This is a genomic window from Flavobacterium sp. PL02 (assembly GCF_035013205.1).
In the GTDB taxonomy this organism is placed as follows: domain Bacteria; phylum Bacteroidota; class Bacteroidia; order Flavobacteriales; family Flavobacteriaceae; genus Flavobacterium.
The window spans coordinates 519,044-576,714 of sequence record NZ_JAYGJP010000002.1 but is presented as its reverse complement, the minus strand read 5'-3'; the positions used below and the strand labels follow the sequence as shown (position 1 = coordinate 576,714).

Below are 57,671 nucleotides of genomic sequence, written 5' to 3'. Positions count from 1 at the left end.
TTTAAAAATACACCAAATGCTACTAAGGATAAAATAGACCCCAGAGTAATTACTTTGCCTAGATATCCGTAATTTTTGATGATTCGGATGCTTTCCATTCCGTTCGAAATATCAAAATCAGTAAGTAAAGTAAGAAAGAGAAAGCTTCCTAATAAAGAAGCCATCAATCCTATGATAAAACCTATAAGTAAATCTTTTTTATTTCTTGAATTATTCATTCCATTTCCAGGTATTAAGTTGTTGCATTGTATGATGTGCCGTTAAATCAAATTGTACTGGTACTACAGATATATAATCGTTTTCAAGTGCCCATTCATCAGTATCTTCGCCTTTATCCTGGTTTACAAATTCGCCCGAAAGCCAGTAGTAATCTTTGCCAGATGGAGTTTTTCTCTTATCGAATTTCTCCATCCATTGTGCTTTCGCTTGACGGCAAATTTTAATTCCCTTGATTTCATTCTCTTTTAATTTCGGAAAGTTCACGTTTAAAACAACTCCTTCAGGTAATTTGTTTTCTAGGGTTTCAAGAGTGATTTTTTTGATAAAAGATTTTATGCTTTCAAAATCTGCATTCCAGTCATAATCTAATAAGGAGAAGCCTATTGCAGGAATTCCTTCGATACCAGCTTCAACAGCTGCACTCATAGTTCCTGAATATATTACATTTATAGAGGAGTTTGATCCGTGGTTTACTCCCGAAACACATAAATCTGGTTTGCGTTTTAGAATTTCGTTTACTGCAAGTTTTACACAATCTACTGGAGTTCCAGAACAACTGTATTCTGTAACTAAATCTTCTTCTTTAGATAATTTATTTAGGTATAAAGTACTGTTTATAGTGATGGCATGACCCATTGCGCTTTGTGGTTTGTCTGGCGCTACAACTACAACTTCGCCAATTTGAGACATCACACTAATTAAAGCTCTAATTCCGGGAGCCGAAACGCCATCGTCATTAGTTACTAAGATCAAAGGTTTTTTTGAATTCATTTTGTAAAATATAAAGAAAAAATTAGGTATGTAGGGTTTTTATTAGCAAATGTAGTAACTGGTTTTCTTAAAATAGTAACAAAATATCTTAAATTTGCGAACTTCGCGCTTTTAATTAATTGAAAGAAAAACTATATTTATATCTTTAACAAAAAATTATACGACTCGCACTTTGTTGGCATAGTTTTTACCGTAAATTAGATTAAAAAATTGATGAATGCTATTATTAAATTTATGAAACGAAATTATAAAATTATCCTAGCCGTTATTTGTTTATCTGCTACATTGTTTGCATTTAAAATTAATAGTGATAAAGGTATAGACCCAGACCCGAATAAAGATAAGATGCTTTTGGAATTACTTGCCTTTGTAATCGAGAAAGGACATTATAATCCTCCTGTTATGAACGATGAGTTTTCTAAAGGAGTTTATAAGGATTATATCGAAGCATTGGATCCATCCAAAAGATTTTTCTTGCAAGCTGATATCGATGAATTTTCTAGATATGAGTTGCAATTAGATGATCAATTTGTAAATAAAGATTTAACTTTCTTTAATCTTACTTATGCGCGTTTGATGAAAAGAATGGAAGAGGGAAAAAAGAGATACAAACTCATTTTAGCTCATCCGTTTAACTATAAAGTAAACGAAACTTTTAGTACAGATTACGAGCATTCACCTTACGCAAAAACTCCTGCCGAATTGGTAGAGAAGTGGAGAAAACAAATTAAGTTATCTACACTATCTTCTCTTGTAACCAAAGAGAATATCGAAGACGAAAAGAAAGTAAAAGACCCAGCATATAAAGCAAAAACATTTGAGGCTTTAGAAAAAGAAACTAGAGATAATTCATTAAAATCATTAGATGAATATTTTGGTTTTATTAAAGATTTAGATAGAAGTGATTGGTTTTCAGTTTATGTAAACTCTATCATGGCTCGTTTTGATCCTCATACAAGTTATTTTGCACCAGAAGAGAAAGAGCGTTTTGATGTTAATATCAGTGGAAAATTAGAAGGTATTGGTGCTAAGCTGCAAAAGAAAAATGACTTTACCGAAATTTCAGAACTTATTTCAGGCGGACCAGCTTGGAGAGGTAAAGAATTAGAAGCAGGTGATTTAATTATAAAAGTAGGACAAGGGACTGATGAACCTGTAGATGTTGTGGGTATGCGTCTTGACGATGTAGTTAAGAAAATCAAAGGACATAAAGGAACAGAAGTTCGTCTTACAGTTAAAAAAGTAGACGGAACTATTAAAGTAATTTCTATCATCAGAGATATTGTAGAGATTGAAGAAACATATGCTAAATCTAGTATTGTAGATAAAAACGGATTGAAATATGGAGTAATTTATTTGCCTAAATTCTATATCGATTTTGAAAACAAAGATGGTAGAGATGCAGGAAAAGATATTGCTCTGGAGGTTGAAAGACTTAAAAAAGAGAATGTAAACGGTATTATTCTGGATGTTCGTGATGACGGTGGAGGATCTTTATCTACAGTTGTTGACATTGCTGGATTATTTATTGAGCAAGGTCCTATAGTGCAGATTAAATCTGCTGGTAGAAAAAAAGAAGTTCTTTACGATCGTGATAAAAAGATAGAGTGGGATGGACCTTTAGTAATTATGGTAAATGGTTTCTCTGCTTCGGCTTCAGAAATTCTTGCTGCTGCAATTCAGGATTACAAAAGAGGAGTTATTATCGGTAGTAAACAAACGTACGGAAAAGGTACAGTTCAAAACGTTATCGATTTAAATCAGTTTGTTCGTAGTAGTGATTTTGGAGATTTAGGAGCTTTAAAAATTACAACTCAAAAGTTCTATAGAATCAATGGTGGATCTACACAACTAGAAGGTGTGCGTAGTGATATTGTTGCACCAGATCGTTATGCTTACTTAAAAATGGGTGAGCGTGATATTGATAATGCTATGCCATGGGATAAAATAGATCCAGCAGAATATAGTGTTTGGAATAATGGTTCTAATTTTAACCAAGCTATTGCAAATAGTAAAATGCGTATCGCACAAAATCCTCAATTCCAATTAATAGAGGATAATGCAAAATGGATTGATACTAAGAGTAAAGAGAATACGTATAGCTTGAATATAGATGATTTCAAGAAAACTCAAACAGAGGTAGAGGCAGAAGCTAAAAAATATAAACCAATTACGGATTATAAAAATAACTTACAGTTTACTTCGTTACCATACGAAACTGCAGAGATGGCCAAAGATCCTTCTTTGAAAGAGAAAAGAGAAAGCTGGCATCAAGCTTTGGCAAAAGATATATATGTAGAAGAAGCTATAAATGTATTAGATGATTTACAGTCTAAAAGTGGTGCAAGGCAATCTTCGATTCCTGGTAAATCAAAGAAAGACAAGCTAGCTTCTAAATTATAGCGCTTAGTAAAAGCATTAAATTTTTAGTTAATTAATAAAATGCTCCAAAAATCATCATGATTTTTGGAGCATTTTTTATTGGATTCATTTAGTTAACTTTGGATTCGTGTTTTTGTAAAATGATGCGAGCACTATTTAAGGTTTTAATAATGATTTTATGGTAATTGTAAAAAGAGTTTTGTTGGTTGGTTTTGCAGTTGTATTTCTTTCTTCTTGCAAAAAGGATTCAGGAAGTGGTAGCAATAGTTCTGATTCTAATGTAAAAGATAGTTTAAAGGGTGAAACAGCTTTATATAAAGACGATAATACGGAGTTTGATTACTTACCTACTTCTACAACAAATCAAATCGTAAAACACGATTATTATACGCTTTCGTATAATGAAAAGTTTGAACAAGCAGAATGGGTTGCTTATGAGTTAAAGAAAAACTATATCAAGAATAATGATTTTAAAAGACCTTACTTTAATGAAGACCCAAAAGTAACTACAGGCTCTGCAGATTGGCGCAATTACAAAAAATCAGGTTATGATAAAGGGCACCTTTGTCCGGCTGGAGACATGGAGTTTGATAAAAAGGCGTATGAAGATACTTTTTTAACCTCGAATATCTCACCACAAATACACGAATTTAATGACGGAGTTTGGAATAGGCTAGAGCAAAAAGTACGTTATTGGGCTGTAAAATATGATGATATTTATGTGGTAACTGGCGGAGTTCTTACCGACTCGAATACTACAATTGGAAAAGAAAAAGTACTAGTGCCTAAATATTTCTATAAAGTACTATTAGACGAGTCTAATGGAAAATATAAAATGATCGCATTTTTAGTTCCAAATGAAAAAAGCGAAAGACCTTTGTACGAGTTTGTAGTTTCGGTAGATAGTATCGAAAAATTAACAGGCATAGATTTCTTTCCCCATCTAGATGATAAAATAGAGGATAGTTTAGAGAAAAATACAGATTATAAAGCTTGGGCTTTTTAGTTTATTTGGCGTGAAGCTACCATTCATTTACTTTATTAGCATCCATTTTTAGGAAGATAAAAAGCAAAATGGTGAATCCCCATAATCCTGAACCTCCATAAGAGAAGAAAGGAAGTGGGACCCCAATGGTTGGGAAAATACCAATAACCATGGCAATATTTACAAAAAAGTGAATAAACAAAATACTAGCAACACAGTATCCATATACCCGGCTAAATTTTGTTTTTTGCCTTTCGGCTAAATAAATAACTCTTAAAAATAGTCCAACAAATAAGGCGATGACTACTATAGAACCTGCAAATCCCCATTCTTCTCCTACCGTAGTAAAGATGTAATCGGTATGTTGCTCAGGTACAAATCCTCCTTTGGTTTGAGTTCCCTCTAAGAAACCTTTACCTATCCATCCGCCAGATCCAATCGCAATTTCAGATTGATTAGTATTGTATCCAATACCTTTCATATCGACTGTTTTTCCTAATAAGATATTAAAACGGTCTCGGTGATGTTGCTTAAAGACATTGTCAAAAACGTAATCTACAGATAAAACGAAGCCAGATATAAGTGCAAGTAGTATACCACTTAAAATGAAATTTCTATCTACAGCCCTGCTTTTAAAGTGCATTATAAGGAGAACCAATATGGATATTAGTATTACGTATTCTGGTTCTAAAACAAGAGTTAATACAAATAAAAGGATTGCTATAAAGCCAGTCCATATATACCAGGAAGGAAGTCCTTCGCGATATAATACGATTAAAAAGATACAGTATATTAAAGCACTTCCTGGATCGGGTTGAGGAAGAATTAATATTACTGGTAAAAAAACAATTGCAAGGGCTTGTATTTGCCTGTTAACGTCTTTTAGGTTTATTTGTGTATCACTTAAGTATTTTGCTAATGCAAGTGCAGTTGCAGATTTAGTAAACTCTGATGGTTGTAAAGTAAAACTTCCTATAGCATACCAACAACGCTGCCCTGCTATGGTTTTTCCAAAAAAGAACAATCCGACTAGTGATAATAAAGCAACTCCAAAAATGATACTGGCATATTTTTCATAGAATTTACCATCTACAAAAAGTACCACAAAAATTAAAGGGATAGTAAGCAAAATAAAAATCAGCTGTTTCTCAGAAGTACCATCAGTAGAGGATAGAGAAGATGAGTATATGTTTAACCATCCCATTACCACTAATGCGATATAGATGATTACACTTATCCAGTCAATATTATTTTTTACACTTTGATTTTTCATCAGGAATGAATCTCTTTATTAGTTTTTTTGAGTTGTGTCTACTTTTGTTATTTTAACTTCTTTAGGTACAGGCTTGTTCATTTTTGCTCTCATAACAGAATCTTTAGGTGTAGTTTCTATTAAACTAGCTTCAGCCATTCCGCCTAATTTAGCATATCGGGAATTTAGACTTGTATTTAAAATTCGTATTTCTAAATCGTTTCGTGTGATTTTTTTACGAAGGTATTTCTCAATCATTAAACTGGCAATAGGCCCTGCAATTGCAGCTCCAAATCCTCCATTTTCAATCATTACTGCTATCGCAATTTTCGGATTGTCTTTTGGTGCAAATGCTACAAATATAGAGTGGTCTTCTAGTTTAGTCCTTTTTCCGTTAATCTTGGCATAATTCTCTGCTGTACCTGTTTTTCCACAAATATCAATCCCTTCAACACGTAACCTACTAGCAGTTCCTAGGTTATAAACATCAAATAATCCGCTAATTATAGGAGGAAAATATTTTTTGTCTATCGTTGTTTCGTGTTTAGTCGTGAATTTAGGATCTATTTTTTCTCCCTCAATTTTTTTAATGATATGAGGTGTGTAATAATGACCTTGATTGGCTATTGTAGCCATCATATTTGCTAACTGAATTGGTGTCATTAAAACTTCACCTTGACCTATCGAGTTGGATACAATTGTTGTACTTCTCCAACCTCCGTTAGGATAAATTTTCTTATATGTTTTAGAGGTTGGTATATTTCCTCTTTTACCTGTTGGTAAATCATATCCCATAAACTGACCTAGACCGAAGCTTTTTACGTGGTTACTCCATATATCAACTGCATAAGCAGGATTGTTGTATTTGTTTATGGTAAGCATGTAAGTCTGTGCAAAATAAGTATTACATGAATTGTAAATACCATTATGTAACTGTTGGTTTGGTGGGTGATTATGGCATTTCATAAAACGACCTCTTCCATAACTGAATCCATGATGACAAAAAAACGTCGTGTTTTCGTTTATTACTTGTTCCTGCAAACCAATTAAACCTGTTAGGATTTTAAATGGTGAACCTGGAGGATATTCGGCTAATAATCCACGATCGTATAATGGTTTTGCAATTGAATCATGATACAATAAAGTGTAGTTTTTAGAACGTTGTCTACCAACTAAAATACCTGGATCATAAGATGGGGCAGTAACTAAAGCTAAGATTTCACCAGTTTTAGGTTCTAAAGCTACAATTCCACCACGTTTGTTAATCATTAACTCTTCTCCGTATTTTTGAAGTTCAGCATCAATCGTTAGGTTGATGTCTTCTCCTTGTACGGCGATTGTATCATATTTTCCGTCTTTGTAGGAACCTATTTCTCTATTGTATTTGTCTTTTTGAATATATTTTACACCTTTTATACCGCGTAAAACCTCTTCGTAACTTTGTTCTACACCTTGCATTCCAATTAAATCACCACTGTTGTAATAAGGATTTTTGGAAACTAATTTCTCATTTACCTGAGTGATAAAGCCAAAAATGTTAGCGCCATAATCGACTTCGTAATCACGCAATGATCTTTTTTGGAAATAGAAACCTTCAAATTTTCTGATTTTCTCTTGAAAAGCAGCAAATTCATTTTTGTTTAATTGTGCTAAAAATACAGATGGTAGTCGAGGACTATAGACTTTGGCCTTCTCGATTTTTTTTATAAAATCTTCTTTGGTAACATTCAAGAGTTGACAAAACTCTAAAGTATCGATGTTTTTTATCTCTCTTGGGATAACCATGATATCATAAGATGCCTGATTAGCAACTAATAATTTACCGTATCTATCGTATATATAACCTCTTTCGGGATAGTCGTATTTTATCTTTATAGCATTATTCTCTGATTTAAGTTTAAAAGAATCGTCTATAATTTGTAAATAGAATATGCGAATTACTAGCAAAGATGCTGCAATGATTATTAAAGAGGGCAGCAGAACTTTTCTCATCTTCTGTTGGGCTTAATAAGATAGATTATTATGATACAGGTTATAATGGTAAATATGGTACTGAACAATGTTCGAAGTAAAACATCTAAAATGAAGTTAAACTGGAAAGCTTCTAATGTAAACAGTATTATATGATGTAGTAATACCGATACTAATAAAAACGAGAATCGTTCAGGGGTTAAAGAATCGTTTAGTTTTATAGTTTGATATTCGTAGCTCAATCCAAATGAAAACTTAAATATATAAGGTCTGTAATAGGCAAGAATTAAACAAGCTGTTGCGTGTATTCCTCCCGAATTGCAAAACATGTCCATTATAAGACCAAGAAGAAAACTCGATACTATAAGGCCAGATTTGTTTCCGTTTACTGGATATAAAATAATATAAAGTATGTAAGGAAACGGACTTATATAGCCAAGGAAGTTCATGTTATTAAAAATAATAATCTGAACTGCCAATAGCAGGATAAATCGAGAAACATTGATTAACAAAGCGCTATTCATCTTTTTCTCTTTTTTCTAATTTAATAAGCTCTTCTCTATCTTTACTCTTGATAATATATACATGTCCTAAATTTGTCATGTCATTAAATAATTTGACATTGATAGTGTAGTAATTTGTTTTTTTATCCGTAAATATTTTGTCGATAGTACCAATTCCAATATTTTCAGGAAAAATTACCGATTGACCACCAGTTACGATAGTATCTCCTTTGCGAACAGAAGCAAGTCTGGGAACGTCAATTAATTGTACAAAACCTGTGCTTTTTCCGTCCCATGTTAAAGAACCGAAATGATTTGATTTTTTTATTTTGGCATTAATCCTCGATTTGATGTTAAGGATGCTAATAACAGTTGCGTATCTTGGAGATGTGTTATCTACAATACCAATAATTCCTAAACTATTAATTACTCCCATATCAGGTTTAACTCCTTCATTAGAACCAGAGTTTATAGTAATGTAGTTTTCATGTACATTATAAGAGTTATGTATCACTTTCGAAACTATAATATCGGCAGGTTTAACGCCTTTAATGCTGTCTGGAAGAGGTAATTTGGTAGTGTCTTCTGCATTAAATAAAAGACTTTTTAGTCTTGCGTTTTCAAGAACCAATTCGTCGTTTTCTTTTCTTAAATTCAAATACTCATTTACGCTGTTTATTTTTTCGTAAACACCACCGCTCAAGAAATTAGCAGAACTAATAATTCTACTTTTATGAAAAGAATGAGATTGAATGGAGAGACCCAACGAAATACCTAAAAGCAGCAAAAACAGTAACCGATTACTGTTTCTTATAATAAAATTAAATATCTGCTGCATTTCTTGCTTGGTTATTTTGTTTCAGGATATGCTTTAAGTTTCAAAATTCCTTCAGAGCTAAGTTTTATAAATTTTAGCTCTGAGGAAATATATAATAATTGTTTATCTTATTTGATTAAGATACTTTTAAATTTTGCAATGTTTTTAAGAGCCATTCCAGTTCCACGAACTACAGCTCTTAATGGATCTTCAGCAATGTAAACAGGTAAATCTGTTTTTTGTGAAATTCTTTTATCAAGACCTCTTAACATAGATCCTCCACCTGCAAGATAAATACCTGTATTGTAAATATCGGCTGCTAATTCTGGAGGTGTTTGAGATAATGTTTCCATTACAGCATCTTCAATTCGTTGAATCGATTTGTCTAATGCTTTAGCAATTTCACGGTAAGAAACATCTACTTGTTTTGGTTTACCAGTAAGTAAATCTCTACCTTGAACAGACATATCTTCTGGAGGTCCATCTAAATCTTCGATAGCGGCTCCAATTTGAATTTTTATTTTTTCAGCAGTACTTTCTCCAACAAATAAGTTGTGTTGTGTACGCATGTAATAAACGATATCATTTGTAAATACGTCACCAGCAATTTTTACCGATTTGTCACATACAATTCCACCTAATGCAATTACTGCAATTTCAGTTGTTCCACCACCAATATCAACAATCATGTTTCCTTTTGGTTGCATAATATCGATACCAATTCCAATTGCCGCAGCCATTGGTTCGTGAATCAAATAAACTTCTTTACCATTTACTCTTTCGCACGATTCTTTTACTGCACGCATCTCCACTTCAGTAATTCCAGAAGGAATACATACCACCATACGTAATGCAGGAGTAAACATTCTCTTTTTTAATGCAGGAATACTTTTGATGAACATATTGATCATTTTCTCAGAAGCATCAAAGTCGGCGATAACCCCGTCTTTAAGTGGCCTTATGGTCTTTATGTTTTCATGGGTTTTACCTTGCATCATATTGGCTTCCTTACCAACAGCAATGATTTTGCCTGATATTCTATCACGTGCCACGATTGAAGGACTGTCAATAACGACTTTATCATTATGTATGATTAAAGTGTTTGCGGTACCAAGGTCTATCGCAATATCCTCGGTCATGAAATCAAAAAATCCCATAAGTTTTTTAGGGGTTTAAAAGTTATAAATTAGTAACGCACAAAGTTAAACAAATTAATGTTTAAAATGACGCGTTCCTGTAAATACCATTGCAACTTTATTTTCATTGCAATAATTTATGCTTAATTCGTCTTTTATTGATCCACCTGGCTGAATTACAGCTGTAATTCCTGCTTTTTTGGCTAATTCTACACAATCCGGAAAAGGGAAAAATGCGTCACTTGCCATCGAAGCTCCATTTAAATCAAATCCAAATGCTTTTGCTTTGTCAATTGCTTGAACCAAAGCGTCTACTCGAGAGGTTTGTCCCGTTCCAGATGAAATTAAAGTTCCGTTTTTTGCAAATACGATTGTATTCGATTTTGTGTTCTTACAAATCTTTGAAGCGAATATTAAATCTTCTACTTCTTGCTCTGTAGGTGCAGTAATTGTAACGGTTCTTAAATGCGCTTTATTGTCGGTAATATTATTTTTATCTTGAACTAAAAGCCCGTTTAGACATGTTCTCACTTGTCTTGTAGGTAATTCTACCTCATTTTGAACCAATATAATTCTGTTTTTCTTTTCTTCTAAAACTGTAATTGCTTCATTGTCATAACTTGGAGCGATTACTACTTCGCAAAATAATTTATTTATTTCTTGAGCTGTAGCTAAATCAATTTTTGTGTTAGAAATTAAAACTCCACCAAATGCAGATGTTGGATCGCAAGCCAAAGCTGCTAAATAAGCTTCGTTAATGTTTTTTCTTGTAGCTAAACCACAAGCGTTATTGTGTTTTAAAATTGCAAACGTAGGTCCGTCAGTTTTAAATTCTGCAATTAAGTTTACAGCAGCATCTACATCAAGTAAGTTGTTGTATGATAATTCTTTTCCGTGTAGTTTTTTGAACATTGCGTCAAAATCTCCAAAGAAAAATCCTTTTTGATGTGGGTTTTCACCATATCGTAATACTTGTCCGTCAGCAATACTTTCTTTGTAAATAGTATCGTCAGTATTAAAATAGTTGAAAATTGCAGTATCATAATGAGATGAAACATGAAATGCTTTTGTAGCAAGTAATCTTCTGTTCTCAAGAGTTGTTGCTCCGTTTTGTTCTGTAATTAAATCCAACAATAAGCTGTACTCATTTACCGAAGCCACAATAGTAGTGTCTTTAAAGTTTTTTGCAGCAGCACGGATTAATGAAATTCCACCAATATCAATTTTTTCGATAATATCTGTTTCACTAGCTCGAGAAGCAACTGTTTTTTCGAATGGGTATAAATCAACAATCACTAAATCAATTTGAGGAATATCAAATTCCTTCATTTGTTGTACATCACTTTCGTTATCTTGACGGTTTAAGATTCCACCAAAAATTTTCGGGTGTAAAGTCTTAACTCGTCCACCAAGAATTTCAGGAAAAGAAGTTATGTCTTCTACAGGAACTACAGGAATTCCTAAGTTTTTAATAAAATCTTCCGTTCCTCCAGTAGAGTAAAGTGTTACTTTTTGTTCGTGTAGTTTTCTTACAATTGGTTCAAGCCCATCTTTGGAAAAGACTGAAATTAATGCCGATTGAATAGTTTTTGTTGTGCTCATTGTGTAGTTATAATTATGAAGGTGCAAAAATAGTTTTTTTTTGATTATAAAAATCATCATTTTATGTAACATTCTCTTAAAAAATCCTACCTATGAGTAAGTGAATTTTTATTAGGTTTTTGACTAAAATTTATTGAATTTTACTTTAATGTAAATTTAAAATCTATGCTGCTTTATCTTCGATTATTAAAAGAAAGTTTTGGTTTTGCGATGAATGCCTTACGTAGTAACAAACTAAGAACATTGTTGTCTTTGTTGGGAGTTACCATTGGTATTTTCTCAATCATCGCAGTACTCGCAGCTGTAGATTCTTTGAATAGAAAAATTACTAAGGATTTAAGTAGCTTAGATAAAAATACGATTTATTTAATGAAGTTTCCTTTTGGTCCATCAGATATTCCGCAATGGAAAAGAGAACAATTTCCAAACGTAAAATATGATGAATATACTTATCTGAAAAATTCTCTTACAAATACAAATCAGGTAGGGTATCAGCTTTTTGTTAAACGTGAAAGTTTAAAATACGATTCTAAAACAGTTAGTGATGTAAATGTAGTTCCAGTTTCATATGAATTTATGGAAATCGAAGGTTTGGATTTTGAGAAAGGTCGTTTTTATAACGAATCAGAATCAAATTCTGGAACACCAGTTATAGTTTTAGGACATGATATAGCCGAGGGGCTTTTTGGAGATGAAGAACCTATCGGAAAAAATATTCGTTTGTACGGGCAACGTTTCACTGTTATAGGTGTTGTGAAAAAGCAAGGAGCAGGTTTGTTCGGAGATAGTAATGATACATCGGTATTTTTTCCAGCAAATTTTTTACGTCGTATGTATGGTGATAATAATGATGGGATGACTCCGGTAATTGTATTGAAGCCTGAAAAAGGAATTGATATGGATGCATATAAAGCCGAAGTATCGCAGAAATTAAGAGCCGTTAGAGGTTTGAAAGCGGGACAAATCGATAATTTCTTTGTTAATGTGTTTTCAGGATTTACAGATTTTATAGATGGAATTATCGGACAGATGAATATGATGGGTTGGATAATAAGCGGATTCTCTCTTCTTGTGGGAGGATTTGGGATTGCTAATATTATGTTTGTTTCTGTAAAAGAACGAACGAATCTTATTGGAATTCAGAAGTCTTTGGGGGCAAAAAATAGATTTATCATGTTTCAGTTTTTGTTTGAGGCAATTATTCTTTCAGTAATTGGCGGAGCAATCGGGTTAATTCTGGTTTGGTTAATTTCTGTGATTCTTACCAAAGCACTCGATTTTGAGTTTGTACTCGGAATGGGAAATATACTTCTGGGAACTGGGCTTGCAGCATTAATTGGATTAATTGCTGGGATTCTTCCCGCAATATCTGCTTCCAAATTAGATCCTGTAGAAGCTATTAGAACTGGAATGTAGTTTTTTTGAGGTTCTAAGGTTCTAAGGTTCATAGGTTCAGAGGAACAAAGACACAAAGGTTTTCCGTAGAGACGCACAGCAGTGCGTCTACGCAATATTGGTTTGTTTATAGTAATCCTAAACTTGTTTTTCTTTCTGACGCAGGAAGAACCTTCGTGAGTAGCTCGACAATTTAAGATCAAGTTAGTGTTAGTTTCTTGTGGAGACCCTTCGTTCCTCAGGGTGACAAGATTGGAGAGAAAGGAATAGAAGTTTAAGTTTAAGTGTATGCCGTAGTGTCTCTACGCAATATAGGTCTGTCATAATATAATCATATGTCAGATTGAGGTGAAGTCTCTCAACTTCGTACTCATACCAATAGGTTATTTATCATCGTTGTTGCTGCAAAGTTGGATGGTTATAGCTTTAGGCTTTGATTTTGTAATTAAGAAATTTGATTTTTGTTTTGTCCCACTTTATGTCTTCTGAATCATAATACTTATTGTTTTTCTTGTACTTCAGTACAGTGTCTTCTTCCTGAGTAGTTCTTCTGATATGATAAAAATCTCCCTTTTGAGTGTTGGATTTTAATGCATTTTGTAAAGCAAAGAAAGATTTAGATTTTAAGGTATTTGTTTTAGAGCAGATAAATGTTATGTTTTTAAAATCTGTTTTATAATTAGTTTTAATAAAGTCCGAGATGTAGTTTTTATGAATTTCAATTAAATCTTTAGGTTGTAAGTCTATGAAATATGGAATTGTATCTCCTTCTTCTATTCCGCTGATACAAATACGTCCAACTTCTTTTCTTTGTGAGTAATATACTGTTGAATCATTGTCGATTATAAATGAATTGGTCCCGTAAACTAGCCAGCCAGGAGGTTTTGGAGGAGGAGGGGTGGTATCGTTATTGATGATTTTAGTTTTGTTCTCTTCTGAAATTATGTAAGGGATGTTTTTTGCAACAGTCTTTTCTTCTTTCTTGGTACAATTAAAAAGGAATAAGCAAGTAATAAAACCGATAAGAGCACTTTTCATATAATAGAATTTGAAATAAAGATATAAAAAAATCCCATTTTGCAGAAGCGAATGGGATTTTGGTATTTTTAGAAGTTTGTAAACTATCTAATTGTATTGTTTTGAATCAAATCGATATACAAGTTTATCTTGTCTTTCAATTCTTTTCTAGGCGTTATAAAGTCTAAAAAGCCATGTTCTAAAAGGAATTCAGCAGTTTGGAAACCTTCAGGTAAATCTTTTCCTGTAGTATCTCTTACAACTCTAGGTCCTGCAAATCCAATTAAAGCACCAGGCTCAGAAATATTAATATCTCCTAGCATAGCATAAGAAGCAGTTGTTCCTCCTGTTGTTGGGTCTGTACATAAAGAAATGTATGGTAAACCAGCTTCGGCAAGTTGAGCAAGTTTAACAGATGTTTTGGCTAACTGCATTAAAGAGTAAGCTGCTTCCATCATACGTGCTCCACCAGATTTAGATATCATAACAAATGGTAATTTGTTTTTGATAGCGTGATTAATTCCTCTAGCTATTTTTTCACCTACTACAGCTCCCATAGATCCACCAATAAAGGCAAAGTCCATACAGCAAATAACAAGTTCTTTTCCTTTAGATTTTCCCACTCCTGTACGCACAGCGTCTTTTAAGTGAGTTTTCTCCATTACATCTTTTAATCTTTCTGCATATTTTTTTGTATCCACAAAATGCAAAGGATCTTTAGATGTCATGTTTTTATCTAATTCAACAAACTCGTTGTTATCAAATAAAATCTCAAAATAGATTGCGCTTCCAATTCTAACATGGAAATCATCTTCTGGGCTCACAAATAAGTTACGAGCCAACTCATCAGCATCAATAATTTTTCCAGTTGGAGATTTGTACCAAAGTCCTTTTGGGACATCCATTTTGTCTTCGGTAGCAGTTGTAATCCCTTTTTCGTGTCTTTTAAACCAAGCCATTTTTTTTAATTTAGAATGTAGTCCCGATAGTTATCGGGATTAAAGTTTAGATTTTTCAATCTGATTCAAAATTTAGATTTCAGGCTTTTTAGAAGTCCGAAATCTAAATTACGAAATCTAAAATTTAAAGTGTATTTACGTTATTCAAGTCAGCAAAAGCTTGCTCAAGTCTTGTATTGAATGTTACTTCGCTTTCACGTACCCATTTTCTTGGGTCATAATATTTTTTGTTAGGAACATCAGCACCTTCTGGGTTACCAATTTGTGTTTTTAAATAGTCAATGTTTTTAACCATATAATCACGAATTCCTTCAGTATATGCAAATTGTAAATCTGTATCAATGTTCATTTTGATAACACCATATCCAATAGCTTCTCTAATTTCTTCAAGTGTTGAACCTGAACCTCCGTGGAAAACGAAATCTACTGGGTTATGACCAGTTTTGAATTTGTCTTGAACGAAATCTTGAGAGTTTTTTAAGATTTTTGGAGTTAATTTTACGTTTCCTGGTTTGTAAACACCGTGAACGTTTCCAAAAGCTGCTGCAATTGTAAATTTAGGACTTACTTTAGATAATTCTTCGTAAGCATAAGCTACTTCTTCTGGTTGAGTATATAATTTAGAGCTATCAACATCAGAGTTGTCAACACCGTCTTCTTCACCACCTGTAATACCAAGCTCGATTTCAAGAGTCATTCCCATTTTGCTCATTCTAGCTAAATAACCTTTGCAAATTTCGATGTTTTCTTCGATAGGCTCTTCAGATAAGTCAATCATATGAGAACTGAATAAAGGTTTTCCTGTTTCTGCAAAATGTTTTTCAGAAGCATCTAGTAAACCATCAATCCAAGGTAATAATTTTTTTGCACAGTGGTCAGTATGTAAAATTACTGTTGCACCGTAAGCTTCTGCTAAAGTATGAATGTGTTTTGCTCCAGCGATTCCACCAGCAATTGCTGATTTTTCGTTAGCATTAGATAATCCTTTTCCAGCGTTAAATTGTGCTCCACCGTTAGAAAATTGAATAATAACTGGCGCATTCAGTTTTGCTGCAGTTTCAAGAACTCCATTGATTGTACTTGATCCAGTAACGTTTACTGCAGGAAGTGCAAATCCTTTTTCTTTTGCATAATTAAAAATCTCTTGAACTTGATCCCCTGTTGCTACTCCTGGTTTAATATTGTGTGCCATTGTAATTCTTTTTAGTTGTTTTTTAGTTTTTAGGTTGCAAAAATAAGAATTAATTAGCATTAGAAAGGATAATTTATTCCAAAATTTAAAACTGAGTGTCCGAAATTGTAATCTCTGAACCAGCGTTTGTTCATTTCGTAAGCAGGATTATAGGTTTTAAATCCTAAGTCAAAACGGATTACGAAAAAACTTAAATCATAGCGAAACCCTATTCCTGTTCCTAGTGCGATGTCTTTAAGGTCGCTTAAGTTCTTAAATGTTGCTTTTTCATCCGTTACATTATCTAGTACATTCCAGATATTTCCTGCATCTGCAAAAATAGCTCCTTTTAACTTCCCTAAAATCTTATATCTAAATTCACCGCTAATAGCGATTTTCATATTGGCTTCGTTAAAATCATTAACAGCTCCTGTGCTTCCTGGCCCTAATGAATAGGGTTGCCAGGCTCTATTGTCATTTGAACCTCCAGAATAGTAACTTCTTGAAAAAGGTACATAATCTGAATTGCCAAAAGGAACAGCAATTCCAAAAAACGTTCGTACAGCAATTACTTTTTCTTTAGATAGATCCCAGTGTTTAATATAGTCAAATTCGGTCTTTAAATATTCTGAATATTCTAAATTGAAAATTTCATAGTTCCCATTTGCATTTTTTTGCAAACTAGCAGCTTGAGAGATTAAAGAAAGTAATGATCCGGCAGTTTCGATTTTTGCTTTAAAAAGATAAAAGGTATTATCTAATAAATCTTTTTTTGTCGTTTTTGTGAATGTGTAATTAGATGCTAAGATAAAATCATTTTCCGTAAGTCTTATCCTTCTTTCTTCGATGCTTTCTACCGATTGATAATCATCACTAGAAACAGGAATTGTTTTATCCAATACCTCTTTTGTAAAACCTGATGTGCCCTCGTCTATTACTAAATCATTATTATCGTCAACAAATAGAGGCTTGTCGTTATAAGTGTATTCTTGTGAAATATCATTTAAAGCATTGTAAGAAGAACGATATACTCTGTAGTAATTCTGAGGATTTAAATTTCGCACATATTGAATGTTCAAAAGATCGACACGTGCGGTGTTATTTCTTTTTGGAGTCCAGTTATAGGTAAAAGCACCTGTAAAGTTTTCTTTATCAAGACCAATGTTTCGTTGTTTTGCAAAACCAGCAGTCATTACCGTAGACGGAATCATGCTTTTTGGAATGATTTTTTCAGTTCCAAAAGGCATTAATATCCTAGGTACATTCAGTTTAATGTCAATTCCATATTCAGAAGCATTAAAGAAAGTTCCATTTGGATTTGCTAAATCTTGTGAAGAACCAACATTAACACGGCCAGCTATTTCTAGTGTTTCGGCGCGATTAAAAACATTTCGAATTGTTTCAGAAAGACTAAATCCAATTCCGAAATCCTGAATATTCGAGTGTGTAACATCCAATGTCGTTTGAAAACTATATTTTTTTCTGGGAGTTAAGTATATCTTAGCGATTAAAGATTGTGCAGTCGAATCTCTTTTGTCGACTTCATAATGGATAGAAGGATAATTAAATATCTTTAAATTGTTTAAATATCGGGTTGTAAGAGTTGTTTTAAAATCAGCAAATGTGCTTCCTTTGGTAATAAAAATAGCATCAGTTATAGCGTAAGGCTTATATTTTAATTTCTTGTAACTGTATAAATTAAAATTTTTATAAGTAGTACTATCTTTAATTTCTAATTTGGCATTTGCAGCAGAATAGTCTGTGTATATGTTAACGTCGCTAATTTTGTAGATTTTAAAAGGCATAGTTCTACTAGAATCTTTATCTTGATAACTATAATCTTTTATGATTAAATCGATATTAGCTTTGTTCTTTTTATTTATCGTGTCAATATTATAGGTAACATTGTTAGATTGAAAATAATATACACCGTGATTTCTAAAGTAAGTTGTTATACGGTTTTTTTCATCCTCTAAATCACTTGTTTTGTATTGATTTCCAGATTTTAATACTGTGTTTTCAATGCTTTTGTTATATAAAGAATCTACATCAGGAGATGATATGTTAGTACTGATAGTATCTAAGAGAAATGGTTGTCCTGTTGTAATTTTGTAACGAATCTTGGCTTTTTTTGCGGCTACACTATCAATTGTAAAAGCAGTTTTTACATTAAAATAACCATTGTGAAAATAATGATATTTTAAACGCGTAGCTGATTTTTTTACCTTGCTAGTATCAATAATTACTGGCGGCTCACCAGTTGTTTTAAAAAACTCATTTATTCCTTTATATAAGAAAGATTGTCCTAATCGGTCTACCTGTTTTGCAGATAATAATTTTGATAATCTTTCATATCTTTTAGGATTACTTTTATATTTTGCCTGAAAAGTTGAATCTGGATTTGGATTGGCTAAGTTGTATAAGTTTAAGCGCAACTTGTATCCACCAATAAGCGTACTGTTAGGTTTTTGGTACAATTGGTTGGACACGCTTTCGTCATTAATAGGCTTGTCATTTACTATAATTTCATTCTTTGTAAGAAGCTTTTTGCCGTTAGGAACTCTTTTTACAGAATTACAAGCTGAAATAAATATTGCTATTAGAATAAATGCTGCTATTTTTGTGGAATTCTTTCTCAAGTGTTCTAAAATATTTAATTCAAAAGTACATTATTTTATGGTTAGTAAAAACCAAATCAAGCTTATATCGGGTTTACTTCAAAAAAAACAGCGTTTTGCTAATCAATTGTTTTTTGCCGAAGGGGTAAAAGTAATTCAAGAATTGTTGCAATCCAACTTTGAACTGGAACACCTATATACTACTCAAAACGATTTTGAGACTGTTTTAGTCTCTAAGAAAACGTTAATTAGTGCACAAGAATTAAAAAAAATAAGTGCATTATCAACTCCTAATTCTTGTTTGGCAGTTTTTAAAATCCCTGCCGATAAAAAAATAATAGAATCTGGTTTAATCTTAGCTCTTGATGACATTCGTGATCCAGGAAACTTAGGGACTATTTTACGTCTTTGTGATTGGTTTGGAATTAAGCAATTGCTTTGTTCTAAAGAATCGGTAGATATTTATAATCCTAAAGTAGTTCAGGCTACAATGGGTTCAATTGCCAGGGTTAATGTAAATTATATTGATTTAAAAGCTTTTCTTGCTCAAACACCACTTCCTGTTTTTGGGACTTTTATGGACGGATCCAATATTTACCAAACAGCTTTACCCCAAGAAGGGATAATTATAATGGGCAATGAAGCCAACGGAATTTCCGACGAAATCGAAAAAACTATCAAAAACAGACTAACTATTCCTAGATTTGGGGAACTTCAAAAAACCGAAAGTTTAAATGTGGCTACTGCAACCGCAATTATACTTAGTGAGTTTAAACGAAATAGCTAGTTATATAGTTTTAATGAAAAGTAAAGTTAATTAAAATTGCTCTTGATTTTATAGACTCAATATTTCCTGTCCAAGGACTATTTGGGTCTTTGTCACGTATTAACTCGTCATTAATACCAAATGAACCCCTGATAGAAGGAGAGAATATAAAATATTCTGAAAAGAAATCTATACCAAAACCTAATTCATAATTCATAGTCCAGGCTTTTACCCTAAAGCGTTGCTCTAAGTTGTCGTCTATAGATTTTGCGTTACTAGATAAGTTTAATGTTGTAGAAACTCCTCCAAGCAGGTAAGGACGTACGTTTCCAGTTCTTAGAGATGAAAATTTTAATAACAAAGGAAAATTGATGTAAGTACTACTTACTTCTCTTAAATAATCTGTCTTCGAAGTGAATTCGGAATTAGGAAAGTATAAATCTCTCTTTGTATAATATAACCCTGGTTCAAAACGAAGGTTGATATATTCCATTAATCTTAAATCGGCTACAACCCCAACATTAAATCCAGTTGTTTTTTTTACCTGAATGTCTTGGTTTATTTTTTCATACGATTTATAGTCTATTTTGAAATCATAACTATTAAATCCGAGGTAATACCCAAAATAAAGGCGTTGTTTTTGCCAGGTTTCCAAATTGATAATAGGATCTTTACTAAACATACTTTTAGTAAATTGACTATATCCTTTTGTAGTCAGGGCAAGTAAAATTAAGATTACAGTTTTTTTCATACTATTTTTTAGAAGCTGAATATATTGTTGCTACACCAAATGTTTGTGGCATAGCCACGACACTTATAAACCCAATTTTTCTTAAAATATTGTTTAAGACTTCTCCATGTGGAAATGCGGCAGCAGATTCTGACAAATATCCATAAGCTGAATTGTCTTTTGAAAACAACTTTCCTATTAACGGAAGTATATTTTTAGTGTAAAAAGAGTAGCCTTGACGGTATAGAGTTTTTTCTGGAACCGAAGTTTCAAGAATTACAAAAACACCATTAGGTTTTAAAACTCTTAAGATTTCAGATAATCCTTTTTCTAGATTTTCGAAATTTCTAACACCAAAAGCAACGGTAATTGCATCAAAATGATTGTCTCCAAAAGGTAAATTTTCAGAATCTCCTACAACCATGTCAATAGTTTGAGTAAGGTTTTTTGCTGCGATTTTCTTTTTTCCTACTTCAAGCATTCCTGAAGATATGTCTAAGCCAATAATTTTTTCGGCATTTGTCTGAGCCATCAAAATAGCTAAGTCGCCAGTTCCTGTTGCAATATCTAGAATTATCTTTGGTTTTTTGTCCGAAACTATTTTTAAAACTTTCTTACGCCATTTTATGTCAATACCAAATGAAATTACACGATTTAAGTTATCGTAATTTCCTGATATTGTATCAAACATTTGTTCTACTTGTTCTTTCTTGCCTAAGGCTGAATCTTTATAAGGTGTTATTTTCTCTGCCATTTTTTTTATTTGTACAAATATAATACAATCTGTATTAACTGTTATTCAGTTTCTTTAATTACGATATGAAATTATTTTTGGATCTGTGTTCTTATACCCACTTTTAATGATTTGTAAAAAATCACTAAAAGTGGGTATTGTAGGATCCTTATTTAATGTGGAAATTTACTTTGTAAAAATGTATATATTTTTTCAATGATTAATAGAGAATTAATGACCCAAATCAAATTGGTGCTACTTGCGCTTATCATCTCGTTTGTTCTAGTAAGTTGTTTTGAAAGTACTGTTTTTGAGAGCAGTATTCTTTTTAAAGCGCAAAATACGTTCTTAGGATTAAATTTGTTTTTGGAAATTTTAATTTTCTTTGTCTTTAGTACCTTCGTGGTATTTGGTATTAAAGGCTTTTTTGAGATGTACTCTCAAAAAATCTCAAATATTATAATATTCTTTTCTGGTGTATTTTTAATATTTGTAATTTTTATTTTATGTTATCAAATACTCTTTCTAGAGTAGGTCATTTCTCTAATCATTGTTTGCCAAAAAAAAAGTCCCTCATTATTGAGGGACTTTTTTTTGTGCTATTGTCTAACGTAAGTTTCGTAAGTGTAATCGTAAAGATGTTTTTCATCTCTGGTGTTAGGTTCAGCCTCTACGAGTTGCCATTCCTTTTTATTGATTTCTGGAAAAAAAGCATCGGCCTCAAAGCTATGATGTACTCTTGTAATTTCTAGAATATCTGCTAATGGCATTCCCAGATTGTAAATTTCTCCTCCGCCAATAATAAACGAATCATCATTTTCGGGACATTTTGCAATTGCTTCTTCTATGCTTTTTACAACAATACATCCTTCTGGTTGATAATCTTCTTGACGCGTTATTACAATATGAGTTCTGTTTGGTAATGGTTTAGGAAAACTTTCAAATGTTTTTCGTCCCATTATAATATGATGTCCAGTGGTAAGAGCTTTAAATCTTTTAAAATCATTTGATAAATGCCAAATCATTTCGTTATTTTTTCCAAGCGCATTGTTTTCGGCAACTGCCGCAATCATTATAATCATTTTGTTTCGAACTAAAGTTTGTTTTCGGTATTGTCATTTATGCTTGAGTCTAGCTGAGCTATTCTTTTTTGTTGTAATGCAACAAGTCGGTCAATTTGTTCTCTTTCCCAATTCTTATTCATGAAACGGTCGGTGATATATACTTTTATAAAGTGTAAAATAAAAATAAAACACCATGCGGTAATTATCCATAGGTACCAAGTTTGCCCATTTGAGACATTAAAAAACCGATTGGCAATAAATAAAAATAAACTTCCTAAAAGAAATAAGACAAAATGGAAATAAAGGGTTTTCTTTTGTTTGATTCTTCTTCTGGCGTATTCATACTGCTCGTGTAATTCCTTTTCCATGAGTAAAATATTAGATTATAAAGATAAAATTTATTTTGAAACAGGACTGTTTTGATAGTTGAATATTTATCCTGTAAGATATTTTGCTCTTGAAAGAGCATGGTTTGCATCTTTTGAGATAAAAAAAATCCGCTCGTTAAAGCGGATTGTTGTTATTTTGATGTTTTATACGGCAACACTACCTTTGATTCCTGCATGTGGTTCATAACCTACAAGGGTAAAATCATCATAATCAAAATCGAAAATGTTTTTTATATCTGGATTTAAAACCATTTTTGGTAATGGTTTTGGTTCACGTTTTAATTGTAATTCCAATTGTTCAAAATGGTTATTGTAAATGTGTGCATCTCCAAAAGTGTGGATGAATTCTCCAGCTTCGAGGTCGCAAACTTGTGCAATCATCATAGTTAATAAAGCATATGATGCAATATTAAATGGAACTCCTAAAAAGATATCGGCACTTCGTTGGTATAATTGGCAAGATAATTTTCCTTTAGTTTCGCCTTTTTCAAGGTCAGGACTTGCTACGTAAAACTGAAAAAAAGCATGACAAGGAGGTAAAGCCGCTTTGTTATTGGCTACATTTTCTTCAAATGATTTTTTTGTGTCTGGCAATACCGATGGATTCCAAGCAGAAACCAACATTCGGCGACTGTTTGGATTTGTTTTAAGTTCGGTAATCAGTTCCGAAATTTGGTCGATTTCTTCACTATTCCAATTACGCCATTGGTGTCCATAAACAGGACCTAAATCTCCATTGCTGTCTGCCCAGGCATCCCAAATTTTAACTCCGTTTTCTTGTAGATATTTAATATTAGTATCTCCTTTTAAAAACCAAAGCAATTCGTATATGATAGATTTTAAGTGTAATTTTTTGGTAGTAACCATCGGGAAACCTTCACTTAAATCAAAACGCATTTGGTATCCAAAAACACTTTTTGTACCAGTTCCGGTTCTATCTCCTTTTTGACAACCGTTCTCAAGAACATGTTGTACCAAGTCTAAGTATTGTTTCATTTTTTATTTGGCTTTATGCCTTATGCTATAGGCTTTAAGCTTGTAGCGTAAAGCGTATTGCTTTATGATTCTCTCTTCGAAATTTCATCACGAATCTTGGCTGCTTTTTCATAATCTTCCTGAAGAACAGCTTGCTCTAATAATTCGTTAAGTTCTTGAGTTGTGTGTTTAGAATAAGTTTCGCCAGATTGATTAGATTCTTCTTCGCGACCAAATGTTTCTGGATTAGAAAGAACATCATCAATTTCTTGAGAATCCTTATCGCTCTCCATAGAGTTTGACTTTAAATAAATTCCTGCCTTATCCAATATGTTTTTATAAGTAAATATCGGAGCATTAAAACGCAATGCCAATGCTATAGCATCAGAAGTTCTTGCGTCGATTATTTCTTCAATTTTATCTCTTTCGCAAATTAAGCTGGAATAGAATACTCCATCAACCAATTTGTGGATAATAACTTGCTTAACAACAATATCAAATCGTTCTGCAAAGTTTTTGAATAAATCATGTGTTAATGGGCGAGGTGGTTTTATCTCTTTTTCTAAAGCAATAGCAATTGATTGCGCTTCGAATGCACCAATTACAATTGGTAACTTTCGTTCGCCATCAACTTCATTCAAAATCAAAGCATAAGCGCCATTTTGAGTTTGACTGTATGAAATTCCTTTTATAGATAATTTAACTAAGCTCATAAGTTGCAGACGTAAAAGGTATTAATACCTCATTTTAATTAGAATTTTGTGTAAAAAATAAAAGTGCAATTTTAATCAAAAAATATGGAACAAAAAAGCTACCTAAAGCAAAGATACGATTATCTTATTTTTAGGTAGCATTATTTTAGTATAGAATTTTTAAAATCTATGAATGTTGCGCTTTGAATGCTTTTAATTTTTCAATTAACTTAGGTACAATTTCAAAAGCATCACCAACAACACCATAATCTGCTACTTTAAAGAAAGGAGCTTCTGGGTCATTATTGATTACTAATTTTACTTTTGATGAGTTAATACCAGCAATATGTTGGATAGCACCAGAAATACCTATTGCAATATATAAGTTTGTTGCAACTGGTTTACCTGTTTGTCCTACGTGTTCGCTATGAGGTCTCCATCCTAAATCCGAAACTGGTTTAGAACATGCAGTTGCAGCACCAAGTACAGCAGCTAAATCTTCTACCAATCCCCAGTTTTCTGGTCCTTTTAATCCACGACCTCCAGAAACTACGATATCAGCATCTGCAATAGATACTTTTCCAGTAACTTTTTCTACAGATTCTACTTTTACTCCAAAGTCATTGTCACCAATTGTTGGGTTAAAATCTTCTGCAGTTGCAGCACCAGCGCTTTCGTAAATACCATAAGAGTTTTTAGCAAGAGCTAATACTTTTACATCTGTACTGATTTCTGTAATATTGAAAGCTTTGTTAGAAAAAGCATTTCTTTTTACCTGAAAAGGGGATGTGCTTACAGGTAATCCTACCACATTTGATGCAAATCCAGCGTCTAAGCCAACTGCAACTAATGATGAAAGATAAATACTGTCTGTGCTAGAAGATAGTAAAACTACTTTTGTGCCTTCTTTTTGAGCTGCTTGTTTAATAACGTCAGCATAAGCTTTAGCAGTAAAACCTGCTAATTTATCGTTAGTTACTTTAAGAACTTTATCAACTCCGTATTTCGATAATTCGCTTACGTCGTTTGTGTTTATAGTTAATGCTGTAACAGTTGTTCCTAATGATTCGGCAATTTTTTTAGCGTATGAAGCTAATTCAAAAGCTACCTTTTTAAATTTTCCTTCTGCAGATTCTGCATATATTAATATTGACATGATTTTATTTGTTTAAAAGTTTAAAGTTTTAGGTTTAAAGTTATTGTAACTGAAAACGGTGACTAAAAACTGATTACTAGATTACTTTCGCCTCGTTGTGTAATAAATTAATTAACTCATCTAAATTGTCTGGAGAAACTAATTTTACTGCAGATTTTGGAGCTGGTTTTTCAAATTTAACCGCTTTAGTATTTACAGGAGCATCAACTGGTTCAAGAATTGCTAACGCTTTTGTTCTTGCAGTCATAATTCCTCTCATGTTCGGGATACGTAAATCTTTCTCTTCAACTAATCCTTTTTGACCACCAATAATTAATGGTAAAGATGTGCTTACAGTTTCTTTTCCGCCGTCAATTTCACGAACTGCTTTTACGCTAGTTCCGTCAACAGTTATATTTGTACAAGAATTTAAAAAGTTGTATCCTAAGATTCCAGAAATCATTCCAGGAACCATTCCACCATTATAATCTAATGATTCTTTTCCAGCAATTACTAGATCGTAACCACCAGTTTTGATAACTTCTGCAAGTTGTTTTGCTACGAAGAAACCATCAGTTGGGTTTGCATTAATACGAATTGCTTCGTTTGCTCCAATTGCTAATGCTTTACGTAAAGTTGGTTCAGTATCAGGACCTCCAACATTTACTACAGTAACCGTAGCGCCTTGTTGCTCCTGAAACCAAATTGCACGTGTTAGGCCAAATTCGTCGTTAGGATTAATTACATATTGTACGCCGTTGGTATCAAATTCTGAATCACCATTGGTAAAGTTGATTTTTGAAGTAGTATCAGGTACATGACTGATGCAAACTAATATTTTCATAAGTATATATTTTATTATTTCTAAATACGTTTCCACAAATTTAGAAATATAATCCGAATAATTTACTATGCATGCATAATATTTTAGAAAACTATTACGTTTTCGTAAAATGGGACTTGAATTTTGAATAATGTTGCTTTTTATGCCTGAAAAAGTGGTTATTAAGCAAATATTTATGACTTAAAAAGAATCAATAGTAAATGAAAAAATGAAATATCGGAGTCTTTTTTGCTGAATTTTATTTCCTTAAAATGGAATTTCTAACAAAATAAAAAATAAATAAGAAGGGTGTAACTATTTTATAGTGTAATATATCGATTTCGTAACTGGAAAATTTTGATTGTCAAAAGTTAAAGTTCTAGTAAAACATCCATATAGCAAGTACTTCTTGTTTTTTAAACTAAATTTATGCATTTAAGTAATTTAAAATATTTATTTTTGCTTTTCAGAAAATTACAACATACAATATAAAATATGAGAACAATACAATTTAGAGAGGCCATTTGCGAAGCGATGAGTGAAGAAATGCGTCACGATGAATCCATATATTTAATGGGCGAAGAAGTTGCAGAATACAACGGTGCATACAAAGCATCAAAAGGAATGCTTGCTGAGTTTGGCGAAAAAAGAGTAATTGATACTCCAATCGCAGAACTTGGATTTACAGGAATTGCAGTTGGATCTGCAATGAACGGTTGTCGTCCAATTGTAGAATATATGACTTTCAACTTCTGTTTAGTTGGTATTGATCAAATTATAAATAACGCTGCTAAAATGCGTCAGATGACAGGAGGACAATTTAATGTGCCTATCGTTTTTCGTGGACCAACTGCTTCAGCAGGTCAATTAGGAGCAACACACTCTCAAGCTTTAGAGAACTGGTTTGCAAATACACCAGGACTTAAAGTTGTAGTTCCATCTACTCCTTATGATGCAAAAGGACTTTTAAAATCAGCTATTCGTGATAATGACCCTGTAATCTTTATGGAGTCTGAGCAAATGTATGGTGATAAAGGAGAAGTTCCAGACGGAGAATATACAATTCCTCTAGGAGTTGCTGATGTTAAACGTGAAGGAACTGATGTAACAATCGTATCTTTTGGAAAAATTATCAAAGAAGCATTTATTGCAGCAGATGAATTAGCTAAAGAAGGTATCTCTTGTGAGATTATCGATTTAAGAACAGTTCGTCCAATGGATAAAGATGCAATCTTAACTTCTGTTAAAAAAACAAACCGTTTAGTAATTCTTGAAGAGGCTTGGCCATTTGCAAGTATATCTTCTGAGATTACATATATCGTACAAGAACAAGCTTTTGATTTTCTTGATGCGCCAATACAACGTATTACAACTGCAGATACACCTGCACCTTACTCTCCTGTATTGCTTAAAGACTGGTTGCCAAATTCAGGTGATGTCATAAAAGCAGTTAAGAAGGTAATGTATAAAAAATAAGAAAATTAACAATACTAATAAAACTTCATCATTTTCTTATTTGATGAAGTTTTTTTTTGGATTATGAAAAGAATAATTGTACTCAGTCTATTTTTCTTATTCGCATTTGTGAATAGCATTTTTGCACAAACAAAAGTGAGTGGAATCGTCTTAGATAAATCCAATCAACCGATTCCGTTTGCAAACGTAGTTTTTAAAGGAACCAATATAGGAATTGTTTCTAATGAAGATGGACGTTTTTATTTAGAATCGGCAAATACTTATACTACAATAATTATTGCATCGGCAGGTTTTTCTGAAAAAGAAATTACTTTAGAAAAAGCAGTAAACTACAACTTTAAGGTAGTGCTGAACGAAGCCGAAAGTTTAAAAGAAGTAGTAATCTTTACTGGTAAAACTTCTAAAAAAAATAATCCTGCGCTTGACATCCTTAGAAAAATCTGGGAGCGAAAACGTAAAAACGGATTATACCAGTTTAAACAATACCAAATGGAGAAGTACGAAAAAGTGGAATTCGATATGAATACCATTGATAGTGCCTTCATGAAAAATAAGATTTTTAAAGGAATGGAATTCATCTTTAAACAGGTGGATACTTCTAAAATTACAGGAAAAACATATTTACCTATTTTTATAAATGAATCTTTGTATGATGTATATGGAGATAATAATATAAAGAAAGTAAAAGAGATAATAAAAGGAAGTAAGACTTCTGGGTTTAATAACAACCAGCAAATATTATCTTTTGTAAAAGACCTATATTCTGAATACAATATTTACGACAATCACCTTACATTCTTTGATAAAAGCTTTACAAGCCCATTATCTACAACAGGAATCGATGTGTATAACTATGTTTTAAAAGACAGTACATTTATCGATAACAAATGGTGTTATAATATCGTGTTTTATCCAAGACGTAAAAACGAATTAACTTTTAAAGGAGATTTTTGGGTAAATGATACCACATTTGCAATCAAGAAAATTAATATGGCAGTTACAAAAAGTGCCAATATTAACTGGGTAAAAGATATTTATATCGAGCAAGAATTTGATGTAGTAAGTGATTCGATCTTTCTTCTTACGAGAGATTATATGATGTCGGATTTTGCATTAAACAAAAAAGAAAGTTCAAAAGGTGTCTATGGAAAAAGAACGAGTTCTTATAGAGATCATAAATTTAATATATCAAAACCAGCAGCTTTTTATAAAGAAGAAGTTAACTATATAGATAACGAAGTTTATAATAGGCCTGATGAATATTGGGAAGAAAACCGATTTGAAAAACTGACAAAAGACGAGCAAGGTGTTTATAAAATGCTCGATACATTGCAAACGGTCAAGAAGTTTAAGCAATTGTATAGCTTAGTTTCGATACTTGGTAGTGGATATGTAGAGTTTCCTAAGTTTGATTACGGACCGATATTCTCCACCTTTGGATATAACGAAGTTGAAGGAGTTCGTGTACGAGTAGGAGGAAGAACCTATTTTGGACCAAATGACCCGTGGCGATTACAAGCATATACCGCATATGGTTTTGAAGATAATAAGTTTAAATATGGAGTTTCGGGAAAATGGATGGTCGATAAAAAGAATCGTCTTATTATCTCGGGAGGAAACAGGCGCGATGTAGAACAAATTGGAGCTAGTTTAACTACGACCAATGATGTTTTAGGTCGAAGTTTCGCTTCATCAGCATTGTTCACAACAGGAAGCAATGGGAAATTAACCAACATTAATTTAACCAATGTTGCTGCCGAAATCGAACCAATCAAGAACCTAACATTTCAGGTAGGATTATCATATCGTACATTAGAGTCAGCATCGCCAACTTTTAGTTTAGATTATTATACAACTTTACCTTCTGCCACAAATCCTGCGGGAGTTATAGAAAGTGAAGTAAAACAATCCGAAGCAAATATTCAGATAGAATACACTCCAAATCGTAAAACAATTGGTTTTGGGGTTGAAAGAAATAATGTTGACAGTCCGTTTAGTAGATTCTTTATTAATTACAGCCACGGATTTAAAGGTGTACTGAATAGTGATTTTAAATACGAAAAAGTTCAGTTGTATTACAAGCAACCTATAATTATTGGACCGCTTGGTCGTACAAACCTTATTTTGGAAACAGGAAAAACATTCGGAACAATTCCGTTAGGATTAATGAGTGTAATCCCGGGTAACCAGACTTACTTTACAATCGAGAATACATTTAGTAACCTGAATTTTTATGAGTTTGTAACCGATCAATACACGACTTTGCAATGGGATCATAATTTTGGCGGACGACTTTTTGCTCGAATTCCATTTATGCGTAAACTCAATTGGAGAGAAATTATTGGTGCCAAAGCAGTATACGGAACAATCTCTGATGCAAATAGAGCAATTAATGCATCGGGCTTGGTTTACAATGCACCCGAAAAAGTGTATTGGGAATACAGCGCAGGAATCGGGAATATTTTTAAAGTATTCCGTATCGATTTCTCTTGGAGAGGAAGTTATCTAAATACACCAGATGCTAATAAATTTGCAGTAAAAGGATCTTTCGGATTTTACTTCTAATATTTAGATAAAAAAATAATTTTGTAAAGCGCCAAGTCACTAAGTTTAATTTCTTATGACCTGGCGTTTTTGTATGACTAATAATTTGTTTCACGCAGATTTATTCTTTTCCAATGCTAATTAAAGATCTCTTTAATCTGCCAAATCTGCGTGAAAAGAAAACTTTGCGAGATTTTTTTAATTAATTTTAGAAGCTATTCCCGCTATCCGTTTCAATCTTTTGTTTTTTAAAGAAAAAAACAAAAGGATTTCCACTTCTATCGGGGCTAAAAAAATCTCAGGTATGCAAGAAGCAATCGATTATCTTTCAGATAAAAGTCCAATTTTTCAGGCAATCATACAAGAATATGGCTTGCCACCAATCCCGAAACGACCACAAGGATTCGAGACTTTGGTTTTGCTTATTCTAGAACAGCAAGTATCTATAGACTCAGCTAAAGCTACATTCTTAAAAATTAAAGCGTATACGACTTGCAGTCCCGAAACATTAGCAATCTTGCCTGATGAAGAGTTTCGGACATTAGGCGTAAGCCGACAAAAAACAGCATATATTAAAATATTAGCTTTAGCGATATTAAGTAATAAAATTAATATCGAAAGTCTGGCTACCAAATCGGCCAAAGAAGTTCGGGAAGAACTTATAAAGCTAAAAGGAATCGGAAATTGGACCATTGATATTTATTTGATGTTCTGCCTCCAAGAGCCCGATTTGATTCCGCTTGGAGATATCGCAGTTGTAAATACAATCAAAGAATTGCTTGATATACACGACAAAGTAGAGATGGAAAACCTTACCTCACAATGGAGTCCATATCGTTCTTATGCTACATATTTGCTTTGGCATTATTATTTAAAGAAAAGAAAAAGAACAATTACCTATTAACTGCCTGTTTTTTAAAAGAAAAGTGCATAGATTAATGGATTTTTTCATTGTAAAAAAGGATTCTTTGACTACTTTTGCAATCGAAATTATAGAAAAAATAAAAAACGAAAATGACCGCAGACAAACTAACAACTTTCGATGTATTAATCGAAATACCAAGAGGAAGCAGAAATAAATATGAGTACGATTTTGAAATAAAAAGAATGCGTTTCGACAGAATGTTATTCTCTTCAATGATGTACCCAGCCGATTACGGATTTATTCCTGAAACTTTGGCTCTTGATGGCGATCCACTAGATGTATTAGTTCTGGTAAATGAGCCTACTTTTCCTGGATGTGTTATGGAAGTAAAACCAATCGGTGTTTTCCATATGGCAGATGATAAAGGACCAGATGAGAAAATTATTTGTGTACCAGTTTCTGATCCAATCTGGAATTCATTAGAAAACCTTTCGGATATTAATCCACACTTATTAAAAGAAATCGAACACTTCTTCCAGGTTTATAAAGATCTTGAAAACAAACAAGTAGATGTAGAAGGTTGGGGAGATGTAACAGAAGCATTTAATATCATTGCAGAATGTACTAAACGTTTTAATGATATCGAAAATAAACCAGAGGGATTATTTAGTATTAAATAATTTTTATCCTATTCTATTATAAAAAAAGCAGCACTTAGATAAGAGTGTTGCTTTTTTTGTTTAAATTCGTTTAGTTACATTACTAATACTAACCAAAATACCATTAAAAATTATGAATGCATTTATGATTTATTTGCCAATTGTTATGGCAATTATAGGATTACTTTTCATGGCAATAAAAAGGACTTGGGTGTTAAAACAAGATGCTGGCGATGGCAAGATGAAAGCCATTTCGGACCATATTTATGAAGGAGCATTGGCTTTCCTGAAAGCCGAGTATCGATTGCTTACCTTTTTTGTAATTGGAGCAAGTATTGTTTTAGCGGGAATTTCATTTATAGTTCCCACCACACATATATTAATAGTAGTAGCTTTTATTTTCGGAGCATTTTTCTCTGCTTTAGCTGGGAATATGGGAATGAAAATAGCAACCAAAACCAATGTTAGAACCACACAAGCAGCAAGAACTAGTTTGCCACAAGCATTAAAAGTATCTTTCGGTGGAGGAACCGTTATGGGATTAGGAGTTGCCGGATTAGCTGTTTTAGGGTTAACCGGTTTTTTTATAGTATTTTTTCAGGTATTTATGGGTGGAGTTTGGACTTCATCTGAAGATATGACAAAAGTTCTGGAAACATTAGCAGGATTTTCATTAGGAGCCGAGTCGATTGCATTATTTGCAAGAGTAGGTGGAGGTATTTATACTAAAGCTGCCGATGTAGGTGCTGATTTAGTTGGTAAAGTCGAAGCTGGAATTCCAGAAGATGATCCTCGTAATCCAGCTACAATTGCAGATAACGTGGGAGATAATGTGGGAGACGTTGCAGGAATGGGGGCCGATTTATTTGGTTCGTATGTTGCTACAGTTTTGGCAGCAATGGTTCTTGGTAATTATGTAATAAAAGATATGGGTGGGAATATCCAAGATGTTTTTGGAGGAATCGGACCAATTTTATTACCAATGGCAATTGCTGGTTTCGGAATTTTGTTCTCTATTATAGGAACGACATTAGTAAAAATTACAGATGATAATGCAAAAGAAGCACAAGTACAAAAAGCATTGAATATAGGAAACTGGGTTTCGATTGCTCTAACTGCTATTGCTTGTTATTTTTTAGTACAATATATGTTACCAGAAACCATGCAAATGAGTTTCTTTGGAGAAGGTTCTAAAGATATTTCTTCAATCAGAGTATTCTATGCTACCATTGTTGGATTAATCGTAGGAGGAGCTATTTCTTCAGTTACCGAATATTATACAGGATTGGGTACAAAACCAGTATTGGCAATTGTACAAAAATCAAGTACAGGCGCAGGAACAAATGTTATTGCAGGATTAGCAACAGGAATGATCTCTACATTTCCTACAGTACTTTTATTTGCTGCAGCAATCTGGATATCTTATGCATTAGCAGGATTTTATGGAGTGGCATTAGCAGCATCTGCAATGATGGCAACAACAGCAATGCAATTAGCAATTGATGCTTTTGGACCTATATCTGACAATGCAGGTGGAATCGCTGAAATGAGCGAATTACCAAAAGAAGTTCGTACAAGAACAGATATTCTGGATTCAGTAGGAAATACTACAGCAGCAACAGGAAAAGGATTTGCAATTGCTTCGGCAGCATTAACTTCATTGGCACTGTTTGCGGCGTATGTAACATTTACAGGAATTGACGGAATTAATATTTTTAAAGCACCAGTTTTGGCAATGCTTTTTGTGGGAGGAATGATTCCTGTAGTTTTCTCAGCTCTGGCTATGAATTCTGTAGGGAAAGCAGCGATGGATATGGTGTACGAAGTACGTCGCCAGTTTAGAGAAATTCCAGGAATCATGGAAGGAACAGGAAAACCAGAATACGCAAAATGTGTAGATATTTCGACTAAAGCCGCTTTACGCGAAATGATGCTTCCTGGAATCTTAACGATTGGTTTTCCTATTGCGATTGTTCTTTTAGGGAAATTAGTTTACGGAAGTAATAACCAATTAATCGCCGAAATGTTGGGTGGTTATATGGCAGGAGTTACGGTTTCGGGAGTTCTTTGGGCAGTTTTCCAGAATAATGCAGGAGGAGCTTGGGATAATGCAAAAAAATCTTTTGAGGCAGGAGTGCTTATTAACGGAGAAATGACCTATAAAGGCTCGGATGCGCATAAAGCAGCCGTAACAGGAGATACAGTAGGAGATCCATTTAAAGATACATCAGGACCATCGATGAATATTTTGATAAAACTAACTTGCTTAATCGGGTTGGTAATTGCTCCGATATTAGGCGAAGGACATTCGGCTTCGGGAATGGCAGAAGGAGGTTCTTGTTGTGCTAAAACAGAAATGCATGGCGGACATTCTAAATGCGATATGTCTAAAATGGCAACAATGACCAGAGAAGAATGTGCACAAATGTGTAAAGAAAAAGGATGCAGTCCAGAAGAAACGGCAAAATGTTTAGCTAACTATGATGCAAACGGAAAATACCTTCATAAAAAAACGGATTGTTTTGATACAACTAAATACACCAAAACCGATGCAGTTCGTGTAGAAATTGTAAACGTGAATGGTCAGGTTGTAGGAACGGTTAGAACGACAACAAATGGTAAAGTAGATGAAAAGGTTTTTAAAGGGACAGCAGATGAGGTTAATGCTCAAATAGATGCTTTGAAATAATAAAATGACTTATCAATCTTGAATACTTACACTTTGACAAAGCCCTAAAAACAAAAAATGCCTCTAAATTATTAGAGGCATTTCTTTTATGTTTTAAAACAATCCGTTTAGTTCGGCATCAATTCTATTAATGATGTCTCCTAAATCTTCAGGATTATCAACAAAGTTTATGTTGTCAACATCTATAATCAATATTTTTCCTTTGGTGTATGTTTGAACCCAAGCTTCATATCTTTCGTTCAAACGACTTAAATAATCAATAGAGATAGAGTTTTCGTATTCGCGACCGCGTTTATGAATTTGTCCAACTAAGTTAGGAATAGAGCTTCTTAGGTAAATTAATAAATCGGGTGGTTTTACCAATGTTTCCATTAGTTCAAACAATGAAGTGTAATTCTGGAAATCACGACTAGTCATTAATCCCATAGAATATAAGTTGGGAGCAAAAATATAAGCATCTTCGTAAATGGTTCTGTCCTGAATAACTTTTTTACCGCTTTCGCGAATTTGTTGCACTTGGCGAAATCGGGTATTTAAGAAATAGATCTGCAAGTTAAATGACCAACGCTCCATTTGATGGTAAAAATCATCTAAATATGGGTTGTCGACAACTTCTTCAAAGTTGGGTTCCCACTTAAAATGTTTAGCCAGTAATTTGGTTAGAGTTGTTTTTCCTGCGCCTATGTTTCCTGCTATTGCTATGTGCATTACGGTATTATGATTTTATAATTTGTAATTCCTCCAATTGTAAAAATAGATAAAATTTGGTCTTTGTAATAGAAATTACCAAACGTTTTTTCTGAAATTTCAATTTGCAAAGGATCTCCTGATTCGGGGGTACTGATGTCTTTAAAAAACAACAAATTAGCTTTTTTGTAAATGTATTGATTGTTGTTAAGAATCGTCAAAGCATCAAAATCGGGTATTTTCCCAAAAGCAATAACTTTGCCGAAGATGTCACAAGAAAACCAATTGTTCTTTTCGTCTACCCAATAAAAAACGTTGAAATTCGATTGATAGTATTTTATATTTCCAGAAAGTGGAGTTGAAACAGTTTTGTACTCATCCTTTAAATAGTTGTAAAGACCAATTTGCTGGTTTAATGTATTGTAAATCCAGAGCTGATTTTGGGAAGCAATCCCAACTCCAGAAGTGAGGATTGGGGTTGTGTTTTTAGAAAAATTAATTCGGCTAGTTTCATTAAACTGATTATCCAGTAAAACTACAGTATTGAAATCTTCATAAAATAAAACAACTTTAAGCGGATTTTCTAAATCAGCCTTGGTAATCTTTCCTAGAGAGATGTTTTTATATTCGTAGGCATCTTTACCGTTTGTCTTTATAAAACGGTTGTCTTTTATTAAATATACAAAACCAAAAGTATCGGTTCCTGAAAATTGATCAGCATCAAAAGTTATACTATTTACCGTAGTTATTTGGATTTTCTTATCCTGAGAAAAAGCTGCTGAAAAGGAGCAAATAAGAATCAGAAGTATCAAGTTTTTATACATTGTTGTTTTGGTTTTAATAACTCTGATTTTGAATAGGCCAAATTACAAAAAAACTCAATTGCTATTTGCTTTAGCATAAATATTTGGACTAGGAATGATTATGCAGCACTACTTTTTTAGGAATATCTTGTTTAAAGCCACATTTGTCTATCGTTTTAGGCAATTGATATATTAGTTTTTTTAGACTTTAAGATTAGTAATAGCTTTGGTTAATAATCTAATAATTAGATAGAAACATTTTAAAGATAGCGCTATGATGAATAAAATATTTTTTACACTTATTGTGATGTTTGGATTTTATCAGGCACAGGCACAAAAAGACTTTCAGGGAATGGCAATTTATGAGTCTAAAACACAAGCTCCAAAATTTAATGGAATGCAAGGCAACAGAGATATTACTCCCGAGATGCAAAAAGACATGGAAGAGCACATGAAAAAAATGCTCGAAAAAACATTCATACTTAATTTTGATCAGTCAGCTTCGATTTATAAAGAAGAAGAAAAGCTAGATATGGGAGTACAAGAAGGTGGAGGTTTTAGAATGATGGGTTCTATGATGGGCAGCGGCGGAACTTTTTATAAAAATGTAAAAGCTAAATCGTATACCGTTGATAAAGAATTTATGGGAAAAGAATTTCTAGTCGTGGATTCATTGCCAAATATAAAATGGAAACTAGAGGGTGAAACCAAGCAAATAGGAGGTTACACATGTTATAAAGCCACGATGGTTAAAACAGTTAATGAAGCAGATATTAGAAATGTTAGACCCAAGAATCTTGATACTAAAAATGAAGAATCAAAAAAAGTAGAGAATCCTAAGAAAGAAGAGAAAGGAACAAATTTCATGGAGAGTTTTGATGTTCCTAAAGATATAATTGTAACTGCTTGGTATACACCAGATATTCCTATAAACCAAGGTCCTGAGAATTATTGGGGTTTACCAGGTTTAATATTAGAAATTAATGATGGGAGAACCATTATACTATGCTCTAAAATTGTTTTGAATGCAAAAGATAAAGTTGCAATAAAAGCACCAACAACTGGTAAAAAAATTTCTCAGAAAGCATATGATGAAATTGTAATAAAGAAAATGAAAGAATTTCGGGAAATGCATCCTAATCGTAGCAGATCAGGCGGAGCAGCAACTCTTATAGTTAGATAATTTATTCAAATTATAATGAAAAACATACTCTCATTTTTTACTCTTTTGGTTACAACCATATCATTATCTCAAAGTATTAAATACGATGGATTTATTTTGGATGAAAAGAAAAATCCGTTAGAAATGGCCAATATTATGGCTGTTAATATAGGAACCAAAGCAATGGATTCGTACGGAATAACCAATGATAAAGGAAGGTTTCAGTTGAGTTTAAAACCAAATTCATCCTACAGCATAAAAATTAGTTATCTCGGAATGAAATCTAAAGAGATAATAATTACAACACAATCTATAAATATTTCTCAGAATATTGTTTTGGATAACCTCGGGATAGAACTTGAGGGAGTCGAGATTGTGCGCGAAATGCCAGTTTCTATAAAAGGAGACACGATTGTATATAACGCAGATTCATTTAAATCTGGAACAGAAAAAAAACTAGAAGATGTTTTAAAAAAACTTCCAGGAGTTGAGGTAAACGCCGATGGTGAAATAGAAGTAGAAGGCAAAAAGGTTTCTAAATTAATGGTAGAAGGCAAAGATTTCTTTGATGGAGATACAAAACTAGGAGTCAAAAATATTCCTGCCGATGCAATTGATAAAGTGCAGGTGCTTAGAAACTATAATGAAGTTGGCGCATTAAAAGGATTAGAGAATGATCAGGATAATGTTGCCATGAATATTAAACTTAAAAAAGGAAAGAACAATTTTTGGTTTGGAGATATGACCGCCGGAATAGGAGTTGGCGAACTCGATAGTCGGTATGTAATTAACCCAAAAGTGTTTTATTATAGCCCTAAATATAGTATTAACGTGATTACCAATTTTAATAATATAGGAGAGTTGCCACTTACAATTCAGGATTATTTTAAGTTTACGGGCGGTTTTAGGAGTATGATGAAAAAAGGTGGAAGTAGCTTTGATATTTCTTCTAATGATTTAGGAATTTCGCTTTTGCGAAATAATCGAGCAAAAGAAATCGAAACCCAATTTGGAGCTACTAATTTTACTTATAACGTTACTAAATCTTGGAGTTTAAGTGGTTTCGGAATTATTTCTTCGGCTACGACCGAACTCGAAACTAAATCTCAAATCTCAATACTAGAATCTGGAGATCAACAAAAAAGTGATGAACTAACGCATCAAAAAAATAATCTGGGACTGTTCAAATTAAGTTCGACTTATAAACCAAACGCAAAATTTCAGTTTGATTATGATGTTTTAACAAAACTATCCAAACAAGAAGAGAATAGTAATTTGTTGCGAGAATCGATTGTAGATAATACGACTACAACCGAGAATATATTTACAAAGAAAAAGCAAGATCCAACATCTGTCAATCAAAATCTGAGTTTGTATTATACCAAAAACGACAAAAATATTTTTGCTTTTGAAGCCCAGTATTTATATCAGGATGAGAACCCGTTTTATAATGCCAATTTGCACAGTCAGCCGTTTGATTTATCGGGATATATCTCAGGTCAGGACAGAAATGATTTGAATCAGAATCGGTTTGTGAAAACAAATAAACTAGATGCTAAATTTGATTACTATTATATGGTAACTCCTAAGAGTAATATTAACGTGACGATTGGGAACACGTATTCTCATCAAAATTTTAATTCTCATATTTTTCAAATCTTGGATGATGGCACAACCAATGATTTAAATGCTGCAGAAAATAATAATCAGGTAAATTATAATTTTAATGATGTGTTTTTAGGAGTACATTATAAAATTCTGGCAGGTAAATTTACTTTTACTCCAGGTGTGAGTGTACATTCGTATAAGATGGAAAATAACCAATTAGGTTCTGGTTATTCACAGAATTTCTTTAGAGTTCTACCCGATTTGTTTGCTTTGTATCAGATAAAAAAATCAGAAACATTAACCTATGATTTCTCATTGACAAATAATTTCACCGATATTAATCAGTTGGCTTCTGGTTACGTTTTGTCTAATTATAGTAATTTGTTTCAAGGGAATAGATTCTTAGAGAATGCAACTTCTCAAGTACATTCTTTGCGTTATTTTAAATACAATATGTTCAATTTTGAAAATATTTTTGCCGATGTAACCTATACTAAAAAAGTAGATGCTGTAAAAACGAAGTCTGATTTTGCAGGAATAAACCAATCTTCGATGCCTTATAATTCTAATTTAGCCGACGAAACTTTTTCAGGATTGGGAAGTTACGGACGTTCATTTTTAAAGAACTATAAAGCATCCGTAAATGCGAGTTTAAACTGGTCTAAGTTTAATAATATCCAGAACGACTCACCTTCAGTAACCGAAAGCTTTAGCCAAAATTATACGGTAAAAGCAGCTACAAATTATAAAGATTTGCCTAATCTAGAATTTGGTTATACTTTCTTGGTTAATGAATATAGTGGTTCTACTTATTATACAGATAAACCTTTTGCTAAGCTGGATTACTATTTTTTAGAAAGTTTTTCTTTTGTTGCCGATTATGAATTTTACCATTATTACAGTAAGAATAAGACAATCGATAACGAATACGATTTTTTAAATGCTAGTTTGGTTTACCAAAAAAAGGATAGTAAATGGGAGTATAAAGTCTCGGCTACCAATTTGTTAAACACAAAATATTTAAATGATGATAGTTTTTCGCAGTTTTCTACCAGAGTTTCGCAATACACAGTTCAGCCTCGATATATAATCTTTTCGATGAAATATAATTTGTAGTTGTTTGTGTGTTAATTCTTTTTCATCCTAAAAAAAGAAGATATATTTGTGTAGCTTATTAATAATTAATTACAATTTGTATGCGAAACTTTTTGTCTGGCACTTTAGTGCTTTTTTTTGTAACATCATTTTCATTTGCACAAAACCAAACTCTCGAGAAAGGTTCTTATTTGTCTAAAGATAATGATCAGGGGTTAAAGATAAAACTGAATCTACTGGAAAATAATAAGTATGAATTGGTTTTTTTGGAAGGTGACTATGAAGTAAAAAATGATTCATTATTGCTAAAAGGTAAAAATAGAGATGGAGTAGTTTTTGATGTTGATTACACTTATGATAAATCGGAGAGTGCTGGAAAACTGAAAGTTAAATTTACTGAATCATTATATTATGGTTTTTATATTGGTACACAAAACGGATCAGATCCAGTTCAGTACCAAAAAATATCTGATATAGAAGTTGTTGGAGACCCAAGTGCAGATTCATCATTAAATTTTGAAATTGACCATGCTCAATTTTTATATCTCGTTTATGAAGGATACGATAGTAGTACTCCAAGTAAAGTATTAAAATATGAGATTCCTGCCAAAGCTACAGGCGTAGCAATACAGTATCAACCGTATTCTGATAATCCTGAGTTAAAAGGTTTTTTTGATAAAAAGAAAAATGAGTTGGTGGTTTTTGAAATATCGGGTAAAAATCCGTTGACTTTTCAAAATGCAAAAGCACTTAATAAGGAATCAGTAAAAACAAAGTTGCTTCCTCTGGAAAATAAAAGTATTACAGATTGGACTTATCCAGGCAAAGAACCGCTTCTTACAGAAGATTGGGGAGTTGGTACAGATAGTGTAGCTACAGCGGTTTATGATGTTGCCCCAAAAGTAAATTTTAAACTAAAAGTAGAAAAATCTTTAGCAGATGCTATAAAAGTAACCAAAGCTACAGGCGATAAGTTTTTGATTGTATATAATGATATCAATAATAAATCGGCTCAAGATGATTTTGATGCATTTGTCATAGCTCAAGAAGTGAGCATAGGATATAATTTTTACGATGCTTATGATGCTCAATATGATAGATTTAATTATTATTTAGCGACCAAAAGTGATAAAGCCTGGTTGAAGAAAAACAAGATAACAGATTCACCAAGTATAATTGTATTGGATGAAAACGGAGCTGTTTTAGCAACTGCAAAATCAACTTTGGTAGATAAAACAGATATGTTCTCTTATTATGGATCTTTATTTAACAAATTTAAAAAAACCTATGCAAAGAATAATTTTGCTAAAACAATTACCAATAAAAAAGCCAGTGATGCTGAACTGATAAAAGCATTTAATGATGTTGCAGCACTTGGGAATATTAGCGATTATGACTATGATTATGGTACTGAAGAGCCTAAAGAAGGAGATTTTAAATTTATTAAATTCGATCTGGATAAAAAACAAGCGCAACAAGCTTGGGATAAGATTATTGTGACACATCAAAAAGACGCAAAACCGAATATGATTTTGGTCGAAGCTATCTTGCAGGAAATTAAAAGTGTTGGTTTTAATAAACAAGTTTTTTCGGTAGATAAAGTTTTAAACGATACCGATTTTAAATCGATAGATTACCTGATAAAACATTATGATGCTATCGAAGCGCTGCGTACAGAATATAATGCTCAAGATGAGTCGCATGTTGCAATTGGTAATATAAACACAGAAATTTCGACTGCTTTACAGAATAACACAAGTTTGTATGTAGATGAAAATACAGAAGCAAAATCCGATTCGGAAAAAGTAATGGAAACATACAAGAAGTTAATTTCTAGCGGAAAAGGTAATTTTGATTCTTATAGAAATTATTTCTATTATTTAGCTGCACATGCCGTAAATGAAGATGTTGGCAATACTTATTTAAAAGAATTTGACGCTTATTTTAATAAGGTTTTGGCAACGCAGGAGAATGTTATCCAAAGACTAGACGAAATATATAGTACAGATGTTACTGCGTCTTATTTCGATTGGAAAGAGTTTAAAGAATATCATACTAATCTTTGTAATGATGTGGCTTGGTATACAGTATTACATTCAAACGATGCAGCTTCTATAAAGAAAGCAATTATATGGTCAGAATACAGTTTGGTAGTTAAAAAGAACGATCCGTATTATCTGGATACATTGGCACAATTGTATTACAAAGACGGACAAAAAGAAAGGGCTATTAAAATGCAACAACAAGCTGTAGAACTCTCTAAAGATGTCGAAGAAGAAACTAAGATAGAAATGCAGGAAACATTAGTTAAAATGCAAAACGGAACCTATTAGATTAAAAAAGCCTTTGAAGATAACTTCAAAGGCTTTTTCTTTAATTTTTATGGTTTGTTCTAAAAAGATTTAAAGTAGAATTATTCATTTCTTTTGCGAAAGCAAAGAGAATCTTTAGATTTAATTGTACAGCCCCAAATCATTTCTAAATCATTCATGACTTTATATTTAATATAAATCACTTCATCTTTAACTATATAATTTATGGAATAACGTTTTAAAACGGGTTTCATGTTTTTATAAAAATCAGGAGGTATTTCATTTGGTCCTGCAATTCTGTAAAAATGATTTTGAGAGAACACTATAATATGATCAATGTTTCTCTACTAATGAGGTATCGGAGTCTTTAATATATTAGTTTTTTCTAAAAAGCTAAAAAAAACTAATTAGTGTTTGTTTTTTTTAATCAATTTAATTTTCTATTCCACCAAGCTTTTTTATTAAACCAAGCAGAATCTTTAGTTTTAGTTGTATAATTCCAAATAGTTTCATAATCATTTATTTGCTTATATTTAGCATATATTACACCATTTTTGAATATGTAATCTATACCACAACTTTTTAAAGTTGGCTCTATGTTTTTATAAAAATCTGGAGGGATTTCATTTGGCTCTGCAATTCTGTAAAATTCATTATCAGAGAAAACGATAAGGGGACGTCCAAGGTCTACTGGAATAACAGGTTTGAATTCTACATATCTATTTTGCCAATAATAGTAGGCAGAAAACAAAAGAATTAATACGGATAATGGGATGAATATTATCTTTTTCATTTTCTTATTTTAATTTAAGATTTAAATTTCCCGAAGAGGTATATTGAAAGGTTTTATTAAATGTTTGTTGCCATTTGCTTTCCATTCTAAAGGGTCTTGCTCCACAATATTTCTCTACCAACAAAGCATCTGAATCCTTAATAGAACCAAAACTAGGAATGTAAGCATTAGCTCCTTCATGCCAATCGTATATGTTCCACCAAGTATGGATTATATTTCCAACTAAAGTGAAATTATTTTTTGTTCTTGTTATTTTAAAATTACAAGTTGATATTATTGTGCTAGTTCCAGACATGTAATACAATTCTCCAAAAATTCCAGCCGTAAATTGTTTATCATAATGATCTGTATATGGTTTAGAATCTCCTACATTTAAAGTTTTAAGAAAATCTTTAAATTTAGAATCATTGTCTTTTTCAAAACGTTCAATATTTATGTTTTCTGCTACGATAACTTCACTTTTACTTCTAAGCCAATGGAAATCTATTTTTTTGTAAATCCTGTGCCGTCTAACCACCATTGTAAACAATCAGCTGCTTTATCGAAATTTCTTTCTCTGGCTTTGTCGATCATTTTTATATAATTGGCTTTTAACATCAAAGCTTTTTCTCTCTCATTTAATTGAAGATAAAATTTTCTTGCTTCAGAATTTCCTGCTACTCCCCAAAAAGGATCTCCAAATAAATTATTATATTCAGAAGGTACTAAATCTGTTTTTTCTTTAAATAGGCTACTATTCATGATGCGTATGATTAGTTATTTTTTAAGTAATTAAGGTTTTTGTAAAGAAAAGCTTAATTTTAAATATATTAATATTTTTCTTACTATTTATTTAGTTTAAAATAATAACGGCATCAATATCGGATATTCGATTTTTATTTAATCAACTAGATTTTCGTATTCCTTAAGATAACTTCAATGGCATTTTTTTTATTTTTTAATACCAACCATTACTTTAATCTGGTAAGCGGTTAAGGTTTTCTTTCCGTTTACAATGTCGCCATTTGCACTAACATAAGTTAAAGAGACAGTATATTTTGGATTTTCTACTTTTTGAATCACTTTTTCATTTGAGTGATTGTTTTTTCTAAAGTTAGAATTTGCGTTTACAAAATCATTTATTTTTAAAGGAATTATGTCCTGATTAATTTGTAGAGCAATTCCATAATCAGTTTTCTTAGACTTTATGCTATAACTCTTTCCATCTATCGAAGTACAATTGTCGCATTTAAGATTGTTGTTATAAGATATTGTAAATAAAAAATCTTGCCCATGAATGTTGGCTACTTGATTATCGTCATTTTCATAAAAATAATAGTAGAAGCTATTATTTAAATCATCTTTTCGGTCATATTCGGATCGATATTCAAACCCCAAGCTATTCATTATTTCAGCATCACTAGGAGATTTTTCTTTTTTTAGTAAAGTTTCTAATTTTGCTTTAGCATAAGGAGCCATAACTTCTATACCGTAATTGTCTTTTAAAAAGGAAACAATACTGCTTAAATCCTTTTCTTGGTCAAAAGTTAGTTTTTCTTTTTTGCCCTTTTCTATATACATTTCAAATCTTGATAATTGGCTGTATTTAGAAATAGAATTAGCGCTCTGAGGGCCAACTAACGAAAGTAAAGCTGCCAAGCACATACTTATTGGAATAAATTTTATTTTAGGCTGTTTCTGAATTAAAAAATAAGCCACAACTATGGTAAGCCATATTGATAATAACAGAACATAATAGCGTTCGTGCGTAAATCCGTAAAGGTTAATTCGGTACAAAATTGCCCAAAATAGTAATCCCAATAGCGGAATTAATAGAAAGTAAAACAAACGATTGAAAGTTCTTATCCAGAGATTAGCTTTTTCGGTAGCAATAGGGTGAACCAATAAAAAAGAAAGAATCCCGAAAATAGCAAATACCAAAACAAGATAAGAAACCCACCCAACAGGTAAAGATAGTGTTACAAGAATCTTTGCTTCATAACATATCAAAATCACCAAGTACAAACTTATTAAAGGCAATAAAACATATTGAGTAAAGTTTTTAAGGCCTTTTGGGTAATTAAGGATTAAAGGAACTTGTTCATTATTAGTTTCTGGAACACCACTTAAAAAGAAAGTAGTATTAAAAATTCCTGTGATAGCAAAGAAGATATGAAAATAAATATGATCATAGAATTCTACATGAAATAATTTGTCAATAGCTAATATGGCCAAAGCTAAACCAGCGTAAAGCACTATGCTATATAAACCAGCCGTTAAAATCCTAAGGAAAAGTTGCTTGTTAAATTCCCAAAACTCATCCTGATTATAAGCTCTCGGTAAGAATCCTGCAAATGAAACTAATAAATGTAAAGCAATGTTTAGGACTATAAATTGTTGTATTTCTATATCCGTAATATCTTCATGAAAATTGAAAATAAATAGAAAGATTAAAGATCCCAGTATGATACTGGTTAGGTAACGTAGAAGGTTGTTCTTTTTTGCAGCTATAAAAAATAAACTAACAGAAAGGAATAAAACTAAGCATAAAGAGCAACTCATTAAAGCTTTTACATAAAGCTCTTTGTTTGGATCGTCATACTTTGCTTCGTTGAGGATAATGGTGAGAATAGTTCCTGTAATCGAGATTAAAATTTCTAATGGAAATCTAAGAACTGTCTTTAGTGTTGAGTTTAAAACGTTTTGAAAAGAAGGGAATTTTGCCATATTTTTTTGGTAGGTTTTGTTCTACGAAGGAAAGAAAATAGAAGCACATTGCCAAAGAAAAACCCCGAAGTCTGCATTTGCAAATTTCGGGGTTTAATATATACTAAGATTTATTTTAAGCTTCTAAAAAGAACTTCAAATTACAATCCAAATGCAGCTTTTACCTGGTCAACAAAATCAAGTTTTTCCCAAGTAAACAATTCTACAGTAACTGTTTTCTCATTTCCTCCCGGAGCAGAAAAAGTTTTAGTTACAATTTCTGGTTTACGCCCCATGTGCCCGTAAGCAGCAGTTTCGCTATAAATAGGATTTCTTAATTTTAAACGTTGTTCGATAAAGTAAGGACGCATATCAAAAATAGCTTCTACTTTTTTAGCGATTTCACCGTTAGTTAAGTTTACTTTAGATGTTCCGTAAGTATCAATAAAAATACCCATTGGTTTAGCAACACCAATAGCATAAGAAACTTGTACCAAGATTTCATCAGCAATACCAGCAGCAACTAAGTTTTTAGCGATATGACGTGTAGCATAAGCAGCACTTCTATCTACTTTACTTGGATCTTTTCCAGAGAAAGCACCACCACCGTGAGCACCTTTACCACCGTAAGTATCTACAATGATTTTTCTTCCTGTTAATCCAGTATCTCCGTGAGGACCTCCAATTACGAATTTTCCTGTAGGGTTAATGTGATATTGAATTTTATCGTTAAATAAATGTGCGTGAGTTGGGTTCTTAGCAATAATTCTTGGAATAAGAATTTCGATAATATCCTTTTTGATTTTAGCAAGCATTACTGCTTCTTCATCAAAATCATCGTGTTGAGTAGATATTACAATTGCATCGATACGTGTTGGCTTATTGTCATCACTGTATTCTAATGTTACCTGAGATTTAGCATCAGGACGTAAATAAGTGATTTCTTTGTTCTCACGTCTTAAAATAGCTAATTCTTGTAGTAATTTATGAGATAAATCAAGTGCCAAAGGCATATAATTTTCAGTTTCGTTAGTTGCATAACCAAACATCATACCTTGATCACCAGCTCCTTGTTCTTCAGGATTTGCTCTGTCAACACCTTGATTGATGTCTGCAGATTGTTCGTGAATAGCAGATAAAATTCCGCAAGAGTTTGCCTCAAACATATATTCGCTTTTCGTATAACCAATTTTTCTGATTACTTCGCGAGCGATCTGTTGTACATCTAAATATGTATTTGATTTTACTTCACCGGCCAATATTACTTGTCCAGTTGTTACTAAAGTTTCGCATGCCACTTTAGAATCCGCATCAAATGCTAGAAAATTATCAATTAATGCATCTGAGATTTGATCCGCAACTTTGTCTGGATGTCCTTCGCTAACAGATTCTGACGTAAATAAATAAGCCATAATATTTATTAAATTAAAATTATAAAATTAAGCGAGGAAAAGAAATAATTGCTGGAAATGCTAAAGGAGGATTCCTGCTTTAGCATTTTTTAAAACTGAAATGAAAATCTTTCAGCATCCATAATGAATGTTTTCATTATGAAGAGGTTGCAATCAGTCCAAATTTTTCCTCTGTATTCGGCTGCAAAGGTATAAAACCATTTTGAATTGCAAATTAATCTTTTGTTTTTTTAATTTAATATACAAAAATTTAACATATTCGACTTGTTCTATAGAGTTTAGAAAATAAATCGACATTTGTTTGGTAGACTAAAAAATAGTTCGCAAATTTGCCCCAACAAAATAAAAGAAAAATGAAATTCACTGTTAACAATATGATGTCTTGTAAGATGCCGGAGTATTCCGCAGAGATACTATTGTAGTTTATTTTCAAAAATATACATAGAACCTCTGCAAATTGCAGAGGTTTTTTTGTTTAATGAAGAAAACAAAACAGAATGTCATTTTAAACCAAAATAATAACAAATCAGTAAAAAGTAATGAAAAAAAATGTAGCATTAGTTTTAGGTCTTTTGACATTTTCGGGCATTTATGCTCAGGAAAATAAAAAGGAGAAAGATACTTTACAAAATAATGAATTATCAGAAGTAACAATAATCGGTTCTAGAAGTAAAAACAGAGTTAAGACCGATGTACCCGTTCCAATCGATATTTTTAATATTTCAGAAATAACAAAAGGAGCACCACAAACCAGTGTAACTCAAATATTAAATTATGTTGCGCCGTCGTTTACCAGTAATCCAACTTCTACAGCAGATGGAACCGATCATATTGATCCTGCGCAATTAAGAGGATTAGGACCAGATCAGGTTTTAATACTTGTAAATGGTAAAAGAAGACACACAAGTTCTTTGGTAAATATCAATGGAGCACCAGGAAGAGGTTCTGTTGGAACAGATTTAAATGCAATACCATCATTTGCAATAGAAAGAATTGAAGTATTAAGAGATGGGGCAGCAGCTCAATACGGATCTGATGCAATTGCGGGAGTAATTAACATTGTATTAAAAAAGAATGCTAATTATCTTTCGGGAGATGTACAATACGGAGCAAACATGTCTTCGGGATCTAATAACTTTAAAGGAGGAACTGATGGTCAGGCTTTGCAAGTAGACTTAAATTACGGAACATCTTTGGGTAAAGAAGGAAGTTTCCTGAGTGTTACAGGTAGTGCGGTTACAAGACAAGCAACCAGTAGAGCAGGAATTAGAAGTAATGCTATTTTTAATGCTTATAATGCTGTTGAATATAGAGCGGCTCAGAATGGTGTAAATGTGAATTCATTGTTCAGTAATATTAATACAACTCCAAACTCAGCTCAAATTATAAGTACATTACAACAATACGCTCCACAAGTTAGTTATTTTACAGCAGCACAGCAATCAGCAATTGCTGGCGCAACAAATATTAGCCAATTGCAAACTGCATTAAATTTTGATGCAACCAATAATGAAATCAATTATAGAGGTCAGGAAAGAAGTGATTACAACATGAGCGTTGGTCAGTCAGAATTAGCATCTGGGCAACTATATTATAATACCAAATATCCATTAACAGAAATTACTTCGTTGTACTCATTTGGAGGAGTTTCGTATAGAAACGGAAAATCATATGCTTTTAACAGATTGCCTAATGGAGCTGGAACATTTACACAAGTATATGCAAATGGATTTTTGCCAGAAATAGAATCGGATATTATTGATGCTTCTTCTGCAGTAGGACTTACAACACAATTATTCGGATTTGATACTGATATTAGTACAAACCTTGGATCAAACTCTTTTAAATATGATGTGAACAATACTATTAATGCTACTTTAGGAACAAATTCAGCTTCTAGTTTTTATGCTGGTAAAGTTTCGTTTTTACAAAGTACAACCAATTTAGATTTAAGTAAAAAGTACGATGTTCTTGATGGATTAAACGTAGCTTTTGGAGGAGAATTTAGATATGAAAATTATCAAATAAAACACGGAGATGTAGAGTCTTATGGTTTATACGATGTAAACGGAAATCTAGTATCTGGAATTTTACCAAGTAACTCACCATTAATCGTAACCGACTTTTTTGGAAACAAACGTGGGGCAGGAGCACAAGGTTTCTCAGGATTCCAACCATCAGATGCTAAAGAAAAAGATAGAAAAAGTGGTGCAGCATATATTGATTTAGAATTAAACGCAACCAAAAACTGGTTAATCAACGGTGCTGCTCGTTATGAGAATTATTCAGATTTTGGTAGTACAGTTACTTTTAAACTAGCTTCACTTTTAAAATTGAATGATAATATTAACTGGAGAATTTCTGGGCAAACAGGTTTTAGAGCACCATCATTACAACAAAAATATTTTGAAAGTAGCTCCACACAATTTATTAATGGTTCGCCTTACCAAGTAGGATATTTTACAAATGATTCTGAAGCTGCAAAAAGCATTGGAGTGGAGAATTTAAAACCAGAAACATCTAAAAGTATAAGTACAGGATTTACATTTAAGATTCCAGCAGCTAATATTACAATTGCTACTGATGCTTATTTTACAAGAATCGACGACAGAATTGTTTTAACAGGACAATATGCAAGACCTACAGATGCACAAATAAATGGAGCAACATCACCAGAACAAAAAGATGCATTAACATTGTTTCAGCAAGCATTTGATCTAAAAGGTGTAGAAAGAGCTTCATTCTGGACAAATGGAATTAACTCAGAAACTAAAGGAATCGACTTAGTGATTTCTCAAAAATATAATGTTATTGAGGATTTTACAATCAGAAATGATTTTGCTTTAAGTTATAATACAACAAAAAGAGTTGGATCATTAAATGTTCCTCAATCTATTGTTAATGCAGGTGGAGATCCATATGTATATTCATTTTTCCCAGAGTCAAGCAGAATTTATCTGGAAGAAGCAATCCCAAAATTGAAAGCTAATTTAATGACTACTTTCAGCATCAAAAAGCTGGATATTTATTTAAGAAATAGTTATTTCGGGAAGGTTACAGATCCAGGAGCAACAGATGTAAACTTAGATGGTTTTTCTTCAGTTTATGAGCATCCAGAATACAGTGCAAAATTAGTTACCGATTTATCTTTAGGATATCAGATAAACGAACATTTAAGAGTAACACTAGGAGTTAATAATATAGGAGATGTTTATCCTGACAGAAATAACCCAGCAACTCCTGCTTTTACAAATACAACACCAACATTGTCTCCTGCGCCAAGTGCAGATTTAAGTAATGCAAATCAGTTTGCTTATTCTAGAGCAGTATCACAATTTGGATTAAACGGAAGATTTGGTTTTGCTCGTTTAAGTTTTAAAATATAATTTAATTGCTGGGTGTTATTTTGATGTTTAAAATAAAATGCACCCAGTGATTTAGATTAAAAGTAACCATTTAAGTAATATAAGTTCATTTAAGTAACCTATCTAGAAAACTTATATCTTCTTAAATTACTTATATGGTTTAAAAACTATATAATGCTTTAGTAGCAATAATAGGGCTTTAGGTAGTTAGGAAATCTTTTTATGTAAAAAATTGAAATTAAGTTTGGTGGTTAAAATTATAGTTACTATATTTACTCTATCGAATTAGTAGAACTAATAAAAGCAGATAAAAACAAATTTTATAAAATGAATACAATAGCAAATAATATGATAATGTGTTGTAAGATGATGCAAATATGCATCCCAATTTGCTATTGCCAAAAGTGAAAGATTAAATCTTTGTTATAGTTAAAGCTATAAGCCCTTTTGGTAGCCATCCGAAAGGGCTTTTTTTTATTCCATAATTTAAAATTTAAAAATCATGAAAACATTCTATAAAATTTCAAGAGCAATTCAAGCTTTATTGAAAGCAGATGCCAAAAGAATTTTTGGTGTAATACAAACCAAAAGAATAAATACAAACGAAGTAAAAGGAAAATTGTATACGAGTGAGTCAAACTCATTATTGTTTCAGATGTATGCCCACGAAGATGAAGATCTTTTTATATAAACAGAAAAATAATTAAGAAATATAAACACACAATCTTTTAACTAATTAAAAAAATAGAACCCATGAGCACACAAAAATTCGCAACAAATGCACTACACGCAGGACATGATGTAACAAAAAACGGTAACACAAGAGCAGTGCCTATTTATCAAACATCATCTTATGTTTTTAATAATTCAGATCATGCAGCTAATTTGTTTGGTCTGGCCGAAGCAGGATTTATTTACACAAGATTAAATAACCCTACAAATGATGTTCTGGAACAACGACTGGCAGCGCTAGAAGGAGGTATTGGAGCTGTTGTAACAGCATCTGGCGCATCAGCAATTGCAACAACTTTGTTAACATTGCTTAAAGCAGGAGATCATATTGTAGCATCAAATAGTTTATACGGAGGAACTTATAATTTATTAAAAGTTACTTTGCCAAGATTAGGAATCACAACCACATTTGTAGATCCATCTGATGCCGAAAACTTTACAAAAGCGGCTAAAGAAAATACAAGAGTCTTTTTTGTAGAGTCATTAGGGAATCCAAAATTAGATGTATTAGATTTAAAAGCAATTTCGGCAGAAGCCAAAGCATTTAAAGTTCCATTTATTGTTGACAACACCGTTCCAACACCATATTTGCTTAATCCAATAGAACATGGAGCAAATATTGTAATTCATTCCCTAACCAAGTATATCTCAGGAAACGGAACTTCTTTAGGAGGAGCAATTATCGATGCTGGAACTTTTGATTGGGCAAACGGAAAATTCCCTGAGTTTACAGAGCCATCTGCAGGTTATCACGGATTAGTTTATAACGAAGCATTAGGAAATGCTGCATTTATTGCCAAAGCACGTATAGAAGGATTACGCGATTTTGGTTCAGCATTGAGTCCATTTAATGCTTTTCAGATTATTCAGGGATTGGAGACTTTACCAATACGTATTAAGAAGCATAGCGAAAACGCATTAGCCTTAGCATCATGGTTACAGGCACAAGATGAGGTGGTTTGGGTAAATTACCCAGGTCTAAAATCGAATAAATATTATGTCTTGGGACAAGAATATTTGCCGAAAGGACAAAGCGGAATTATAACTTTTGGATTAAAAGGAGGTTTTGAAGCTGCCAAAAAAGTAGCCGATGAAACTAAATTATTCTCACTTCTTGCAAATATAGGCGATACAAAGTCACTGATTATTCATCCTGCAAGTACAACTCACCAACAATTATCAGAAGAAGAACAATTTGCAACAGGAGTTTCAAAGGATTTGATTCGACTTTCGGTAGGAATTGAAGATATAGACGATTTGATTGCCGATTTACAAGCGGTATTTAAAAATATAAAGAGTGCTCAATTAGCATAAATTAGAAAGTTAGGTTTTTTTGTTTTTTGTTAGAAAAATTGCCTTTAACCACGTGAGCAGGGTTAAAGGTGATTTTCAAAAAATAATCAAAAACAATAATACTAAGTAAAAGTTCAAAACAATATTTCTTGAACTGCTTTCCTGGCATAGATGCAAAAGATAAACACAAATTTCACGAATTGGCACAAATCATAATGATTAGCTTAGTTTGTGAAATTAATTTCACAAACTAATTAGTGCCAATTCGTGAAATTCGTGTTTAAATTAATTGTCCAGATAGTAGGTTTCTTGAATTTATTTTAAAATAAAAGTAAAAATTATGTCAAAGCTTAAAATAAACATCATCCTTTTTGGAATAGGAAATATTGGCAGCACTTTAATAAATCAGATAATTGAGAGCCAAGTATTTTTTAGCGAAAATAAAAGCATTGATTTGCGGTTTCCTATCATAACCAATTCCACATTGGCATTTTTTGAAAAAGAAGGCGCAGAGAACGCCTGGGAAGCCAATTTTGTACATCTCGCAATTCCTTTTAAGGTAGATGATATTATTGCTTTTGCAAAAGAGAATGCTTTCGAAAACTTAATTGCTGTAGATGCAACCGCAAGTGACGAATTAATAGATCATTATATCCCGTTAGTTCAAAACGGGTTTAATATTGTGGCAGTAAATAAAAAAGCAAATACATTGCCAATAGACTTTTATAGAGAACTAAGAGAAAACCTTAAGAAATACGATAAAGAATTTTTATACGAAACCTCAGTAGATACAGGTTTTCCGGTATTACAAACTATTAGAGATTTATATAACTCGGGAGAGAAAATAACCAAGATAAGAGGTGTTTTTTCAGATTCATTAAGTTATGTCTTTAATCGATTTTCATCAGAAGACACTTGTTTCTCTACTATTTTAAAAGATGCCGAAAAGCTACAGTTAATAACATCCGATTACGAAGGAGATTTATCGGGTAGTGATGCAGCCGAGAAATTACTTATTCTTACTAGAGAAATAGGGAAAGACTTTGAAATTTCGGATATTAAAACAACCCCACTTTTAGATCATAATCAATATGAGATAAATGCCAAATCAAAGCGTGTGATTAATAAAGAACTATTAGATAAGTCTTTTAAAATTGCAAAAATTACACAATCCGATAATCATGTTTTACGATATGTTGGAGAGTATAATGTTTTAGAAAATAAACTAGAAGTCAGATTAGTTTCAGAATCTACCAAAACTGCAATCGGGCAATTAAAAGGATCAGATACTATTTTTGAAATCTACACACAATCTTACGGAAACATTCCGATAGTTATTCAAAGTGCCGCTGCAGGAAAAGAAGCTATAGCAAGAGGAGTTATAACAGACATTCTAAAAGTTGCCGAAAAGATAAAAAATAAAGAAGCTATTTGGGCTTAGAAATTTTTGAAATTGAATTTTGTATTCAATTTTTTTTTGATTTAAAGTTAGATGTTCTTTGAAATTTATGTTTAGTGAAGGAAGTTTTTAAACAGTTGAGTGTTAATTTTATACCTCATTTGGAGTATTTCGTCGAAAAAAAGTAACATTTCGTCGTTTTTTTGTTTTTAAATGCAAATTTAACGTGATTTTATCATTAAAATATGGGTTCTGGCTTGGTTAATTCGAAAAAACGTCGCATATTTGTTAAACCAAAAAGATACCAAAAATGAATTTTAATATTTGTAAAATTAATAAGGTCATGTCGGAGAAATCCGTAGGGAAGTCTATTGCTTAAAATTATATCTATAAAAAATATATAGCAAAGCCTCCCAAGTTTATTGGGAGGCTTTTTTTTTTAGATTATACAAATATTGAAATTTTTTAAAATGATAAATAATAATATTAAAATGAATAATAACTCGAAGTTTAAGATGATGCAGAATGTCGCGCTTATTTGCGTACGCGTCTATTGATTTCCAAAAGTATAATAAGTTTAAACGACTTAAACCCTTTTGGTATAATTATCAAAAGGGTTTTTTTTTGGACATCGAGTTCATTTAATAAAAACAAACACAAATAAACAATTATAAAACACACATGTTATGAGCACACAAAACTACTTCGCAAAAAGGTTCGGATTCTTTAGATTCTTCAAAGCTAAAAAGACAATAACAATCCAAACTGTAAATGAATTGGCACATCCAAGATTTGGAATGGAAGCTACAGATGAAACTGCAGAAAAAAAAGCACCTAATTCTTTGCTTTTCTTGATGTATTCAAAAGAGAATGAAACTTTATTTATTTAAATTAAAACTTTAAATAAAATACAAGCTAACAATATGAATTTTCTGGATATATATGTCCAGCGGTTGCTTGTACGTGATTGTTTTGTTTGAACTATTTTGTAAACGAACTAAAATCAAATGAATAAAAAATTTGGTCGTTTAAGAAAATAGTAGTTAATTTGTGCCATTAAGTTCAAAAACGTATTGAAATGTTATAAAGAAAGGACGAGGGATTAGACCCGATGAATCCTTAGCAACCCTTCGATAAATCGAAGAAGGTGCTGCATTCTACCACGCCCAACGTGGAAAGATAACACAAAGAATTTCTCTAGCATAGCTCTAGTTTTTTCTTTTTAATATTTCCATGTACAAATCAAAAATTACAAAAGATTTGAAATTGGAAAATAAAACCATCCCGATTATATTACAGAATTTTGTCACCGAAAGTGGCGCTTCGTATAATGCGATTAACCTAAGTTATGAACTTTTTGGTTTACCGTTACACACTGCGCCTATAGTTTTGGTAAATCATGCATTAACAGGAAACGCTCAGGTTACGGGCGAGAATGGTTGGTGGAACGATTTAATTGGTGATAATAAAACCATTGATACTGCAAAATATACAATTCTAGCTTTTAATGTTCCAGGAAATGGACATAACGGAATCTCGATTGAAAACCATACAGATTTTACCGCCAGAGATGTTGCCCGAATTTTCATAAAAGGGATTGAGTTTCTTAAAATCAATCAATTATATGCAATTATTGGTGGTTCTGTTGGTGGCGGCATCGCATGGGAAATTCTGGCATTAGAACCTCAAATCACTAAACATTTAATACCTATTGCAACCGATTGGAAATCTACCGATTGGTTAATTGCAAATTGCTATTTGCAAGAGCAAATCCTAAACAATTCTTCAAGACCAATAGAAGATGCGCGAATTCATGCCATGTTATGTTATCGCTCGCCAGAATCTTTTAAAGAAAAATTTCAGAGAACTAAAAATGATGAACTAGCTATTTTTAATGTAGAAAGCTGGCTGGGACATCATGGGAAAAAGCTTCAAAAAAGGTATCAAATTTCATCATATAAATTAATGAATCAGTTGCTTAAAACAATTGATATTACAAGGAATACAGCCGATTTTGAAACATTATTATCAAAAACAACTGCCCATATCCATATCATAGGGATTAATTCGGACTTGTTTTTTAGTGCAAAAGAAAATCAGGAAACCTATCAGGAATTAAAAAAGTTCAAAGAAAATGTTTCATATAGCGAAATAGATTCTGTTCACGGACATGATGCTTTTTTAATCGAGTACAAACAATTAGATAATTTGCTTGCGTCTATTTTTTAGAGCAACATAAAATACAACACAAATAAGATGAAAATATTAAAATTTGGAGGTAAATCTTTATCAAACGGAGAAGGACTTAATAAAGTAGTTTCTATAATTATTGATAAAATAAATCAAGGTGAGAAAATTGCCGTAGTAGTTTCTGCTCGTGGTAACGCAACAGATGAACTAGAAGATATATTAACAATTGCTTCTAAAAACGGAAATTACAAGCCGTTATTAGAGAGTTTTAAAACATACCAGATATCAGAGTATTCAAACGTTGATTTCTCAGAAGAGTTTGGTGTTTTGGATAAACTTTTTGAAGGAGTTAGTTTAATTGGTGACTACAGCAAGAAGATAAAAGATCAGGTTCTTTCGAAAGGAGAATTGCTTTCGGCTAAATTATTGACTTCAATTTTGCTGGATAAAGGTGTTCCTGCGAACTTTGCCGATTCTAGAGAACTACTTAAAACAGATTCTAAATTTGGTGATGCACAACTTCTAGAGCAATTGTCTAAGAAAAATGTAATCAACTATTTTAAACAATATAACGGTTCAACTGTAAATATTGTTACAGGATTTATTGGTTCAAATAATAGTAATGAGACAACAACTTTAGGCAGAAATGGGAGTAATTATACAGCTTCATTATTAGCAAATTATCTTGATGCCGAAGAACTTCAGAATTTTACGCACGTTGACGGAATTTATACAGCAAATCCTGATTTAGTTAGTGATGCTAAAAAGATTGAATATTTATCATTTAACGAAGCAAACGAGTTGGCTAATTTTGGAGCTACTATTTTGCATGCAAAAACTATAATTCCATTAATTGAAAAAAGTATTCCGCTTCGTATTTTAAATACATTTAATCATGAAAACCGCGGAACATTAATTACATCAGATTCTGCTAAAGAAGGAATTAAAACACTTTCAGTTTTAGAGAACTTATCATTGGTTAATCTTGAAGGACGAGGATTACTTGGTAAAGCTGGTGTCGATGCTCGTATTTTTAAAGTAATGGGAGATAATGATATTAGTGTAAGTATTATTTCGCAAGGTTCATCAGAAAGAGGAATCGGACTTGTAGTTGCAACAGATAAAGCAACAACAGCAATGATAGAACTGGAAAAAGAGTTTGAAAACGATTTTTATTCTAAAGATGTTAACCAGATTACAGTAACCGATAATGTTTCGGTAATTTCGATAATAGGACAAGATTTAAGTACATTCCATAAACCATACACTGCATTAATCAAGAATAAAATTGTTCCGATTTTGTTTAACAATACCGTTACGGGTAAAAACGTGAGTTTGGTAGTTAAAAAATCAGAACTTCATAAAGCCTTAAATGTAATTCACGGAGAGATTTTTGGAGTTTCAAAGAAAATCAATATTGCTATTTTCGGTCACGGATTAGTTGGTGGAACTTTGATAAACCAAATCTTAGCTTCGGCTGCAAGTATCGAAAAACGTAAACACATTAAGCTGAATGTTTTTGCTATTGCCAATTCTAAAAAAGTACTTTTAAATAAAAAAGGAGTTTCTGCAGATTGGAAAAAAGATATCGAAAACGACGGAGTTGCTTATACAATTAAGGATGTTATCGCTTACGCAAATGAGAATCACTTAGAGAATTTAATTGCGATTGATAATACGGCAAGCGCAACTTTCGTTGAAAATTATATCTCGTTAGTAGAAAGTAGTTTTGATTTAATTTCGTCAAATAAAGTAGCCAATACACTTAGTTATGGTTTTTATAAAGAACTAAGAAAA

At 32.4% G+C, this 57,671-nt stretch carries 46 protein-coding genes and 1 riboswitch (2 of these 47 running past the window's edge); of the genes, 19 read left to right on the top strand and 27 right to left on the bottom strand.

The annotated features are described in order from the left end of the window. A protein-coding gene (locus SHI72_RS10500) for a hypothetical protein (protein WP_323489923.1) crosses the window boundary here: on the bottom strand, positions 1-218 show its 5' portion. Its footprint begins 76 nt before the window's first position; the window shows 218 of its 294 coding nt (coding positions 1-218); its start codon is at positions 216-218; the stop codon falls past the left edge of the window. Next, positions 211-990, bottom strand: a complete 780-nt coding sequence (gene surE / locus SHI72_RS10495; protein ID WP_323489922.1) for a 5'/3'-nucleotidase SurE — start codon at positions 988-990, stop codon at positions 211-213. Before surE ends, SHI72_RS10500 begins: the two co-directional genes overlap by 8 nt. 213 nt (positions 991-1,203) lie before the next feature. Between surE and SHI72_RS10490 the strand changes: the two genes are divergently transcribed. Together SHI72_RS10490 and SHI72_RS10485 are read left to right on the top strand one after the other, a co-directional pair. Continuing rightward, entirely contained in the window at positions 1,204-3,393 is a 2,190-nt protein-coding gene (locus SHI72_RS10490; protein ID WP_039112501.1) for a carboxy terminal-processing peptidase, read from the top strand. A 157-nt stretch (positions 3,394-3,550) separates the two neighbouring features. Beyond that, entirely contained in the window at positions 3,551-4,378 is an 828-nt protein-coding gene (locus SHI72_RS10485; RefSeq protein ID WP_323489921.1) for a DNA/RNA non-specific endonuclease, read from the top strand. A gap of 16 nt (positions 4,379-4,394) precedes the next feature. Here SHI72_RS10485 and rodA read toward each other — a convergent pair whose 3' ends face one another. The 6 genes from rodA to purH form a co-directional block, all read right to left on the bottom strand. After that, a complete protein-coding gene (rodA, locus tag SHI72_RS10480; RefSeq protein WP_039112499.1) occupies positions 4,395-5,630 on the bottom strand; it encodes a rod shape-determining protein RodA in 1,236 nt (411 codons plus the stop codon). An 18-nt stretch (positions 5,631-5,648) separates the two neighbouring features. After that, on the bottom strand, positions 5,649-7,601 hold the full coding sequence (gene mrdA / locus SHI72_RS10475; RefSeq protein ID WP_323489920.1) for a penicillin-binding protein 2: 1,953 nt from the start codon (positions 7,599-7,601) through the stop codon (positions 5,649-5,651). Next, positions 7,598-8,104 (bottom strand): rod shape-determining protein MreD, encoded by a 507-nt coding sequence (locus SHI72_RS10470; protein WP_323489919.1) that lies wholly within the window; start codon positions 8,102-8,104, stop codon positions 7,598-7,600. The genes mrdA and SHI72_RS10470 overlap by 4 nt, the downstream gene beginning before the upstream one ends. Continuing rightward, entirely contained in the window at positions 8,097-8,921 is an 825-nt protein-coding gene (mreC, locus tag SHI72_RS10465) for a rod shape-determining protein MreC (RefSeq protein ID WP_323489918.1), read from the bottom strand. Before mreC ends, SHI72_RS10470 begins: the two co-directional genes overlap by 8 nt. A 107-nt stretch (positions 8,922-9,028) precedes the next feature. Beyond that, positions 9,029-10,057, bottom strand: coding sequence for a rod shape-determining protein (locus SHI72_RS10460; RefSeq protein ID WP_007804822.1), 1,029 nt, complete (start codon positions 10,055-10,057; stop codon positions 9,029-9,031). A gap of 54 nt (positions 10,058-10,111) precedes the next feature. Then, positions 10,112-11,638 carry a bifunctional phosphoribosylaminoimidazolecarboxamide formyltransferase/IMP cyclohydrolase gene (purH, locus tag SHI72_RS10455; RefSeq protein WP_323489917.1) on the bottom strand — a complete coding sequence of 509 codons (1,527 nt, stop codon included), beginning with the start codon at positions 11,636-11,638 and terminating at the stop codon, positions 10,112-10,114. Positions 11,639-11,803: 165 nt separating this feature from the next. Between purH and SHI72_RS10450 the strand changes: the two genes are divergently transcribed. Continuing rightward, positions 11,804-13,054 carry an ABC transporter permease gene (locus SHI72_RS10450; protein WP_039112495.1) on the top strand — a complete coding sequence of 417 codons (1,251 nt, stop codon included), beginning with the start codon at positions 11,804-11,806 and terminating at the stop codon, positions 13,052-13,054. Positions 13,055-13,459: 405 nt separating this feature from the next. Here the strand turns inward: SHI72_RS10450 and SHI72_RS10445 are convergent, their stop codons facing one another. The 4 genes from SHI72_RS10445 to SHI72_RS10430 form a co-directional block, all read right to left on the bottom strand. Beyond that, the gene (locus tag SHI72_RS10445; protein WP_323489916.1) at positions 13,460-14,071 is read right to left on the bottom strand and encodes a hypothetical protein; all 612 of its coding nucleotides are present in this window, start codon (positions 14,069-14,071) and stop codon (positions 13,460-13,462) included. Between the two features lie 83 nt (positions 14,072-14,154). Beyond that, entirely contained in the window at positions 14,155-15,009 is an 855-nt protein-coding gene (gene accD, locus SHI72_RS10440; protein ID WP_035621709.1) for an acetyl-CoA carboxylase, carboxyltransferase subunit beta, read from the bottom strand. Positions 15,010-15,133: 124 nt separating this feature from the next. Next, the gene (gene fbaA, locus SHI72_RS10435) at positions 15,134-16,201 is read right to left on the bottom strand and encodes a class II fructose-bisphosphate aldolase (protein ID WP_039116962.1); all 1,068 of its coding nucleotides are present in this window, start codon (positions 16,199-16,201) and stop codon (positions 15,134-15,136) included. A 59-nt stretch (positions 16,202-16,260) separates the two neighbouring features. Then, positions 16,261-18,819: a BamA/TamA family outer membrane protein gene (locus tag SHI72_RS10430; RefSeq protein ID WP_323489915.1), complete on the bottom strand. Its 2,559-nt coding sequence runs from the start codon at positions 18,817-18,819 to the stop codon at positions 16,261-16,263. Positions 18,820-18,856: 37 nt separating this feature from the next. Here SHI72_RS10430 and SHI72_RS10425 point away from each other — a divergent pair, with 37 nt between their 5' ends. Beyond that, positions 18,857-19,585 carry an RNA methyltransferase gene (locus SHI72_RS10425; RefSeq protein WP_039116889.1) on the top strand — a complete coding sequence of 243 codons (729 nt, stop codon included), beginning with the start codon at positions 18,857-18,859 and terminating at the stop codon, positions 19,583-19,585. 10 nt (positions 19,586-19,595) lie between these two features. Here SHI72_RS10425 and SHI72_RS10420 read toward each other — a convergent pair whose 3' ends face one another. From SHI72_RS10420 to SHI72_RS10385, 8 genes are all read right to left on the bottom strand, one after another. Then, positions 19,596-20,315: a porin family protein gene (locus SHI72_RS10420; RefSeq protein ID WP_323489914.1), complete on the bottom strand. Its 720-nt coding sequence runs from the start codon at positions 20,313-20,315 to the stop codon at positions 19,596-19,598. A gap of 1 nt (position 20,316) precedes the next feature. Next, complete coding sequence (gene ubiE / locus SHI72_RS10415; RefSeq protein ID WP_323489913.1) at positions 20,317-21,048, bottom strand: bifunctional demethylmenaquinone methyltransferase/2-methoxy-6-polyprenyl-1,4-benzoquinol methylase UbiE; 732 nt, start codon at positions 21,046-21,048, stop codon at positions 20,317-20,319. Between the two features lie 578 nt (positions 21,049-21,626). Further along, positions 21,627-22,109 (bottom strand): dihydrofolate reductase, encoded by a 483-nt coding sequence (locus tag SHI72_RS10410; RefSeq protein WP_086894178.1) that lies wholly within the window; start codon positions 22,107-22,109, stop codon positions 21,627-21,629. Between the two features lie 11 nt (positions 22,110-22,120). Continuing rightward, the gene (locus SHI72_RS10405; protein ID WP_039112489.1) at positions 22,121-22,459 is read right to left on the bottom strand and encodes a 2TM domain-containing protein; all 339 of its coding nucleotides are present in this window, start codon (positions 22,457-22,459) and stop codon (positions 22,121-22,123) included. 165 nt (positions 22,460-22,624) lie between these two features. After that, on the bottom strand, positions 22,625-23,476 hold the full coding sequence (locus SHI72_RS10400; protein ID WP_039112488.1) for a thymidylate synthase: 852 nt from the start codon (positions 23,474-23,476) through the stop codon (positions 22,625-22,627). 62 nt (positions 23,477-23,538) lie between these two features. Continuing rightward, positions 23,539-24,168 (bottom strand): bifunctional nuclease family protein, encoded by a 630-nt coding sequence (locus SHI72_RS10395; RefSeq protein ID WP_039112487.1) that lies wholly within the window; start codon positions 24,166-24,168, stop codon positions 23,539-23,541. A gap of 166 nt (positions 24,169-24,334) precedes the next feature. After that, positions 24,335-25,303 (bottom strand): electron transfer flavoprotein subunit alpha/FixB family protein, encoded by a 969-nt coding sequence (locus SHI72_RS10390; protein WP_323489912.1) that lies wholly within the window; start codon positions 25,301-25,303, stop codon positions 24,335-24,337. A 76-nt stretch (positions 25,304-25,379) separates the two neighbouring features. Beyond that, a complete protein-coding gene (locus SHI72_RS10385) occupies positions 25,380-26,126 on the bottom strand; it encodes an electron transfer flavoprotein subunit beta/FixA family protein (RefSeq protein WP_039112485.1) in 747 nt (248 codons plus the stop codon). Between the two features lie 474 nt (positions 26,127-26,600). On the opposite strand from SHI72_RS10385, the gene SHI72_RS10380 reads away from it, so the two are divergent. From SHI72_RS10380 to SHI72_RS10360, 5 genes are all read left to right on the top strand, one after another. Next, a complete protein-coding gene (locus tag SHI72_RS10380) occupies positions 26,601-27,581 on the top strand; it encodes a pyruvate dehydrogenase complex E1 component subunit beta (protein ID WP_039112484.1) in 981 nt (326 codons plus the stop codon). A gap of 63 nt (positions 27,582-27,644) precedes the next feature. Continuing rightward, the gene (locus tag SHI72_RS10375; RefSeq protein ID WP_039112483.1) at positions 27,645-30,146 is read left to right on the top strand and encodes a DUF5686 and carboxypeptidase-like regulatory domain-containing protein; all 2,502 of its coding nucleotides are present in this window, start codon (positions 27,645-27,647) and stop codon (positions 30,144-30,146) included. Between the two features lie 283 nt (positions 30,147-30,429). Beyond that, positions 30,430-31,029: a DNA-3-methyladenine glycosylase family protein gene (locus SHI72_RS10370; protein WP_039116964.1), complete on the top strand. Its 600-nt coding sequence runs from the start codon at positions 30,430-30,432 to the stop codon at positions 31,027-31,029. 110 nt (positions 31,030-31,139) lie between these two features. Next, on the top strand, positions 31,140-31,670 hold the full coding sequence (locus tag SHI72_RS10365) for an inorganic diphosphatase (RefSeq protein WP_035619852.1): 531 nt from the start codon (positions 31,140-31,142) through the stop codon (positions 31,668-31,670). 112 nt (positions 31,671-31,782) lie between these two features. Beyond that, positions 31,783-34,338: a sodium-translocating pyrophosphatase gene (locus SHI72_RS10360; RefSeq protein ID WP_039116894.1), complete on the top strand. Its 2,556-nt coding sequence runs from the start codon at positions 31,783-31,785 to the stop codon at positions 34,336-34,338. A 93-nt stretch (positions 34,339-34,431) separates the two neighbouring features. On the opposite strand, the gene SHI72_RS10355 is transcribed toward SHI72_RS10360, so the two are convergent. Both SHI72_RS10355 and SHI72_RS10350 read right to left on the bottom strand, forming a co-directional pair. After that, on the bottom strand, positions 34,432-35,046 hold the full coding sequence (locus SHI72_RS10355) for a deoxynucleoside kinase (protein ID WP_039112480.1): 615 nt from the start codon (positions 35,044-35,046) through the stop codon (positions 34,432-34,434). After that, a complete protein-coding gene (locus tag SHI72_RS10350) occupies positions 35,046-35,849 on the bottom strand; it encodes a hypothetical protein (RefSeq protein WP_039116895.1) in 804 nt (267 codons plus the stop codon). Before SHI72_RS10350 ends, SHI72_RS10355 begins: the two co-directional genes overlap by 1 nt. Positions 35,850-36,102: 253 nt before the next feature. On the opposite strand from SHI72_RS10350, the gene SHI72_RS10345 reads away from it, so the two are divergent. From SHI72_RS10345 to SHI72_RS10335, 3 genes are all read left to right on the top strand, one after another. Further along, positions 36,103-37,011, top strand: a complete 909-nt coding sequence (locus tag SHI72_RS10345) for a GLPGLI family protein (RefSeq protein WP_323489911.1) — start codon at positions 36,103-36,105, stop codon at positions 37,009-37,011. A gap of 15 nt (positions 37,012-37,026) precedes the next feature. Then, a complete protein-coding gene (locus SHI72_RS10340) occupies positions 37,027-39,714 on the top strand; it encodes a carboxypeptidase-like regulatory domain-containing protein (protein ID WP_039116898.1) in 2,688 nt (895 codons plus the stop codon). 80 nt (positions 39,715-39,794) lie between these two features. Then, positions 39,795-42,026: a hypothetical protein gene (locus SHI72_RS10335; RefSeq protein ID WP_323489910.1), complete on the top strand. Its 2,232-nt coding sequence runs from the start codon at positions 39,795-39,797 to the stop codon at positions 42,024-42,026. 406 nt (positions 42,027-42,432) lie between these two features. On the opposite strand, the gene SHI72_RS10330 is transcribed toward SHI72_RS10335, so the two are convergent. The 5 genes from SHI72_RS10330 to metK all read right to left on the bottom strand — a co-directional run bounded on the left by SHI72_RS10330 (position 42,433) and on the right by metK (position 46,895). Further along, entirely contained in the window at positions 42,433-42,798 is a 366-nt protein-coding gene (locus SHI72_RS10330; RefSeq protein ID WP_039112474.1) for a hypothetical protein, read from the bottom strand. 4 nt (positions 42,799-42,802) lie between these two features. Next, positions 42,803-43,318, bottom strand: a complete 516-nt coding sequence (locus SHI72_RS10325; protein WP_323489909.1) for a hypothetical protein — start codon at positions 43,316-43,318, stop codon at positions 42,803-42,805. Continuing rightward, entirely contained in the window at positions 43,282-43,539 is a 258-nt protein-coding gene (locus SHI72_RS10320; RefSeq protein ID WP_323489908.1) for a hypothetical protein, read from the bottom strand. The genes SHI72_RS10325 and SHI72_RS10320 overlap by 37 nt, the downstream gene beginning before the upstream one ends. A gap of 189 nt (positions 43,540-43,728) precedes the next feature. Beyond that, entirely contained in the window at positions 43,729-45,504 is a 1,776-nt protein-coding gene (locus SHI72_RS10315) for a DUF4153 domain-containing protein (protein WP_323489907.1), read from the bottom strand. A 140-nt stretch (positions 45,505-45,644) separates the two neighbouring features. Further along, positions 45,645-46,895, bottom strand: a complete 1,251-nt coding sequence (gene metK / locus SHI72_RS10310) for a methionine adenosyltransferase (RefSeq protein ID WP_039112471.1) — start codon at positions 46,893-46,895, stop codon at positions 45,645-45,647. 539 nt (positions 46,896-47,434) lie between these two features. Here metK and SHI72_RS10305 point away from each other — a divergent pair. From SHI72_RS10305 to thrA, 7 genes are all read left to right on the top strand, one after another. Then, positions 47,435-50,281: a TonB-dependent receptor plug domain-containing protein gene (locus SHI72_RS10305; protein ID WP_323489906.1), complete on the top strand. Its 2,847-nt coding sequence runs from the start codon at positions 47,435-47,437 to the stop codon at positions 50,279-50,281. A 481-nt stretch (positions 50,282-50,762) separates the two neighbouring features. Then, positions 50,763-50,951 carry a hypothetical protein gene (locus SHI72_RS10300; protein WP_039112469.1) on the top strand — a complete coding sequence of 63 codons (189 nt, stop codon included), beginning with the start codon at positions 50,763-50,765 and terminating at the stop codon, positions 50,949-50,951. Positions 50,952-51,013: 62 nt separating this feature from the next. Continuing rightward, positions 51,014-52,306, top strand: coding sequence for an O-acetylhomoserine aminocarboxypropyltransferase/cysteine synthase family protein (locus tag SHI72_RS10295; RefSeq protein ID WP_086893547.1), 1,293 nt, complete (start codon positions 51,014-51,016; stop codon positions 52,304-52,306). A 319-nt stretch (positions 52,307-52,625) separates the two neighbouring features. Beyond that, the gene (locus SHI72_RS10290; RefSeq protein ID WP_039112467.1) at positions 52,626-53,726 is read left to right on the top strand and encodes an aspartate kinase; all 1,101 of its coding nucleotides are present in this window, start codon (positions 52,626-52,628) and stop codon (positions 53,724-53,726) included. A gap of 644 nt (positions 53,727-54,370) precedes the next feature. After that, on the top strand, positions 54,371-54,574 hold the full coding sequence (locus SHI72_RS10285) for a hypothetical protein (RefSeq protein ID WP_323489905.1): 204 nt from the start codon (positions 54,371-54,373) through the stop codon (positions 54,572-54,574). 188 nt (positions 54,575-54,762) lie between these two features. Continuing rightward, a riboswitch (SAM riboswitch) is annotated at positions 54,763-54,870 on the top strand. A gap of 80 nt (positions 54,871-54,950) precedes the next feature. Next, positions 54,951-55,913, top strand: coding sequence for an alpha/beta fold hydrolase (locus SHI72_RS10280; protein ID WP_240474695.1), 963 nt, complete (start codon positions 54,951-54,953; stop codon positions 55,911-55,913). A 27-nt stretch (positions 55,914-55,940) separates the two neighbouring features. Further along, positions 55,941-57,671, top strand: the 5' portion of a protein-coding gene (gene thrA, locus SHI72_RS10275; RefSeq protein ID WP_323489904.1) for a bifunctional aspartate kinase/homoserine dehydrogenase I. 684 nt of this gene lie beyond the right edge of the window; only the first 1,731 of its 2,415 coding nucleotides appear in the window; it begins with the start codon at positions 55,941-55,943; its stop codon lies beyond the right edge, outside the window.

Bases quoted from the DNA above. Each gene is read 5' to 3' on its own strand.
- surE (WP_323489922.1), bottom strand. From the start codon at position 990: ATGAATTCAAAAAAACCTTTGATCTTAGTAACTAATGACGATGGCGTT.
- SHI72_RS10490 (WP_039112501.1), top strand. From the start codon at position 1,204: ATGAATGCTATTATTAAATTTATGAAACGAAATTATAAAATTATCCTA.
- SHI72_RS10485 (WP_323489921.1), top strand. From the start codon at position 3,551: ATGGTAATTGTAAAAAGAGTTTTGTTGGTTGGTTTTGCAGTTGTATTT.
- rodA (WP_039112499.1), bottom strand. From the start codon at position 5,630: ATGAAAAATCAAAGTGTAAAAAATAATATTGACTGGATAAGTGTAATC.
- mrdA (WP_323489920.1), bottom strand. From the start codon at position 7,601: ATGAGAAAAGTTCTGCTGCCCTCTTTAATAATCATTGCAGCATCTTTG.
- SHI72_RS10470 (WP_323489919.1), bottom strand. From the start codon at position 8,104: ATGAATAGCGCTTTGTTAATCAATGTTTCTCGATTTATCCTGCTATTG.
- mreC (WP_323489918.1), bottom strand. From the start codon at position 8,921: ATGCAGCAGATATTTAATTTTATTATAAGAAACAGTAATCGGTTACTG.
- SHI72_RS10460 (WP_007804822.1), bottom strand. From the start codon at position 10,057: ATGGGATTTTTTGATTTCATGACCGAGGATATTGCGATAGACCTTGGT.
- purH (WP_323489917.1), bottom strand. From the start codon at position 11,638: ATGAGCACAACAAAAACTATTCAATCGGCATTAATTTCAGTCTTTTCC.
- SHI72_RS10450 (WP_039112495.1), top strand. From the start codon at position 11,804: ATGCTGCTTTATCTTCGATTATTAAAAGAAAGTTTTGGTTTTGCGATG.
- SHI72_RS10445 (WP_323489916.1), bottom strand. From the start codon at position 14,071: ATGAAAAGTGCTCTTATCGGTTTTATTACTTGCTTATTCCTTTTTAAT.
- accD (WP_035621709.1), bottom strand. From the start codon at position 15,009: ATGGCTTGGTTTAAAAGACACGAAAAAGGGATTACAACTGCTACCGAA.
- fbaA (WP_039116962.1), bottom strand. From the start codon at position 16,201: ATGGCACACAATATTAAACCAGGAGTAGCAACAGGGGATCAAGTTCAA.
- SHI72_RS10425 (WP_039116889.1), top strand. From the start codon at position 18,857: ATGGTTAGTAAAAACCAAATCAAGCTTATATCGGGTTTACTTCAAAAA.
- SHI72_RS10420 (WP_323489914.1), bottom strand. From the start codon at position 20,315: ATGAAAAAAACTGTAATCTTAATTTTACTTGCCCTGACTACAAAAGGA.
- ubiE (WP_323489913.1), bottom strand. From the start codon at position 21,048: ATGGCAGAGAAAATAACACCTTATAAAGATTCAGCCTTAGGCAAGAAA.
- SHI72_RS10410 (WP_086894178.1), bottom strand. From the start codon at position 22,109: ATGATTATAATGATTGCGGCAGTTGCCGAAAACAATGCGCTTGGAAAA.
- SHI72_RS10405 (WP_039112489.1), bottom strand. From the start codon at position 22,459: ATGGAAAAGGAATTACACGAGCAGTATGAATACGCCAGAAGAAGAATC.
- SHI72_RS10400 (WP_039112488.1), bottom strand. From the start codon at position 23,476: ATGAAACAATACTTAGACTTGGTACAACATGTTCTTGAGAACGGTTGT.
- SHI72_RS10395 (WP_039112487.1), bottom strand. From the start codon at position 24,168: ATGAGCTTAGTTAAATTATCTATAAAAGGAATTTCATACAGTCAAACT.
- SHI72_RS10390 (WP_323489912.1), bottom strand. From the start codon at position 25,303: ATGTCAATATTAATATATGCAGAATCTGCAGAAGGAAAATTTAAAAAG.
- SHI72_RS10385 (WP_039112485.1), bottom strand. From the start codon at position 26,126: ATGAAAATATTAGTTTGCATCAGTCATGTACCTGATACTACTTCAAAA.
- SHI72_RS10380 (WP_039112484.1), top strand. From the start codon at position 26,601: ATGAGAACAATACAATTTAGAGAGGCCATTTGCGAAGCGATGAGTGAA.
- SHI72_RS10375 (WP_039112483.1), top strand. From the start codon at position 27,645: ATGAAAAGAATAATTGTACTCAGTCTATTTTTCTTATTCGCATTTGTG.
- SHI72_RS10370 (WP_039116964.1), top strand. From the start codon at position 30,430: ATGCAAGAAGCAATCGATTATCTTTCAGATAAAAGTCCAATTTTTCAG.
- SHI72_RS10365 (WP_035619852.1), top strand. From the start codon at position 31,140: ATGACCGCAGACAAACTAACAACTTTCGATGTATTAATCGAAATACCA.
- SHI72_RS10360 (WP_039116894.1), top strand. From the start codon at position 31,783: ATGAATGCATTTATGATTTATTTGCCAATTGTTATGGCAATTATAGGA.
- SHI72_RS10355 (WP_039112480.1), bottom strand. From the start codon at position 35,046: ATGCACATAGCAATAGCAGGAAACATAGGCGCAGGAAAAACAACTCTA.
- SHI72_RS10350 (WP_039116895.1), bottom strand. From the start codon at position 35,849: ATGTATAAAAACTTGATACTTCTGATTCTTATTTGCTCCTTTTCAGCA.
- SHI72_RS10345 (WP_323489911.1), top strand. From the start codon at position 36,103: ATGATGAATAAAATATTTTTTACACTTATTGTGATGTTTGGATTTTAT.
- SHI72_RS10340 (WP_039116898.1), top strand. From the start codon at position 37,027: ATGAAAAACATACTCTCATTTTTTACTCTTTTGGTTACAACCATATCA.
- SHI72_RS10335 (WP_323489910.1), top strand. From the start codon at position 39,795: ATGCGAAACTTTTTGTCTGGCACTTTAGTGCTTTTTTTTGTAACATCA.
- SHI72_RS10330 (WP_039112474.1), bottom strand. From the start codon at position 42,798: ATGAAAAAGATAATATTCATCCCATTATCCGTATTAATTCTTTTGTTT.
- SHI72_RS10325 (WP_323489909.1), bottom strand. From the start codon at position 43,318: ATGGTGGTTAGACGGCACAGGATTTACAAAAAAATAGATTTCCATTGG.
- SHI72_RS10320 (WP_323489908.1), bottom strand. From the start codon at position 43,539: ATGAATAGTAGCCTATTTAAAGAAAAAACAGATTTAGTACCTTCTGAA.
- SHI72_RS10315 (WP_323489907.1), bottom strand. From the start codon at position 45,504: ATGGCAAAATTCCCTTCTTTTCAAAACGTTTTAAACTCAACACTAAAG.
- metK (WP_039112471.1), bottom strand. From the start codon at position 46,895: ATGGCTTATTTATTTACGTCAGAATCTGTTAGCGAAGGACATCCAGAC.
- SHI72_RS10305 (WP_323489906.1), top strand. From the start codon at position 47,435: ATGAAAAAAAATGTAGCATTAGTTTTAGGTCTTTTGACATTTTCGGGC.
- SHI72_RS10300 (WP_039112469.1), top strand. From the start codon at position 50,763: ATGAAAACATTCTATAAAATTTCAAGAGCAATTCAAGCTTTATTGAAA.
- SHI72_RS10295 (WP_086893547.1), top strand. From the start codon at position 51,014: ATGAGCACACAAAAATTCGCAACAAATGCACTACACGCAGGACATGAT.
- SHI72_RS10290 (WP_039112467.1), top strand. From the start codon at position 52,626: ATGTCAAAGCTTAAAATAAACATCATCCTTTTTGGAATAGGAAATATT.
- SHI72_RS10285 (WP_323489905.1), top strand. From the start codon at position 54,371: ATGAGCACACAAAACTACTTCGCAAAAAGGTTCGGATTCTTTAGATTC.